The organism is Algoriphagus sp. AK58 (genome assembly GCF_014324365.1).
GTDB lineage: Bacteria > Bacteroidota > Bacteroidia > Cytophagales > Cyclobacteriaceae > Algoriphagus.
In genome coordinates, this window is the sequence record NZ_QEIG01000002.1 from 115,343 (window position 1) to 173,013 (window position 57,671).

General features: G+C 43.7%; 53 protein-coding genes (1 of these 53 cut by a window edge). 37 read left to right on the forward strand and 16 right to left on the reverse strand.

The annotated features are described in order from the left end of the window. Positions 1–519, forward strand: partial view of a dGTP triphosphohydrolase gene (gene dgt / locus DDT91_RS01580; RefSeq protein WP_187174464.1) — the end only. Its footprint begins 825 nt before the window's first position; 519 of the gene's 1,344 nt are visible here — the last part of the coding sequence; the start codon falls outside the window, past its left edge; its stop codon occupies positions 517–519. Between the two features lie 74 nt (positions 520–593). Here the strand turns inward: dgt and hflX are convergent, their stop codons facing one another. Continuing rightward, positions 594–1,862: a GTPase HflX gene (gene hflX, locus DDT91_RS01585; RefSeq protein WP_187174368.1), complete on the reverse strand. Its 1,269-nt coding sequence runs from the start codon at positions 1,860–1,862 to the stop codon at positions 594–596. A 198-nt stretch (positions 1,863–2,060) separates the two neighbouring features. Between hflX and rfbC the strand changes: the two genes are divergently transcribed. The 9 genes from rfbC (at position 2,061) to DDT91_RS01630 (ending at position 9,922) form a co-directional block, all read left to right on the forward strand. Next, positions 2,061–2,615, forward strand: coding sequence for a dTDP-4-dehydrorhamnose 3,5-epimerase (rfbC, locus tag DDT91_RS01590; protein ID WP_187174369.1), 555 nt, complete (start codon positions 2,061–2,063; stop codon positions 2,613–2,615). Beyond that, positions 2,615–3,364 (forward strand): tyrosine-protein phosphatase, encoded by a 750-nt coding sequence (locus DDT91_RS01595; RefSeq protein ID WP_187174370.1) that lies wholly within the window; start codon positions 2,615–2,617, stop codon positions 3,362–3,364. Before rfbC ends, DDT91_RS01595 begins: the two co-directional genes overlap by 1 nt. Before the next feature lie 8 nt (positions 3,365–3,372). After that, the gene (locus DDT91_RS01600) at positions 3,373–4,332 is read left to right on the forward strand and encodes an NAD-dependent epimerase/dehydratase family protein (RefSeq protein ID WP_187174371.1); all 960 of its coding nucleotides are present in this window, start codon (positions 3,373–3,375) and stop codon (positions 4,330–4,332) included. A 162-nt stretch (positions 4,333–4,494) separates the two neighbouring features. Further along, a complete protein-coding gene (locus tag DDT91_RS01605) occupies positions 4,495–5,910 on the forward strand; it encodes a tetratricopeptide repeat protein (RefSeq protein WP_187174372.1) in 1,416 nt (471 codons plus the stop codon). A gap of 17 nt (positions 5,911–5,927) precedes the next feature. Continuing rightward, complete coding sequence (locus DDT91_RS01610; RefSeq protein WP_187174373.1) at positions 5,928–6,698, forward strand: phosphosulfolactate synthase; 771 nt, start codon at positions 5,928–5,930, stop codon at positions 6,696–6,698. Between the two features lie 56 nt (positions 6,699–6,754). After that, positions 6,755–7,690 (forward strand): DUF368 domain-containing protein, encoded by a 936-nt coding sequence (locus DDT91_RS01615; RefSeq protein WP_187174374.1) that lies wholly within the window; start codon positions 6,755–6,757, stop codon positions 7,688–7,690. Beyond that, a complete protein-coding gene (locus DDT91_RS01620; RefSeq protein ID WP_187174375.1) occupies positions 7,687–8,427 on the forward strand; it encodes a shikimate dehydrogenase in 741 nt (246 codons plus the stop codon). Before DDT91_RS01615 ends, DDT91_RS01620 begins: the two co-directional genes overlap by 4 nt. 13 nt (positions 8,428–8,440) lie before the next feature. Beyond that, positions 8,441–9,295 carry a formyltetrahydrofolate deformylase gene (purU, locus tag DDT91_RS01625; protein WP_187174376.1) on the forward strand — a complete coding sequence of 285 codons (855 nt, stop codon included), beginning with the start codon at positions 8,441–8,443 and terminating at the stop codon, positions 9,293–9,295. 45 nt (positions 9,296–9,340) lie between these two features. Further along, positions 9,341–9,922, forward strand: a complete 582-nt coding sequence (locus DDT91_RS01630) for a DNA-3-methyladenine glycosylase I (RefSeq protein WP_187174377.1) — start codon at positions 9,341–9,343, stop codon at positions 9,920–9,922. Positions 9,923–9,972: 50 nt separating this feature from the next. On the opposite strand, the gene DDT91_RS01635 is transcribed toward DDT91_RS01630, so the two are convergent. The 4 genes from DDT91_RS01635 to DDT91_RS01650 form a co-directional block, all read right to left on the reverse strand. Continuing rightward, the gene (locus DDT91_RS01635; RefSeq protein ID WP_187174378.1) at positions 9,973–10,497 is read right to left on the reverse strand and encodes a hypothetical protein; all 525 of its coding nucleotides are present in this window, start codon (positions 10,495–10,497) and stop codon (positions 9,973–9,975) included. 347 nt (positions 10,498–10,844) lie between these two features. Further along, entirely contained in the window at positions 10,845–12,374 is a 1,530-nt protein-coding gene (locus DDT91_RS01640; RefSeq protein WP_187174379.1) for a sodium:proton antiporter, read from the reverse strand. Between the two features lie 182 nt (positions 12,375–12,556). After that, the gene (locus DDT91_RS01645; protein ID WP_187174380.1) at positions 12,557–13,783 is read right to left on the reverse strand and encodes a Glu/Leu/Phe/Val dehydrogenase dimerization domain-containing protein; all 1,227 of its coding nucleotides are present in this window, start codon (positions 13,781–13,783) and stop codon (positions 12,557–12,559) included. A gap of 77 nt (positions 13,784–13,860) precedes the next feature. Continuing rightward, the gene (locus DDT91_RS01650; protein WP_187174381.1) at positions 13,861–14,934 is read right to left on the reverse strand and encodes an anhydro-N-acetylmuramic acid kinase; all 1,074 of its coding nucleotides are present in this window, start codon (positions 14,932–14,934) and stop codon (positions 13,861–13,863) included. A gap of 91 nt (positions 14,935–15,025) precedes the next feature. On the opposite strand from DDT91_RS01650, the gene DDT91_RS01655 reads away from it, so the two are divergent. The 11 genes from DDT91_RS01655 (at position 15,026) to DDT91_RS01705 (ending at position 24,947) form a co-directional block, all read left to right on the forward strand. Then, a complete protein-coding gene (locus DDT91_RS01655) occupies positions 15,026–15,742 on the forward strand; it encodes a type III pantothenate kinase (protein ID WP_187174382.1) in 717 nt (238 codons plus the stop codon). Beyond that, positions 15,732–17,015 (forward strand): hypothetical protein, encoded by a 1,284-nt coding sequence (locus DDT91_RS01660; protein ID WP_187174383.1) that lies wholly within the window; start codon positions 15,732–15,734, stop codon positions 17,013–17,015. The genes DDT91_RS01655 and DDT91_RS01660 overlap by 11 nt, the downstream gene beginning before the upstream one ends. A gap of 78 nt (positions 17,016–17,093) precedes the next feature. Beyond that, entirely contained in the window at positions 17,094–18,395 is a 1,302-nt protein-coding gene (locus DDT91_RS01665) for a hypothetical protein (RefSeq protein ID WP_187174384.1), read from the forward strand. A gap of 89 nt (positions 18,396–18,484) precedes the next feature. Then, positions 18,485–19,030 carry an LPS export ABC transporter periplasmic protein LptC gene (gene lptC / locus DDT91_RS01670; RefSeq protein WP_187174385.1) on the forward strand — a complete coding sequence of 182 codons (546 nt, stop codon included), beginning with the start codon at positions 18,485–18,487 and terminating at the stop codon, positions 19,028–19,030. Beyond that, positions 19,027–19,239 carry a hypothetical protein gene (locus tag DDT91_RS01675; protein ID WP_187174386.1) on the forward strand — a complete coding sequence of 71 codons (213 nt, stop codon included), beginning with the start codon at positions 19,027–19,029 and terminating at the stop codon, positions 19,237–19,239. Before lptC ends, DDT91_RS01675 begins: the two co-directional genes overlap by 4 nt. Positions 19,240–19,241: 2 nt before the next feature. Next, the gene (locus DDT91_RS01680; protein WP_187174387.1) at positions 19,242–20,522 is read left to right on the forward strand and encodes a hemolysin family protein; all 1,281 of its coding nucleotides are present in this window, start codon (positions 19,242–19,244) and stop codon (positions 20,520–20,522) included. An 86-nt stretch (positions 20,523–20,608) separates the two neighbouring features. Beyond that, positions 20,609–22,717, forward strand: a complete 2,109-nt coding sequence (locus DDT91_RS01685; RefSeq protein ID WP_187174388.1) for a peptidylprolyl isomerase — start codon at positions 20,609–20,611, stop codon at positions 22,715–22,717. A gap of 83 nt (positions 22,718–22,800) precedes the next feature. Next, on the forward strand, positions 22,801–23,067 hold the full coding sequence (locus DDT91_RS01690) for a DUF493 domain-containing protein (RefSeq protein WP_187174389.1): 267 nt from the start codon (positions 22,801–22,803) through the stop codon (positions 23,065–23,067). Positions 23,068–23,077: 10 nt separating this feature from the next. Further along, the gene (locus DDT91_RS01695; RefSeq protein WP_187174390.1) at positions 23,078–23,311 is read left to right on the forward strand and encodes a 4a-hydroxytetrahydrobiopterin dehydratase; all 234 of its coding nucleotides are present in this window, start codon (positions 23,078–23,080) and stop codon (positions 23,309–23,311) included. Further along, entirely contained in the window at positions 23,308–24,054 is a 747-nt protein-coding gene (rsmI, locus tag DDT91_RS01700) for a 16S rRNA (cytidine(1402)-2'-O)-methyltransferase (protein ID WP_187174391.1), read from the forward strand. Before DDT91_RS01695 ends, rsmI begins: the two co-directional genes overlap by 4 nt. Before the next feature lie 62 nt (positions 24,055–24,116). Beyond that, on the forward strand, positions 24,117–24,947 hold the full coding sequence (locus DDT91_RS01705) for an inositol monophosphatase family protein (RefSeq protein WP_187174392.1): 831 nt from the start codon (positions 24,117–24,119) through the stop codon (positions 24,945–24,947). Here DDT91_RS01705 and DDT91_RS01710 read toward each other — a convergent pair. Next, positions 24,922–25,830: an AEC family transporter gene (locus tag DDT91_RS01710; RefSeq protein ID WP_187174393.1), complete on the reverse strand. Its 909-nt coding sequence runs from the start codon at positions 25,828–25,830 to the stop codon at positions 24,922–24,924. The two genes, DDT91_RS01705 and DDT91_RS01710, sit on opposite strands and share 26 nt — an antisense overlap. Positions 25,831–25,934: 104 nt before the next feature. Between DDT91_RS01710 and DDT91_RS01715 the strand changes: the two genes are divergently transcribed. Then, positions 25,935–26,162: a hypothetical protein gene (locus DDT91_RS01715; RefSeq protein WP_187174394.1), complete on the forward strand. Its 228-nt coding sequence runs from the start codon at positions 25,935–25,937 to the stop codon at positions 26,160–26,162. Here DDT91_RS01715 and DDT91_RS01720 read toward each other — a convergent pair. After that, the gene (locus DDT91_RS01720) at positions 26,159–26,533 is read right to left on the reverse strand and encodes a UDP-glucuronosyltransferase (protein ID WP_187174395.1); all 375 of its coding nucleotides are present in this window, start codon (positions 26,531–26,533) and stop codon (positions 26,159–26,161) included. The two genes, DDT91_RS01715 and DDT91_RS01720, sit on opposite strands and share 4 nt — an antisense overlap. Positions 26,534–26,820: 287 nt before the next feature. Between DDT91_RS01720 and glyA the strand changes: the two genes are divergently transcribed. The 4 genes from glyA to DDT91_RS01740 all read left to right on the forward strand — a co-directional run bounded on the left by glyA (position 26,821) and on the right by DDT91_RS01740 (position 30,632). Further along, on the forward strand, positions 26,821–28,089 hold the full coding sequence (glyA, locus tag DDT91_RS01725; protein WP_187174396.1) for a serine hydroxymethyltransferase: 1,269 nt from the start codon (positions 26,821–26,823) through the stop codon (positions 28,087–28,089). 16 nt (positions 28,090–28,105) lie between these two features. Continuing rightward, positions 28,106–28,966, forward strand: a complete 861-nt coding sequence (tatC, locus tag DDT91_RS01730; protein ID WP_187174397.1) for a twin-arginine translocase subunit TatC — start codon at positions 28,106–28,108, stop codon at positions 28,964–28,966. An 11-nt stretch (positions 28,967–28,977) separates the two neighbouring features. After that, on the forward strand, positions 28,978–29,415 hold the full coding sequence (gene rpiB, locus DDT91_RS01735) for a ribose 5-phosphate isomerase B (RefSeq protein ID WP_187174398.1): 438 nt from the start codon (positions 28,978–28,980) through the stop codon (positions 29,413–29,415). 143 nt (positions 29,416–29,558) lie between these two features. Further along, the gene (locus tag DDT91_RS01740) at positions 29,559–30,632 is read left to right on the forward strand and encodes an AI-2E family transporter (protein WP_187174399.1); all 1,074 of its coding nucleotides are present in this window, start codon (positions 29,559–29,561) and stop codon (positions 30,630–30,632) included. Between the two features lie 186 nt (positions 30,633–30,818). On the opposite strand, the gene DDT91_RS01745 is transcribed toward DDT91_RS01740, so the two are convergent. Next, positions 30,819–32,438: a S8 family peptidase gene (locus DDT91_RS01745; protein ID WP_187174400.1), complete on the reverse strand. Its 1,620-nt coding sequence runs from the start codon at positions 32,436–32,438 to the stop codon at positions 30,819–30,821. A gap of 101 nt (positions 32,439–32,539) precedes the next feature. Beyond that, a complete protein-coding gene (locus tag DDT91_RS01750; RefSeq protein ID WP_187174401.1) occupies positions 32,540–33,931 on the reverse strand; it encodes a hypothetical protein in 1,392 nt (463 codons plus the stop codon). A gap of 85 nt (positions 33,932–34,016) precedes the next feature. Here DDT91_RS01750 and rbfA point away from each other — a divergent pair, with 85 nt between their 5' ends. Beyond that, positions 34,017–34,400, forward strand: a complete 384-nt coding sequence (gene rbfA, locus DDT91_RS01755) for a 30S ribosome-binding factor RbfA (RefSeq protein ID WP_187174402.1) — start codon at positions 34,017–34,019, stop codon at positions 34,398–34,400. Positions 34,401–34,412: 12 nt separating this feature from the next. Further along, positions 34,413–35,639 carry an FtsX-like permease family protein gene (locus tag DDT91_RS01760; RefSeq protein WP_255501991.1) on the forward strand — a complete coding sequence of 409 codons (1,227 nt, stop codon included), beginning with the start codon at positions 34,413–34,415 and terminating at the stop codon, positions 35,637–35,639. A gap of 1 nt (position 35,640) precedes the next feature. On the opposite strand, the gene DDT91_RS01765 is transcribed toward DDT91_RS01760, so the two are convergent. Continuing rightward, positions 35,641–36,840, reverse strand: a complete 1,200-nt coding sequence (locus tag DDT91_RS01765; protein WP_187174403.1) for a tetratricopeptide repeat protein — start codon at positions 36,838–36,840, stop codon at positions 35,641–35,643. 177 nt (positions 36,841–37,017) lie between these two features. Between DDT91_RS01765 and DDT91_RS01770 the strand changes: the two genes are divergently transcribed. From DDT91_RS01770 to DDT91_RS01780, 3 genes are all read left to right on the forward strand, one after another. Continuing rightward, positions 37,018–37,677, forward strand: coding sequence for a hypothetical protein (locus DDT91_RS01770; RefSeq protein WP_255501992.1), 660 nt, complete (start codon positions 37,018–37,020; stop codon positions 37,675–37,677). Between the two features lie 47 nt (positions 37,678–37,724). Continuing rightward, positions 37,725–38,846, forward strand: coding sequence for an N-methyl-L-tryptophan oxidase (solA, locus tag DDT91_RS01775; RefSeq protein WP_187174404.1), 1,122 nt, complete (start codon positions 37,725–37,727; stop codon positions 38,844–38,846). Positions 38,847–38,932: 86 nt separating this feature from the next. Further along, the gene (locus tag DDT91_RS01780; RefSeq protein ID WP_187174405.1) at positions 38,933–40,720 is read left to right on the forward strand and encodes an ABC transporter ATP-binding protein; all 1,788 of its coding nucleotides are present in this window, start codon (positions 38,933–38,935) and stop codon (positions 40,718–40,720) included. Here DDT91_RS01780 and DDT91_RS01785 read toward each other — a convergent pair. Next, complete coding sequence (locus DDT91_RS01785; RefSeq protein ID WP_187174406.1) at positions 40,717–41,388, reverse strand: class I SAM-dependent methyltransferase; 672 nt, start codon at positions 41,386–41,388, stop codon at positions 40,717–40,719. The genes DDT91_RS01780 and DDT91_RS01785 overlap by 4 nt on opposite strands. 155 nt (positions 41,389–41,543) lie before the next feature. Between DDT91_RS01785 and DDT91_RS01790 the strand changes: the two genes are divergently transcribed. Beyond that, positions 41,544–42,914 carry an exopolysaccharide biosynthesis polyprenyl glycosylphosphotransferase gene (locus tag DDT91_RS01790; RefSeq protein ID WP_187174407.1) on the forward strand — a complete coding sequence of 457 codons (1,371 nt, stop codon included), beginning with the start codon at positions 41,544–41,546 and terminating at the stop codon, positions 42,912–42,914. A 226-nt stretch (positions 42,915–43,140) separates the two neighbouring features. On the opposite strand, the gene DDT91_RS01795 is transcribed toward DDT91_RS01790, so the two are convergent. Beyond that, positions 43,141–44,055, reverse strand: a complete 915-nt coding sequence (locus DDT91_RS01795) for a universal stress protein (RefSeq protein WP_187174408.1) — start codon at positions 44,053–44,055, stop codon at positions 43,141–43,143. Positions 44,056–44,296: 241 nt separating this feature from the next. Here DDT91_RS01795 and DDT91_RS01800 point away from each other — a divergent pair, with 241 nt between their 5' ends. From DDT91_RS01800 to DDT91_RS01815, 4 genes are all read left to right on the forward strand, one after another. Further along, positions 44,297–44,842, forward strand: a complete 546-nt coding sequence (locus tag DDT91_RS01800) for a 2'-5' RNA ligase family protein (protein WP_255501994.1) — start codon at positions 44,297–44,299, stop codon at positions 44,840–44,842. A 490-nt stretch (positions 44,843–45,332) separates the two neighbouring features. Beyond that, entirely contained in the window at positions 45,333–48,407 is a 3,075-nt protein-coding gene (locus tag DDT91_RS01805; protein WP_187174409.1) for a TonB-dependent receptor, read from the forward strand. 25 nt (positions 48,408–48,432) lie between these two features. After that, positions 48,433–49,977 carry a RagB/SusD family nutrient uptake outer membrane protein gene (locus DDT91_RS01810; RefSeq protein ID WP_255501995.1) on the forward strand — a complete coding sequence of 515 codons (1,545 nt, stop codon included), beginning with the start codon at positions 48,433–48,435 and terminating at the stop codon, positions 49,975–49,977. 174 nt (positions 49,978–50,151) lie between these two features. Next, positions 50,152–50,466 carry a DUF202 domain-containing protein gene (locus tag DDT91_RS01815; RefSeq protein WP_187174410.1) on the forward strand — a complete coding sequence of 105 codons (315 nt, stop codon included), beginning with the start codon at positions 50,152–50,154 and terminating at the stop codon, positions 50,464–50,466. Between the two features lie 131 nt (positions 50,467–50,597). On the opposite strand, the gene DDT91_RS01820 is transcribed toward DDT91_RS01815, so the two are convergent. The 3 genes from DDT91_RS01820 to DDT91_RS01830 form a co-directional block, all read right to left on the reverse strand. Beyond that, positions 50,598–51,569, reverse strand: coding sequence for a hypothetical protein (locus DDT91_RS01820; RefSeq protein ID WP_187174411.1), 972 nt, complete (start codon positions 51,567–51,569; stop codon positions 50,598–50,600). 348 nt (positions 51,570–51,917) lie between these two features. Further along, positions 51,918–53,501, reverse strand: a complete 1,584-nt coding sequence (locus tag DDT91_RS01825; RefSeq protein ID WP_187174412.1) for a S8 family serine peptidase — start codon at positions 53,499–53,501, stop codon at positions 51,918–51,920. Between the two features lie 767 nt (positions 53,502–54,268). Then, positions 54,269–55,237 carry a hypothetical protein gene (locus DDT91_RS01830; protein WP_187174413.1) on the reverse strand — a complete coding sequence of 323 codons (969 nt, stop codon included), beginning with the start codon at positions 55,235–55,237 and terminating at the stop codon, positions 54,269–54,271. Between the two features lie 287 nt (positions 55,238–55,524). On the opposite strand from DDT91_RS01830, the gene crtD reads away from it, so the two are divergent. Next, positions 55,525–56,988 (forward strand): 1-hydroxycarotenoid 3,4-desaturase CrtD, encoded by a 1,464-nt coding sequence (crtD, locus tag DDT91_RS01835; RefSeq protein WP_187174414.1) that lies wholly within the window; start codon positions 55,525–55,527, stop codon positions 56,986–56,988. 142 nt (positions 56,989–57,130) lie between these two features. Here crtD and DDT91_RS01840 read toward each other — a convergent pair whose 3' ends face one another. Further along, positions 57,131–57,553, reverse strand: a complete 423-nt coding sequence (locus DDT91_RS01840) for a nucleoside-diphosphate kinase (protein ID WP_187174415.1) — start codon at positions 57,551–57,553, stop codon at positions 57,131–57,133. Positions 57,554–57,671 lie beyond the last annotated feature (118 nt).

The window sequence follows — 57,671 nt, forward strand, 5'->3', positions numbered from 1 at the left end:
GGAGATAAGTTTGATAAAGAAAAGCTGAAAGACCGGACTCAAGCTCAAAACTTAGGAGCATTGAGAGCCTTGACGATCGGGCAATTGATCCGGGAAACTGTGGAGGTCTTCGCCCATTATGAGGAAAATATGCGCAAGGGAAATTTCGACAAAGCCCTCACTGATATCATCCCTTCGGCCAAAGCCTTGGCAGAAATTTCCAAAGTGTCGGTTCAAAAGATTTATCGGTCAAAAGTTGTCTTGGAAAAAGAAGCGGCGGGATTTCAAGTTTTGGAAGGTCTGCTCTCTGTGTTTTCTCAGGCTTTGTACCATCAGTTTTATGCACCTGAATATTTCTCCGGACAGGACAAAAGTATTTTGAGACTTCTTCCCGAAGATTTCCCACTCAAAGGCTGGGGGGCCGCTGTCAATCCCTATCCGCTACTTAGGGCTTTGGTGGATTTTATCTCCGGCATGACCGATAAATACGCCCTGAATCTGTATCGTAGGGTAAAGGGGATATCGTTTCCGGGGGTTTAGGAAAAAACGATTTCATTAATTCTAAATCATTCTTAAATCCCCCAACTTTTGGGGGCTAGTCCAAAAAGACCACCTTACTCACTCTCCTCCCATTTCCCGCTCCAGTCCACCACTTCATCTTCTAGGTAGTGGGGATAGATTTTTCGGTGTTGCTTTTTGACCTCAGCTACCAGGGCCTCGCGGAATCCTTCCACATTTTCTCCCAATCCTGCAGCCATAAACACTGGCTTGATCCCGTTTTTCTTTTCATAAGCTTCAGAAAGTGCCTTGAAGTCAACATAGCGTGTTTCCTGTAGCTCATGCTCGCTGATATGTTGGGACTCTTCCTCAGAAGGCATCTGTTGTACTTGATCGATTTTGTTAAAAACCAATAGGATGGGCTTGTCTCCTGCCTTAATCTCTCTTAAGGTCTGGGTTACTACTGCAATATGGTCCTCGAAAGCATGGTGAGAAATGTCCACCACATGCACGAGCAAATCTGCCTCCCTTATCTCATCCAAGGTGGATTTGAAGGACTCGATCAGGTGAGTGGGGAGCTTTCGGATAAACCCGACCGTGTCTGAAAGCAGGAAAGGAATATTTTCCAAGACTACCTTTCTCACAGTAGAATCTACTGTTGCAAATAGTTTATTTTCCGCAAGGATATCTGTCTTGGTGATGAGGTTCATCAGGGTGGACTTACCCACGTTGGTGTAGCCGACAAGGGCCACACGCACGATGCCTTTTCTGCCTTTTCGTTGCGTAATCCCCTGCTTTTCGATCTCGCGGAGTTTTTCTTTGAGTAGGGTGATTTTGTTTCTAATATCTCGCTTATCGGTTTCGATTTCCTTCTCACCAGCGCCTCCTCGGGTACCTGTACCGCCTCGCTGACGCTCCAAGTGGGTCCACATATTGGTCAGTCTGGGAAGCAGGTATTGGAATCTTGCCAGTTCGACTTGGGTTTTTGCCTGGGCGGTCTGAGCTCTTTGGAGGAAAATATCCAAAATCAGAAGGGAACGGTCGTAGATTTTGACCTTAAGCTCATTTTCGAGATTTCTCATTTGGGAAGGAGTCAGGTCATCATCGAAAATGACCATGTCCACTTTGAAGTGCTCTACATAGGCTTGGATTTCTTCCAGTTTTCCTTTTCCCACAAAAGTCCGGATATCCGGTTTTTCCATCCTTTGTGTAAATCGGTAAACCGTCTTTACTCCCAAGGTCTCAGCCAAAAATGCCAATTCCTCGAGGTGTTCCTCCACTTCCTGATCACTTTGTTGTTGTCTGATGAGTGTGACAAGCACCGCTGTTTCTATTTTGGGAGCGGTCTCGTGCAGTTTTTGGAGTTTTCTTGAAATTTTACTCATAAATATGTGATGTCTCTTTGAAAGGAGAATACCGCGAGAATGGTTCATTCGGACAATTCCGAATCTACAAACTCGAGTTGGGAGTATTTGATTTTCAGTTCGCTTGCTCCAAATTTGGGCATAATTCCTCAGAATAGATTAGGATACTCGAGAGTCTAGTGGTTATTTTGCCGATTAAAGCAAAATAAGGTCGCCAAAATGGCAGAATTGCAAATCACCCCCATTCCAGGAGTTTTCGAGATTTTCCCTAAAGTTTTCCCGGATAACCGCGGATATTTTTTTGAATCCTTTCGTCAGGACTGGCTTGAGAAAGTGGGAATTTCTGAAAATTGGGTTCAGGACAATCAGTCCTTTTCTCAAAAAGGAACTGTCAGAGGATTACATTTTCAGCGGGCTCCCTATGCTCAAGCCAAATTGGTCAGAGTGATTTCTGGAAAAGTGTTGGATGTGGCATTAGACCTAAGAAAAGACTCTCCAACCTTTGGGAAAGTCTATTCCACCATTTTGGATGCTGAAAAAAATAACCTGCTTTATATGCCGGCAGGTTTTGGACATGGGTTTTCCGTTTTGGAAGATGCCATTTTTGTCTACAGGTGCTCTAATTATTACCATAAGTCATCCGAGGGAGGAATCCTATGGTCTGACCCTGCTTTGGGCATCGATTGGATGGTCGAGAGCCCCATTATTTCTGAAAAAGACAAGGTTTGGCCTACTTTGGAAGAATTCAGAATTCAAACAGGAGGTGGATTATAATGGGTTGGCTGGATTTTCTTAAGAAAAAACCATCAGAGATTGAAGCCCTTGATCTTTCATGGCTTCAGGTGGATATGCATTCACATCTGATTCCCGGGATAGACGATGGATCAAAGTCCATGGAAGAGTCCCTTTCGTTGATAAAACGCCTAGCCGATTTCGGACTCCGGAAAATCATCACAACTCCCCATATCATGTCGGAGTATTATCGCAATACTCCGGAGATCATCGGACTTGGTCTCGAAGACCTGAAAAAAGCGATGAGGTCTGAAGGCATCAAGATTGAGATCGAGGCAGCTGCAGAATACTACATGGATGAGATTTTCTTGGAGAAAGTTAAATCCGGAGAAAAAATGCTCACGTTTGGGGATGATTATATCTTGGTAGAAACCGGTTTTATCAATAAGCCTCAGATGCTGTTGGATATTATTTTCCATCTGGAAATGGCAGGCTACAAGCCTATCCTTGCACATCCTGAGCGATACCAATACCTAATAGCAGACAAAAAGCTCCAGGAAGAACTGATGGAAAGAAATCTGCTCTTTCAGGTCAACCTTCTTTCTTTAACTGGGTTTTATTCCAAACCCGTAAAGGATTTTGGGGAAATGCTAATTGAAAAAAATGCAGTAGCCTTGTTGGGGACAGACTGTCACAATGCGCGGTATTTGGATATGCTCGAAACACTGCCCAAACTCCAAAAAATCTACGAAAAGATAAAAAAGCTGGAGCTGATCAATCATCAGCTCTAAATCAGCTTATGAATATATTAATCACAGGAATCACCGGCTATTTCGGAAGCCACCTTGCTCGGGAATTCAGTCAGTTGGGCAAAATTTACGGACTAAAAAGAGCCAGTTCCAACTTGGGTCTTTTGGAAGACGTGGACTTCCCCATCGTATGGCAAGAAGGTGATATCTCAGATATGGATTCACTCTTGGATGCCATGAAGGGAATGGATCTTGTGATTCATTCGGCGGGTATGGTGTCCTTTTCTTCCAAGGATGAAGAAGAACTGTATCGGATCAATGCCCAAGGTACAGCCAATGTGGTCAATGCGATGCTTTGTTCAGGTGTGAAGCGTTTGGTACATGTCAGTTCGGTTTCTGCCATTGGCCGATCACCAGAGTTCAAGGAGTACGATGAAAACTTCAAATGGGTGGATTCCCCTCTTAATTCGGGTTATGCCGTTTCCAAGTACTGGGGGGAGTTGGAAGTGTGGAGAGGGGAGCAGGAAGGATTGGAGACCTTGGTGGTGAATCCGTCAATTCTTCTGGGAAAGGCCAGTTATGAAAAAAGCAGCGGTTTTATTTATCAGTATGTTATAAAAGAGAACATGTTTTTCCCCAAAGGAAATCTAAACTTCATCGACATACGTGATGCTGCTTCCATCACCCGCTTGCTGGTTGAGAAAAATGCCTGGGGTGAGCGATTTATTTTGAATAAGGAAAGTTATCCCTATCAACATTTCTTCGCTCTTGTAGCAAAAACTTTCGGAGTAAAAGCACCAAAATTTCCCATATCCAATAGGATGCTAAGAATAAGCTTGCCAATTCTGGGGTTTTTCAAAATGCTTGGACTTTCTAAAAGCCCCCTCAATAGGCAATTGGCAAACAATGCTCAAGTAAAAATTTACTATTCTAATTCTAAGGTTCAGTCCCTTTTAGATTTCAAGTACAGGAGTTTGGAAGAGACACTTGATTGGGCGAAACAGCCCTGATCAAACTTATTTTTGCCCCTTGGCGTTCTGACCTTATAGAAATCAACCAGATTTCCCGAATCTCTACCCAACAATCCCTATCAGGAATTGAAAAAAATTAACAAAACCAACTGCTAGGATACCCGAATATTTGGTATCTTAAAAAAACCATAATACTATCGAATGACCGGAGATCACGATCACGACTGGGAAGAGGACAAAAAGCTTGTGGAGCGATTTGAAAATTCCCTGAAGTCCAACATGGACCTGTATTTCGAAGAAGAAGAGCTGGAAGACATCATCCGGTTTTACTTTGATCAGCAAAAATTCCTCAAAGCACTTAGAGCTGCAGAATATGCCTTGGAAAAGTTTCCTTTCTCAGTGGAGATTCGTCTGCAAAAAGCGCAATGTTTGATTTTTAACGATGAGCTTGACGAGGGACTTGATATCCTTGAACAACTTAATAATCTATCGCCAAACAACGAAGACATCGTGCTTGCCCTAGCCAATGCTCAGATCTTGGCGGGAAATTTTCAGGATGGAATTGACCTTCTGGAAAATTACCTTCCTATGGCAGAAGATAAAGCCGAAGTCTTTTATTCCCTCGGTAACCTTTACCGGGCTAAGGGTGACAATACCAAAGCAAGCCACTACTTCAAAGAAGCGGTCAAAAACAGGATTAACCATGAGGATGCGCTGTTCCAACTGGCTATGATTACTGAAGAAGAAGGGTCATTTGATGAGATTCTGGAGTTCTACCAGGAGTTTATCGATCAGGATCCTTATTCGGCAGGAGCTTGGTATAATCTGGGAGTAGTCTTTAACCGTCTGGGGAGATTCGAAGAGGCCATTCAAGCTTACGAATATGCCTTGTTGATTGATGATGCATTTGCATCAGCCTATTTCAATATGGGTAATTCTCTGATGAATACTCATCAATATGAGGCAGCCTTGGAGGCCTACCAAAACACCATCAATTGCGAAGGGGCCAATGCCGAGAATTGCTGCTATATGGGAGCAGCGTATGAAAAGCTCGGAAAGATTGAGGAGGCATTCAAATATTTTAAAAAATCCGCAAAGCTGGATGAGGAATACGATGATGCGTGGTTTGGATTGGGTATGTGCATGCTGAAGAAAGAGAAATACTTTGAAGCCATCCACTATTTCAAAAAAGCGATCCATCTCAACAAGGATAACCCTAACTATTGGGTAGGACTGGCTGACGCCGAATTTAACTTGGGTAACCTACAGGCAAGTTCGGAAGCCTATGAAGAAGCCATCAATCTAGAGCCCGGAATCATGGAAACCTACGTGAATCTTTCTGTGATCTATTTTGAGCAAAACCGCTTCGAAGAGGCCATAGATGTGATTCGTGAGGGAATAGAAGAATCGCCTGAAGAAGCAGAGCTCTATTACAGAATAGTGGTCTATCTGATCAAAATGGGTAAATACAAAGAGGCCTTCACTTATTTGGAAAATGCGTTAACTTTGGACTTTGATCGGCATACGATCTTGTATGAGTTGATGCCTGAGTTGAAAAAGCAGAAGGCGATCTACAAGATCATAGACCAATATCGGGATAATACTTCCCAGCTCTAAACATTAAAACCTAGCAAATGAATTATGTGCTGAAGAATCTCCCTGTACGTACTGAAAAGCCACGTACCACGGGATTTACTATGGCGATGGACAAAGGTCTCAGCCTGAGAGAAACTGAAGATTTTGTAGAAAGCTGTTCTGATTATGTGGACATTGTAAAGTTGGGTTGGGCCACTTCTTTCGTCACCAAAAAGCTCAAAGAAAAAATTGCCGTTTATCGTGAAGCCGGAATCCCTGTGTATTTTGGAGGGACGCTTTTTGAGGCATTTATCGTGAGAGGACAGTTTGACGATTATCGTAAAGTGTTGGACACCTATGGGTTGGAATACGCCGAAGTATCCGATGGTTCCATCTCTCTCAACCATGAAAAAAAGTGTGAATTCATCAGCACACTTGCGAAGCAGGTGACCGTACTTTCAGAAGTGGGTTCCAAAGATGCTGCAAAAATTATCCCTCCATACAAATGGATCGAGCAGATGCAGACCGAGCTAAATGCGGGTGCCTGGAAGGTAATCGGTGAGGCAAGAGAAGGTGGAAATGTGGGTCTTTTCCGGGATTCAGGAGAAGTGCGTCAAGGCTTGGTGGAGGAAATCCTTACCCAGGTGCCAGAAGAGCGCATTATCTGGGAAGCTCCTCAAAAGTCGCAGCAGGTATGGTTTATAAAACTGCTCGGAGCCAATGTAAACCTTGGAAACATCAGCCCCTCTGAAGTGATTCCTTTGGAGACAATTCGTCTGGGCCTGCGGGGAGATACCTTCGATCACTTTCTGGGAGAAATCAAACTTTAATCAAACCCGTAATCATGAGGCTGATCGATTCATTGGTCAGCCTTTATTTTTGTGCTATGAATTCAATTAAAAAATATGGCCTTACTTATCTCAAGGGAATGGCTATGGGAGCAGCGGATATTGTTCCAGGTGTTTCTGGAGGCTCAATTGCCTTGATCGCAGGAATTTACCAGCAGCTTTTGGATAGCATCAATTCGTTCAATCTTGAAAATTTGCTTTTGCTGAAATCCCTTGAAATCAAAAAATTCTATCATAACGTAAACGGATCGTTTTTACTAAGTCTTCTTCTCGGCATTTTGACCAGCATTTTTGCGCTGTCAAAAGTGATTACTTATCTCATGAAGGAGCATCCTATCCCTCTTTGGTCTTTTTTCTGCGGCTTGATTTTGGTGAGTGCATTTTTGATTCTTAAAGATATCAAAAGGTGGCATTTTGGGGTTGTGATCGCTGTCCTGCTGGGTACTGTCATCGCATGGTGGGTGACCAACTTGCCGCCAACTACCTCTCCTGATGCACTTTGGTTCACCTTTGTGGCTGGCGCAATTGCAATCTGTGCGATGATTCTACCCGGAATCAGCGGTAGTTTTATCCTGTTGATTTTGGGGAAATATGAACCGATTCTCAAGGCGGTTTCGGATAAGGACATCATTACGTTGGCTCTTTTTGCCTCCGGCTGCCTAGTCGGAATTCTTTCTTTTAGCAGGGTGGTTGCTTATTTGCTTCGAAAATTTCATTCAGCAACCATCGGACTGCTTTCCGGATTTATGCTGGGTTCGGTGAATGAACTTTGGCCGTGGAAGATTGTCACTGCATGGAGAACTTCTTCCAGTGGAGAGCAAAAACCTTTTCTGACAGAAAATATTCTGCCTACAGAATACCTAACCCAAGTGGGAGAGGCGCCTCAGTTGGGGTTTGCTATTTTGGCTTTTTTGTTTGGAATAGGCCTTGTATTATTCATTGAATGGTTGGCCAATAAACTTCAGAAAGCATGAGAAAATTCGGACTGATCGGGTTTCCATTAGGCCACTCCTTTTCAAAAAAGTATTTCACGGCCAAGTTTGAGCGAGAGGGGATTGAGGGCTGTCAGTTTGACCTGTATGAAATCCCTCAAATCGAAGATTTTCTCGCTGTAGTAGAAAAAAACCCAGAGCTTCAGGGAATGGCGGTGACCATTCCCTACAAAGAGCAGGTGATTCCTTTTTTGGACGAGCTCGATCCTGCCTGCAAGACGATAGGGGCAGTAAATTGCATCCGGATTAAAGAAGGGAAAAAGACAGGGTTTAATACCGACTATATCGGATTCAAACATTCCCTTCAGGCATGGTTAGGGAATTCGATTCCCAGCGCATTGGTGCTGGGAACAGGGGGAGCTTCCAAAGCTGTAAAGCAGGCACTAAAGGATCTCAATGTATCATTTTTGTCTGTTTCCCGTAAGAAAGCCGAAAATCAGATTACCTACCAAGATTTAACCAATGACAGGGAAATTTTGAAAAACTATCCCTTACTGATCAACACCACTCCCCTTGGGACTTTTCCAAAAGTGGAGGGTATCCCGGATATTCCCTTAGACCAACTCAACAGTAATCATTTGATTTATGATTTGGTTTACAATCCGCCGGTCACACGATTGATGCAAGAATGTCTATCCCGGGGAGGTAAAGCCAAAAATGGCCAAGACATGCTGGAACTTCAGGCTGAGGCAGCCTGGCAAATATGGAATCGCCCTTAAACCTAGCCAATCGATGAAGCAAGCCATCCTTATTGTTCAGTGTCCCGATCAAAAGGGAATTGTAGCCGAAGTTTCCCGGTTTTTGTATGCTTACCAAGGGAATATTCTTGAAGTGGATCAGCACGTGGATGAGGAAATGGGGAGGTTTTTTATGCGTGCAGCTTGGGAGTTGGAATCTTTTGCCTTGAAGGAAGATGAGATTGCTGAAAAGTTTCAGCAGGAGGTTGCCTCAAGATTCGGGATGGAGTTTACGCTTCACTTTAATTTTCCCAAACCCCGCATGGCCATTTTTGTCAGTAAACTTTCCCATTGTCTTTTTGATGTTTTGGGGAGGTATCATGGTGGTCAGCTCGAGGTGGAAATCCCATTAGTCATTTCCAACCATCCTGACCTTAAGACGATTGTGGAGGCGTTTGGCATTCCCTTTTTCCATATTCCTGTTACTTCTTCTACCAAGGAAACTGCCGAAGCCCATCAGCTTCAATTACTAAAAGATCACCAGGTTGATTTTGTGGTTCTGGCGAGATACATGCAGATTCTGTCCGGGGAGTTTATCAAAAGCTTTCCCAACCGGATTATCAATATTCATCATTCCTTTTTGCCCGCATTCGTTGGTGCCAGGCCTTATCATGCTGCCTATGAGCGTGGCGTGAAGATCATTGGGGCCACTGCCCACTATGTGACCGAGGAACTGGACGCAGGGCCTATCATCGAACAGGAGGTCGCACGGGTCAGGCATCACAACACCGTGGCAGAATTGGTACAGATCGGTCAGGATGTAGAAAAAGTGACGCTCTCCAAAGCGATCAAATACCATGTGGACCGGAAAGTGTTGGCTTTCAGAAATAAAACTGTCATTTTTTATTGAGTTTGCCTTTCTTGTTTTAGGCAGAAATAATTGTGATTTTCAATCATGGAATCATTACCAATCTCCCGTTGCCCCTGGTGTCTGGGCTTCCCGGAATACGTGGCTTACCACGACACTGAATGGGGTGTTCCGGTCTTTGATGATCGGGTTCACTTTGAATTTTTGGTATTGGAAAGTGCCCAAGCTGGGTTAAGTTGGGCCACTGTATTGAAGAAAAGGGATGGCTATCGCAGGGCTTTTGCAGATTTTGATTACACGATAGTGGCAGATTTTCCTGAAAGCTATGTACAGGAATTGCTGAAAGATTCCGGAATCATCAGGAATGCCCAAAAAATTCGTGCTGCGATCAACAATGCCCAACGGTTTATGGAGGTACAGCAAGAGTTTGGCTCTTTTTCCAACTACATCTGGAGATTTGTTGGAGGAAAACCGCTTATCAATTCGTTAAAGCCAGGCGAACCTTATCCGGCTACTTCAGCTGAATCGGATGCCTTAGCCAAAGACTTGAAGAAAAGAGGATTTAAATTCCTCGGCAGCACCATTGTCTATGCCCACATGCAGGCCACTGGATTGATCAATGATCATTTGGTGGATTGCTTTAGGTATAAAGAGCTCACAATAATGTAAATGGCTCATCGGTAACTGAAAAGTAATCTTCAAGCGAGTATCAAATAATCTTATTTCACTGTCAGGTTGATTTCATCAAAGTAGACCTTTCCCAAAGTCAGCGTAGGCATATTTAGGGTTACTTGGATGTTTTCTGCCTCCTCCGGAAAATTTTCCAAAGTGGCCTTCAACAAAACCCAGTCAACATCTCCCTGAAAATCAAACACAGCAGTGGCGACGGATTCCGTTTTAATCATGGGGAATACTTTCAATGCAATAAAAACTCTTCCACCTGCTGTCAGATCCTGGATATTTTCACCTTTTACAAATGCAACTAGCTCAAGTGTACTCCCAGGCGCAGGCATCGGGCCGGTGTAAGTTTGAGTCCAGTGGGATGCGTTTGCGACAGTTCTGTTAGGATTTTCTATATATAAAGACCGATTTCCGCTCACGAATTCTTCTCTGCTGACCCCGTTCTGAATCCTATCGGGATTTGAGGGTGTCCAGGGGAATACCGAGTCAGGATAAAGGGATAGATTGGGATTTAACAGAAGCTGACTGCCACGAGGAAGAGTTTCCTCTTCATCGCAAGACATCAGAAGCGAGATAAGCAGTAAATAAAAAAGCGATTTCCTTAACATTTTCCTGAGCTACTGTATTCTTTTTCAACTAAATATAAGCTAATCGTTTTTCAGTAACTAAAACGCTTCTTGGATTGAAAAAGTCTTGCTACCTGAAAATTGATTTTCAAGATTGGTAAAATAGCCGATTGAAGAGAGTGTTTTTTTTCAGAAAATCCTCTGTCTTGCTCAATAAAAAAATGGGCAAAGGCAGCCTAGGATTAGGCCGACGCATGATGCGGAGTTGAAAAATAGCGGAATCAAGTTCTTTTTTGAATCCGCTATTATTTTGTCCATTGCTTTATGAAAAACCCGGTGGAGACTTAGACAAATGCAATAAACACGAGCCAAACCAAGAAAAGAATTGGCAGCAAAATAGGAATCGTAAATCTGATGATGTATCCGAAGAAGGAAGGCATCTTGATCCCGTTTTGTTCTGCAATGGACTTTACCATGAAGTTGGGACCATTGCCAATGTAAGTCATTGCACCAAAGAACACTGATGCAATGGAAATCGCCAATAGCTGAAAGGGAGTATCTGAAGTATTCAGTGAACTGTCTGCGAAAGCACGTACCTCTGCAATACTTCCGATATCGGATCCCTCAGAAGCCATGGCTGCCGCCAGGAAGTTGAGGTAAGTGGGCGCATTGTCCAGGACGGCGGATAGTGTGCCTGTGCCCCAGTAGAGCGTGTTTACGGTGATCAATTCAGCGCCTTCAGGAGATTTGGCAAAGTTTCCAACCAATTCCAAGGCCGGCATCATGGTTCCGAAAATTCCGATGAAAATAAAGGCCACTTCGCGGATTGGTTCGAAATTAAACTCATTTCCTTTGATAGCTCTTTGATCAGCAAATTTGTAAGAAAAGAAGGCGACCGAAAGCATGATAATTTCTCTTAGGAAAGAGAATTTTTGTCCGTCGTAATGGATGGCTGGTACCCCTTCGATAACATTTGGATCCAAGAATACTGCACAGATGATCACAAAGAGCCAAGCAAAGTTCTTGGAACCAATCATGGTAAACTTGTTGGAGTAGGTGATTTCTTCTGCGTATTCGTCCTCCTCGGATGCTCTTCCGAATTTTTTGTCAATGAAATAAAATACCGTTGCCAATAGTGCCAAGGCCATGGCCCATGCTGGCATGTTGTGCTCGATGGTCCAGAAGAACGGTACCCCTTTCAAGAATCCCAGGAACAGTGGTGGATCTCCGATAGGAGTCAAAGAACCTCCCACATTGCTTACCATTAGGATGAAAAATACCACATGGTAAGGCTGGATGTTGGCTTTATTCAATCGGATGAATGGGCGGATCAATAACATGGATGCCCCGGTGGTACCGATCAAGTTGGAAACCACAGCACCAATCAAGAGCAAAGAAACATTGGCTATTGGGGTGGCTTTTTTATCGATTTCGATCAGAATGCCTCCTGATGCCACATAAAGCGAAGCCAATAAGGCAATAAACTGAATGTACTCGGCCAATGCATGGACAGGGGCATGGACGTTGTTTAGGACAAATAGGTAATAGATGACTACCAAAATGGCAAAGCCAACAGCCACTTTGGGATAGTTATGATGCCAAAAATGCTCATAAAACAAGGGGCCTGTCGCAATCATCAACAAAAGGGTGACAAAAGGAATCACCAACCAAGCCGGTGCAGAATGATGGGCTTCTCCATGACCTTCTTCTGCATGTGCCTCATCCACCTGATCAGCATTAGTCTGATCCGAATCAGACTGCGCAATCAATTCGGTGTTTTGATCAAAGGAAAGGGCGTAGCTTTCATTCGCTTCAATCATTCCAAAAAATAATATTCCGAAAAGTATGGATAGACTTATAAGATATTTCTTCATTGGGTTGATTTGATGGGCTGGGTTTTACTTTCCGGCAATTTATCGAATTATTGTTAGGCTTTTTAGACTGTTGAGCACGTGCTAAACTACTGATTTTGCTTCATACTCTCCAAGAAATACTAAAAACCCCTGCCGAATTTCATGATAAATTAATTCAGGCAGGGGCATTCTTAGAGTTGCTTTTACACGAGTTGTGTCAAAGCTATTTTAAAGGAAGTTTGGGCAATATTTGTGCTTGACAAACTTTCTTCATAGGTGTTTTTTAAAGCTTTCTCGATGGTTTTGGAAACATCTGAGAAGATAGCCTCATCTGTAACCTCGGCATCATCACTCATTAGGTAGGCAAATACTCTTGCCATTCCACAGTTGGCAATGAAATCCGGAATGACCGAAACCCGCTCATCCGCCCAAACTCCGGTTGGTCCGAAGAAAATTTCCGGATCAGCAAAGGGGACATTGGCACCACAGGAAATCACTTCTAGTCCGGCTGCTACCATTCGTTCCACTTGGTTTCGGGTGATCAATCGGGAAGCCGCTGCAGGGATAAAGATTTCACTTTTCACATCCCATATCTTGGAATTGATCTCTTCAAAAGGAATCAGATTTTCTGATACCAACTGGTTGCCTTCTCTTTTGAGAAACAATTCCCGGATTTCATCCAATGTAAAGCCTTCTTCGTTAATCAGGCCACCTACCCGGTCGATGATGCCGACGATTTTTACTCCTTCCACCGCCAAAAAACAGGCTGCAGCCGCCCCTACATTTCCCCAGCCTTGAATTACCGCACGTTTTCCTTTAATTTCTCCGCCCCAGATTGAATAGTAATGTCTGACGGCCTCAGATACACCATACCCGGTGATCATGTCTGCCACGGTATATTTTTTTGGACCATTCGGGGTGAATTTTGGATCCTCTAATACCTTGGACACACCTTGTCGGAGTTGGCCGATTTTTCGGATCTTTTGGGGCTCATTGGCGTGAAAGTGGCCATTGACAATTCCTTCCTGAGGATGCCAAAGGCCATAAGATTCGGTGATCGGAATTACTTCGTGAATTTCATCCACATTGAGGTCACCACCTGTGCCATAGTAGTTTTTGAGTAAAGGCATGACAGCTTTGTACCATCTTTCGAGTACCCCAGCTTTTCTTGGGTCGCTTGGGTCAAAGTTGATTCCAGATTTGGCACCACCGATGGAAGGACCTGATACAGTAAATTTCACTTCCATAGTCTTGGCGAGCGATTCAACTTCCCTTTTGTCGAGCCCTTTTCTCATCCGAGTTCCCCCGCCGGCAGCTCCTCCTCTCAGGGAATTGATGACTACCCATCCTTCTGCCTCAGTTTCGCTGTCGCTCCACTCAAATACGATCTCAGGGGTTTTATTCTCAAACTTTTTCAGCAGTTCCTGCATTTTTTCTTTGGGTTTATATTCTGGCCCAAAAATAGAAAAATAAAATTTGCAGAATTCAAACTCCTCAATGGGACAGTTTATCCGTAGATTGTACCTCCGCAACAGTCCCTCGAGGCACCGGTCACGGAAGCTAGACAGTTGATGTCTCCTCTCCATCTCAAGACACCCAAAAAGGCAAAAATCAAGGCTTCTTTGAATTCAATCAATTCTTTGCTCGCTTCAAATTGCACCCATTGGTGATCCAGGTAATGAGCCAGGCGTTCGATAAAATAAGAATTATAGGCTCCTCCTCCGGTGATCATCACACTTGGCTTTGCTGAGGAGGAATGGAACCTAATGGATTTTGAGATTTGGAAGGCGAAATGCTCCACCAAGGTGCTGAGCTTGTCTTTTGGGTCTAGACCACTGTTTTCCAGCAAAGGGATAAAATCCTTTTCCATTTCCTCTCTTCCCAAGGATTTGGCAGACTGCTTGGAATAATAGGGAAGCGCATTCAGCGCTTCGAAAAGCGGCAGATTAATTTCTCCTTCTCTTGCCCAATTCCCATTCTCATCATAAGGCTTTCCAAGCTTTTTAGCTTCATGGTTGAGTAGAAGATTAAATGGGCTGGTGTCAAAAGCTATTCGCTGACCGTTTTTTTCCATCGAAATATTGGAAATGCCTCCGAGGTTGATGCAAAAATCGACCTGAGGGAAAAGCAATCGGTCTCCAATTGGAACTAAAGGAGCGCCCTGACCTCCCAGTTGGACATCCAGCATCCTAAAGTCAGTTATTACTTTTTCACCGGAAGCCTGGTGTAGGGCCCATCCATTACCGATTTGAAGGCTGAGTTTTTTATGAGGTTGATGAAATACCGTATGGCCATGGGACGCTACTGCCATGGGTTTGACTTGCTTATCTTGACAGAATTCTTTGACTTTTTCTCCCATCCACTGTCCAAATTCTACATCCAGCAAGGAAAGCTCCAGTCCGGAAAGTAGATGACTGTTTTCCAATTTTTTTCCCAACAGCTGAGGAAATGGGATGGTTTCTGCGAGGATAATTTCAAAATTCCACCCCTTTTGATAGTCAAAATGACAATAAGCCAAGTCCAGTCCGTCACCGGAAGTACCGGACATAAGTCCTATAAAGGTGTATCTTTCAGGGTGCATGGGTTAAAGTATGTTAAGTAAGCCAAGGTACCAAAGATAATTTCAAGGCAAGAAAAAGTCTCTTTTTTATTAATGGCTAATTTGCAAGCTCATGAAAAATCTAGTCATAGATATTGGAAACTCACGGGTCAAATCAGCTCTTTTTGAAAAGCACAGCTTGGTGGGAGATCATTACTTTTCCACTTTGGAGGAAGCAGTAGATTTCTGGCAGGTTATGGATTTTCAGCATTGCCTGGTCAGTTCGGTGAGATTTTCTGAAGTTGAGCTGAAGGAAAAGCTTCCTTTTGGTTTCACATTTCTTACCCACGATACCCCTACACCGTTAATTAATGGCTATTCCACTCCGAGAACCTTGGGGCTGGATAGATTGGCAGCGGCGGTAGGAGCTTGGAAATTGGCGGGGGAAAAACCCGTGTTGGCCATTGATATGGGTAGTTGTATTACCTATGAGCTGGTCGATGACCTCGGGGTCTACAGAGGAGGGGCAATTAGTCCGGGTATGCAGATGAGGGCAAAAGCCATGAGCCATTTTACAGCCAAGCTACCCGAAATTTCACTATTGCCTCCACCGGAATCGGATTTGGGAGACTCCACACTTTCTTGTATGAAGGTGGGCATTTGGTCAGGAGTTCGATTTGAAATGGAAGGGTTTATTGCGTCTTACCGTCTTAAAATTCCTGAAATATCTATTTATATCTGCGGAGGTGATTCTCAATCTTTTGAATCATTGGCAAAAGACCACATATTTGTAGTCCCAAATTTAGTCCTGCACGGATTAAATTGTATTCTAAACCACAATGTTGAATAAAATAGGGTTGAAAACGTTGGGTGTACTCTGCACCCTTTTATTATTTAATCAGGTCAATGGCCAAACCAGCTCCTCCACCTTCAGTGCGTTGGGAATTGGAGAGTTTAACTATGGAGGTCAGACCCATAACCAGGGGATGGGTGGTCTGGGGATCAGTTTTGGCACGGGATGGCATGCCAATGTCGTCAATCCAGCCCTAACCACAAGAAACACCATTTTTAATTTTCAGGTGGCACTCAATTACAAGAGAATCAATGTGGACAATGGAACCGAAAACTCTTTGGTGGACGGAGGAGGCCTTTCCTACATTGCCATCTCACTTCCACTGAAGTCAGGAAAATTTACCTCCGGTATGGGATTGGGACAAATCACCAGTGTCAATTACCGACTCAAGGTAGAAAGTGATGTCAATAATTCAGATCTAAAAGCAACCAATTTCCTCGAAGGTGACGGGGGTATTTCAGAGGCCTATCTTAATTTCGGATACCTTCTGGCTAAGAATCTAAGTATTGGCGTTCATGGATCTTATCTTTTCGGATCATCCATTCGATCAAACCAACTCCTGATTTTTGATCCAAATAACGTGGAGGTGGGCCGTCCTTCAGAATATTATGAAAGATTAACAGTTTCTGATGTGGGCTTCAAAGCTGGCCTTCATTATTTCTTTAAGGCATCTGCCAAGAGCAATATTCACTTAGGAGCCATTTATCAGAAATTAGGCAATGTTAATGGAACTGGGTTTGCAAAATTGGCCGGAGTTGGCCAAGCTAGCAGGCCAAATACAGACGGTGATCTTATTGCCGATAACGAAAGAGGAAGTATTTATATTCCAAATCGTTATGGTTTTGGGATAACCTACGAGAAAAACAATAAATTCGCGGTTGCTTTGGAGGGACAATACCAAGATTTTGCTGATTTCAGGAACTTCTTTGGAGACCCTTTAAGCTTGCAAGCAGCCCAAAAAGTGGGACTGGGATTCCAGATCGTTCCCGATTATCTGGACTTTGACAACCTCTTGAATAGGGCAACTTACAGGGTGGGATTGGAATGGATGCAGACACCTTACTTCATCAATCAAACCAGCATCAATGATATTGGCATCAACTTTGGAACTTCAATTCCTGTGAATCAATTGTCATTGGTGAATTTCGCCTTCAAGGCCGGCAGAAGAGGAACATTGGACAATGGATTGATCCGAGAGACGTATGTCAACTTTACCATTGGCCTATCTCTCAACGACAACAGTTGGTTCTACAAGCGAGTGTTTGAATAAACAAATTCAAGAGAAACAAATTAACCAAATTATGGGGCGTCTCCCGAGAGTCTAAAACCGAATAAAACCTAGACGAACATGAAAATTAAATCAACCCTTCTTGCCCTTGGAGCATTGCTCATGGTCAGTTTTGCTCAGGCTCAGGATGGCTGGAACTGGCCTTCCGATCCTGCACAGGAAGCAAAAGCAAGAGAACTCAATGCGGCTTACACCGATTACATGAAGTCCGAGCAGTTTGTGGAGGCCACCAAACCATTAAACTGGCTTCTTGTAAATGTTCCAAATCTGAATGAATCTCTCTATATCAATGGAGTAAACGTGTATAAAGGTGCTGCAGATAAAACTGCTGACGCAGCACAAAAACTGGTTTATCAGGATAGCGTAATGGCTATTTACACCAAGAGAGGTGAGTTGTTTAACAATACCCAAAGATGGATTGAAAACAAAGCTTACTTCGGCTATCAATTCTTCAAGAGTGACAAGACCAGAATTCCAGGTGTAATTGCAGATTTCGAAAAAGCAATCGAATTGAATGGCAATATCAACCATCAGTTGGTGGCTGCTTACTTTGATTTGATTTACCGAAATTATGCCTACAATAAGGCCTACACTGGAGAGCAGATCTTGGCTATCTATGACAATGCCAACAAGCTATTGGATAAGTCAGCGTCTGAAGGTAAGGATGTAAGCGGTCCAAGATCCACTCTTGAAACCCTTTTGGTCAACATGGAGCTGATTGATTGTAATTTCATAGAAAACACCATGGGACCTAAACTGGCAGCTGATCCTTCCAATGAGGAAATTGCCAATCAAATCTTCAAGTATTCCGTTCAGTACAAGTGCTATTCTTCCAATTCATTCTTGGCGGCTTTGGAATTGATCGACTCTAAAAAGCCAACCTTCGCAACTTCTCAGGTCAGAGCCATGAGATATATGGCGTCAGGTGACTTTGAAAAGGCACAGCCTGTATTGGAGAAAGCCTTCACTTTGGCAGAAAATAATAAGCAAAAAGGCGAAATCCAGATGGAATTGGCAAAAGTTCATACCCAGGCCGGTAGAAAGTCTGCGGCAAGAACTGCCGCCAGAGAAGCGGCAACCTTGGATCCAGAATTGACTGCCACTGCCTTCTCATTGATTGGTGATCTGTATATGTCTGCTTTCAATGACTGTAGAGGTGGAGAAAGCCGTGCAAAAGATTATTCCATCTTTATCGCCGCTTATGGTGCTTACCAAAAAGCAGGAGATTCCAAAGGTATGGCTAATGCCAGAGCCCGATTCCCATCCAAAGAAGAGCTTTTCACTGAGGGACTTCAGCCTGGTTCTTCTATCAGCACGGGTTGCTGGGTAGGTGAAACAGTAAGTTTGGCTACCAGAGATTAATCTTGGTTAGGAAATATAACTAAGGCAGCCCTTGGGGCTGCCTTTTTTCGTTTCAAAGGGTTGGTACTTTCCTATTATCTTTGCACCAAATGATTAGAGGTACACAGTTGCTTTTCACTTTCTTAGGAATTATTTCTTTGATTTCTTGCCGGGAATCCATTGATCCCGAATCCGTGCTGATTTACGATGGTCCTGTCAATTCAGCTGTAGATATCCAAATTGTTCATAGTGATTCTGCGGTGCATCGTTCTGAAATCTTTGCCCCTAGGCAGTTAGAGTTTTCAAATGGCAACCTTGAATTTCCGGAAGGGATTGACATCAAATTTTTTACTGTTGACGGAGTATTGGAAACAACCATGAGAGCTGACAGGGGGTATTACCTGAGAGACCAAAATCTCTACCGTGGAGAGGGGAATGTTCAGATCAAAAATCTTATTAAGGATCAACGACTTCAGACTGAGGAGATTTTTTGGAATCAGGCGGAAAAGAAAATTTACACCGAAAAATTTGTCACCATTCAGGAAAGACAAACGATATTTAACGGAACAGGAATGGAGGCCGACGACAGTTTTTCTACTTATCAACTAAAACAGGTGAGGGATAGTCGTACCCTCCTTCCAGGAGAAGGATTATGAAGCTGATCGATGTATTGATACTTTCCTTTTCCCTTGCGCTGATTGTGGTAGGGATTCATCAGACCTTGGTGAATGGAATTGGGTCTGCCTATGCTATATTTATGTTTGCCGTGGGTTTGTTGTTTTGGTTTCAGCTCAGAAGAAATCAAAATCAGAAACCACCTGAAGAAATCTCTCAAAAATCAACCAAACCCAAGAAGAAAAGCTGATAATGGACACCAATTACCTCATTTATGTCTTGATCACTTTGGTCTTTTCTGCTTTTTTCTCGGGCATCGAAATAGCCTATATCTCGGCCAATAAGCTTCAGATTGAGCTTCAAAAAAAGCAGGGGAGTTTCAGCGGGAAGGTTCTCAGTGGTTTTATCCAACGCCCCGGGCAATTTATAGGGACTACGTTGATAGGGAATACCATCATGCTTGTCCTCTATGGTACCTTCATGGCCTTTTTATTGGATGAACCACTACGAGGCATTTTGCCGGAGTCTCTGAATAATGAGGCGGTCATACTTGTTTCCCAGACAGTACTTTCCACCATCATTGTGTTGATCACTGGGGAGTTTTTGCCTAAAAGCTTATTCATGCTCAATCCTAACAGCATGTTGAATTTTTTTGCGCTGCCATTTCTTGGAATTTACTACCTGATGTATCCCATTGTGTGGCTGATCGTGGGATTGTCCCGACTTTTTATTACCAAAGTATTGAGACTGGATTATAGCGAGGAAAAACCGGTCTTTACGATCACAGACCTTAATTCATTTATAAAGGAGCAGATGCGGCAGGATCGGACTCCGGGAAAAGTGGAGATCGACTCTAAGATTTTCGACAATGCCGTGGAGTTTAAGACCGTACGTGTCAGGGAATGTATGATTCCCCGTACCGACATTGTGGCTGTAGAGGTAGAAGATTCGGTAGAGGAGTTGAAAAAAGTGTTTGAGGAAAGTGGGCATTCCAAGGTTATTATTTATCGGGAGACTATTGATGAAGTGATCGGGTATTGTCACCAATTAGAGCTCTTCAAAAAACCAAAATCGATCGAAGACATCCTAAATCCGATCATCATAGCTCCGGAGTCTGCTTTGGCTAATGAATTGTTGATCCAGTTTATTCAAGAACGTAAAAGCCTGGCTTTGGTGGTTGATGAGTTTGGGGGCACAAGTGGTATTGTCTCCATGGAAGATATCATTGAAGAGATTTTTGGAGAGATCGACGATGAATATGACAACGAAGCTTTGACCGAACAGGTGCTAGGTGAGCAGGAATATCTTCTCAGTGCCCGATTGGAGATCGATTATCTCAATGATAAATATGGGTGGAATTTTCCCTATGGAGACTTTGAAACCCTGTCTGGATTTATTCTATCTCTCACGGAAAATTTGCCAAATAAAGGCGAAACCATTACCTATGGGCGGTTTACCTTTACTATTGTATCCAAGCAAGCTCACCGAATAGAGACTGTCCGGCTGAAAATCAGCGGATCAGAAAATTTTTAGGCAAAGACAATGTTCGGGGGGAAATTTTGAATTTCGACCCCAATGCTATTATTTTGCGACACTTCAAAAAAAGCGTAGTATCAACAATGGCGTTAATTAAGCAAATAAGACAGCGGACAGGTCTCGCAATCGGTGTAATAGCTGGCGGGTTGATTTTATTCCTCTTGGGTGGGGATCTATTAAGTCCTAATTCCACCCTGTTGAATACCAATAAAAATATTGTCGGCGAGATTGCAGGTGAAGAAATCACCTTGGAAGAGTTTGCCCAAAAGGTGGAAGAATTTAAGATTTCTTTCCAGCAGCGGACAGGAAGAGTTCCTTCAGAGCCGGAGATGGTTTCTGTGCGTGAGCAAGCTTGGCAAGCCATGATCGTTGAAAGAGTCTTTGACGAAGAGTATGAGAAATTGGGACTTAAGGTTTCAAATGAGGAGCTCATTGATATGGTGCAGGGGAAAAATATCGTTCCAGAGCTCCGTGCCCAATTGACAAATCCTCAAACAGGTCAGTTTGACAAGACTCAGTTGATTTCTTTCTTACAGTCTCTTGAGACGGCAGACCCTGCTCAGCAAGCTGCTTGGGCTCAGCAAGAAAAACTTTTTGTTCAGGCAAGAAATCGCGTCAAATATGACAATTTGCTCGCCACCTCTGAATACGCCACTACAGCGGAAGCCAAATTGGAGCACAAATCCGCAAATACTGTTGCAGAAGCTTCGGTGTTGTTTGTTCCTTATTACGTTATTCCTGATGGAGAAGTGACTATTCAGGACAGCGAACTTTCCGCCTACCTTTCAAAAAACCAGGAAAAATTCAAAGTAGGTAATTCTGCCAACCTTGAATACGTTTCCTTCAGCATTTTGCCGAGTGGAGAAGATTCAGCTGCAGTGATTTCCAGAATTACAGAACTCACAGAAGGTTTGAAAACTTCCGACAATGATTCTGCCTTTGTAAGTCAAAATTCTGAGCTACAGTTTCCTTACGCCACTTATGGCCCGGGAGATCAATTGCCTGCTTCATTGACGACCAATGTGACTAGCTTCACCAAAGGAGAGACTTACGGCCCGTTTGTCACTGCAAATTCTTCCTACGTTACCTACAAGATTTCTGACCAATACGAAGGTGCTCCAAAAATGAGAGCTTCTCACATCCTGTTTAGTACAGAAGGAATGGATGATGCGGGCAAGGCTTCAGTCAAAGAGCAAGCCGAATCCGTTTTGGCAGACATCAAGGCCAACGGCAATTTTGCCGCTGCAGCCCGTCAATATGGCCAAGATGGTACGGCTCAGAATGGGGGCGACTTGGGTTGGTTTGCCAAGGCTGATTTCGTAGAGCCTTTTGCGAATGCTGTTTACGCTGCCAAATCCACTGGATTGCTACCAAACTTGGTAGAAACGGAGTATGGCTATCATATCATTGAAGTAACCGAAATGCCGAATTCCACTTATACCAAAGTGGCAGCTTTAGAGCTTGAATTGGTTGCTTCCGATGTGACCAGAAATGATGCTTTTAGAAACGCAGATTCTTTTGCTGCAGAAAGCGGAAACAGAAATGAGTTTACGGAGAACGCTACTGATAAGGGATACAGGATCCTTCAGGCAAATAATGTAGACGCGGCTTCCAGAAATATCAACAACATTACCAATGCCAGAGAAGTAGTGATCTGGGCCTTTGGTGATGCCTCAGTGGGAGAAGTTTCTCCAGTGTTTGAGTTGGACAACTCGTATGTAATAGCCACTTTGGTGAGTAGAAAAGAAGAAGGACAAGCAAAGCTCGAAGATGTGAAAGACCAAGTAAAGCAACTGGTCATGAACGATAAGAAAGCCGCCATGATCCAAGAGAAACTAGCCGGTAAAACCACCTTGGAAGAAATGAAGGCAGTTTTCCCTGATGCTTCCCTCAATGATGTTCCGGGCTTGAGACTCAGCACTTCTGTGATTCCGGGTATCGGATTTGCACCAAAAGCGATCGGATCAATCTTTGGTCTGAAATCAAATGGTCAAATTACCAAGCCTGTTCAAGAAGACATCGGAGTGGTAGTCGGTAGGCTGAACACTCTTACTCCTGCCACAGAAATCGGAGATTACACTTCCTATCAGGCACAACTTAGCCAAGCAGCTTCTCAGCGAATGGCTTACCAGATCATGATGGCACTTCAGGAGTTAGCCAATGTGAAAGATTACCGATACAAATACTTCTAAATCGAAGACCTAATGGAACCCATGTCGAAAGGCATGGGTTTTTTCTTTGCAGTGAATCTTAGAAGAAACGAGTAATTTTGACAATGCAAAAGAAGTTTGATAAAGCAGCATTTAAGGAAAAGCTGGAATCAGTGGGTCAATTTCCCATGCTGTATATGTTTAAATTCATCGTGCCCGCAGGAAGAGAGCATGAAGTGGGGGCACTTTTTCCGACTCATGAAGTCACTCTTAAGCCAAGCAGTGGAGGAAAATACATCAGTACGACAGTGCAGTTAATGGCTGAAAGTGCAGACTTTGTCATCGAAGTATATGAGAAGGCTTCTCAAATCGAAGGGGTGATTTCACTTTAATGGAATGGATATGTGGATCGAAGAAAATAATCGACTTAAGAAGAAATTTACTTTTGGTGATTTCCAGGAAGCCTTTGCTTTTATGACTCGGGTGGCTTTCCTTGCCGAGCAACATAATCACCATCCCAATTGGAGTAATGTCTACAATACGGTAGAGATTGAATTGACTACTCATGATGCAGGGAATGTGGTGACGGAAAAAGACCACAAACTAGCCCGAGCTATTGACGCCATTCTGATATGAGCGAATCATCCATCCGCCTTTTCTTGGTGCCAACACCGATCGGGAATTTGAAGGATATTACCCTTAGAGCCATTGAAACCTTGAGATCAGTGGACGTCATCCTTGCTGAAGATACCCGTACCAGTGGAATGCTCCTCAAACACCTTGAGATCTCCAAACCCTTGCAGAGCTACCATATTTTCAATGAGCACAAAGCAGTGGAAAAGTTGGTAGAGCGAATGAAAAAAGGGGAAGTTTTTGCACTAGTCAGTGATGCAGGTACTCCGGCGATTTCAGACCCGGGATTTCTTTTGGTTCGGGAAGTAATTTCAGCAGGCTTGGAGGTACAGTGTCTTCCTGGGCCGACGGCCTTTGTTCCTGCCTTGGTCAACAGCGGATTACCAAATGATCGTTTCGTTTTTGAAGGCTTTTTGCCTCATAAAAAGGGTCGGAAAACAAGGATAGACTCGCTTTTGGAGGAAATTCGAACGATGATCTTTTATGAATCACCCCATCGATTGATGAAAACACTTGAGCAGTTAGCGGAGGCTTTTGGACCTGAACGACAAGCTTGCGTATCTAGAGAGCTTTCCAAATTGCATGAAGAAAACGTCCGGGGGTCATTGGCAGAACTGATGGATTATTATGAAACCAATCCTCTGAAGGGGGAAATTGTCCTGGTGGTAGAAGGAAAGCCTGAAATAAAGGAAACCCGGGAAGAAAAGCAGGAAAAGAAACAAGCCGCCTGGAAAAAGAATAAGTAAGACATAAGACACAATTTTTTTTAAGAACCTATCTTACCCATCACCTATAACCATTTGCTCCCATGATTACCCAAGAACAGCTAAACCAACTGTTAGAACAAACCCAAGAAATTGCAAAAGAAGTCGGAGCCTTTATCAGAAAGGAAAGACAACATTTTGACGTGGAAAAAGTAGAGCATAAAGGGTTCAACGACTTGGTCTCCTATGTCGACAAGGAGGCGGAACGTCAGATTGTGGAAAAGCTGGGGGCTATTTTTCCCGAAGCCGGGTTTATTACAGAGGAAGGAACCAGTACAGCACAAGGAGAGATCTACAATTGGGTTATCGATCCCTTGGATGGGACTACTAATTTTATCCACGGTATTCCTGTATTTGCGGTTAGTATTGGGTTGATGGAAAAGGATGAAGTGATCATGGGCGTAGTCTATGAAGTGAATCGGCACGAATGCTTTTATGCTATGAAAGGTGGAGGGGCATTTTGCAACGATACTCCGATCCGAGTGAGCAAAGCTCCAGGACTTTCTGCTTCTTTGATTTCCACCGGATTTCCTTACTATAACTTCGAACTGATCGATAGGTATTTGAATTCCATGAAATCGCTGATGCAAAAGACCCATGGACTTCGAAGACTGGGTTCAGCGGCCGTGGATCTTTGTTATGTTGCTGCCGGAAGAACGGAGGGATTTTTTGAATACAATCTGAATTCTTACGATGTGGCTGCCGGAGTGATTATCGTGCAAGAAGCCGGGGGAAAAGTGACGGATTTCTCCGGAGGGGGTGATTATATTTTCGGTAGAAACATCGTGGCGAGTAATGGTTGTATCCATGACCATTTTTTGGTGGTCTTGGATGAGTTTTGGAGCGATGTCAGCCTAAAAGGAAATACCAAATAGCCAAAGAAATGGCTGAAATGGGCATACCAAGACCGGAAAGCAAAGTGGCCAGTCGTGGCTGAAGGCCAAATTGAATGGCTATGATTGAGCCGGTAATCATCGGGGCCATGCCGCTTTCCAACACGGTTACCTTGAACTCAAGGGAACTACTGTCCATTACCTGAGAATAAACCAACCAAACAATGCCAGGAGCCAAAATCAACCTATACCCTATCCCATACCAAAAAAATCTGGAAGAAATAGATTGTAAATCCAGAGAAAACCGGAATCCAATCACCAAAAGAGCCATGGGAGGCATGGTTTTTCCAATGACCTGAAGTAGAGGAATTAGAAATTCAGGAGTATTTATTTGAAACAAACTCATCATCAGTGTGCCTACCAGGAACCCAAAAGGAGGGAATTTTAAAATTTTTAAGGGTACTTTTTTCAGGCTTTCACTGTGATTTCCATAAAGAGACCCTACTAGTATAGACAGGGAGGATACCAGCAAAAATGAGCCACCTTGGTCTATTAATAATGCAATCGGCAAACCCTCTTTTCCATAGAGTCCTTCGATCACAGGGAATCCCAAAAACGAAGTATTTGCCAAGCCTGCCACAATAATCAGGCAGCCAGTTACATTTTTACCCCAGCCTAGTTTTTTACCAAGAAACCCAAAAATCGCCCAAGAAAGCAAAAAGGTAAACCAAGCTGCAGAAATGGGGATCAAAAGTCCCCAAGAGGGCTTGATTTCTGGAATGTAAAGCAAGGCCAAGGCAGGCAAAACGATATTGATCAGGTAGGATTGTACCCAATGGGCCGCTTTTTGGGAAGGGAACCTGGATACTTTCTGTAAGATCAATCCAACGAACAAATAGGCGATCGCAATCCATGCTCCAATCATTTCCGAATATTTTCAGCCAGAGATTTGTTTAACATAAAAATAATTTGGCTTAATTGTAGCCTATTGATAATCAGCATACTTTTACTTTATCATACATTCTTCTCATGACTAAACTTATACCGATTTTTATTGACGGCAAAAAATGGATTCAACTTTCTCAGCTATCCTTGGATCAGGCAAAGGCACTCCGGGATTGGCTGCCAGTGGGCTGTCTGAAGAAAATCAAATTCCAAGGAATTACACTCAGCGAATGTCTGGACTTTGAGACCTACGAGTATTGGTTTCGCGCCCAAAGGGTAGGAGATCGAAAACAGGCTGTTTTGGATTTTTAATCCAAGCCAAAAGATTTCCTTTTTTCTTCAAAATATTTTTTGAGTTGCGGATAGAAATGACTTTCTACCTCAGGGATTCCATCCAGCACTAAGTCCATCGCTCCTTCGTGGGTGTCTTGGTTGAGCTGCATTCCTTCAATAAGGTAAATCATGTCCTCCATTTGGAGCGGCTCCCAGCTGCTACTTGGGTAAAGAATGTAGTCGTTTCCATAGAAATCAACAGCCTCAAATTGGATTTTTCCATCAATCAAATGAGCATAAAGGCTGATTTGTTCCCCCCAAGTGCTTTCGGGATAGTGTAGACGTGCCAATAACACGGAGGTAATGTCTCCGGTAAAGAACGGATTTGGCCGAAATTTATAATCAATCATGATAGGATTTTGATTAGACAAGTTCTGGATTTTTAGCGTTGCTTCCTTCTTTAGCCCAGCATTTTTGACTTTTTCAAAGGAAAGCAAGGAGTGGTTTTTTAGGCTCAATTCCTTTAAAATGGTTTTTTTTAGCTTATGGGAAAACCGAAGTGACGACTTTTGATTTTTAGGTTCTTTCAACTTCTTTTCTACATTGGATAATAAGGACTTTCGGGCTATTTTTGGGTTCGTTTATTTAGGGTTGGATAAAATTCCACCAGATTTTCATTGCTTTCAAACCCCCGATTATGAAAAGAGATTCGCTTGTTTTTGATCTGATCGCCAGAGAAGAAGACAGACAGAAGAGAGGCATCGAACTGATCGCTTCCGAAAACTTCACTTCCAAGCAGGTCATGGAAGCTGCTGGTAGCGTCCTTACCAACAAATACGCCGAAGGTCTTCCTGGTAAGCGTTATTATGGTGGCTGTGAGGTAGTTGATGAAATCGAGCAAATCGCCATCGATCGGGCTAAGAAACTTTTTGGTGCCACTTGGGCAAACGTGCAGCCTCACTCCGGTGCACAGGCTAACGCAGCGGTAATGTTGGCTTGTTTGAAGCCGGGAGATGCGATTTTGGGTTTTGACCTATCGCATGGAGGACATTTGACTCATGGATCTCCTGTCAACTTCTCCGGAAAGCTTTATCAGCCTCATTTCTACGGTGTAGAGGAAGAGACTGGCGTGATTGATTATGACAAGGTTGAAGAAAAGGCATTGGAGGTCAAGCCAAAGATGATCATTTGCGGTGCCTCGGCTTATTCCAGAGACTGGGATTATGAAAGACTCAGAGAGATTGCGGATGAAGTTGGTGCCCTTCTTCTGGCGGATATTTCTCATCCATCAGGCTTGATCGCAAGAGGATTGCTCAATGATCCCTTAGATCATTGCCATATCGTCACCACCACCACCCATAAGACCCTCAGAGGTCCAAGAGGCGGATTGATTCTCATGAGAGAAGACTTCGACAATCCTTGGGGATTGACCACACCAAAAGGTGAAGTCCGCAAGATGTCATCCCTGCTGGACATGGGAGTATTCCCGGGTACCCAAGGTGGACCTTTGGAGCATATCATTGCCGCTAAAGCAGTAGCATTTGAGGAAGCTCTTTCGGACGAATACATGCATTATGTCATTCAGGTGAAAAAGAATGCATCCATCATGGCCGAAGAGTTCGTATCTCGTGGATACCAGATTATTTCCGGTGGCACAGACAATCACCTCATGTTGATCGACCTTAGAAACAAAGATTTGACAGGCAAGCTTGCAGAAGAGACACTAGGCAAAGTGGACATTACCATCAATAAAAATATGGTGCCTTTTGATACCAAGTCACCTTTTGTGACCTCAGGTATGCGAGTAGGTACTGCAGCGGTCACTACACGTGGCTTGAAAGAAGACGATATGAGAAAGATCGTGGGTCTGATCGACCGCGCACTTAAAAACCATTCCAATGAAGCAGAGCTTGCCATGATCAAGTCGGAAGTCAATGCTTGGATGGTTCAATTTCCCCTATACTAATTACTAGATTCCCAAAGTGGCTTTAGATCAATATCAAGAGGAAGAGGAAGGAATGTCCTTTTTGGACCACCTGGAAGCACTTCGCTTTCACATCCTCCGGTCAGTAGCAGCAATTCTCATTTTTACCGTGATCGCCTTCTTGGCGAAGGACATCGTATTTGGCATGATCATTCTAGGTCCTTCCAAGGTAGATTTCCTGACCTACAGGGTGTTGTGTGATATCGGTAATTATTTTGGAATATCCGCACTTTGCATTGATGAACTTCCATTCACGATTCAAAGTAGGCAGATGACCGGCCAATTCACCATGCATATGACCTCCAGCGTGGTGGTGGGTTTTGTGGTTGCTTTCCCTTATGTGTTTTGGGAGATTTGGAGATTTGTAAGTCCAGGACTATATGACAAGGAGAAAAATGCAGCCCGGGGAGCGGTTTTCTTTGTGAGTTTTCTCTTTTTGTCTGGAGCGGCTTTTGGCTACTTTGTCCTTTCTCCTTTGTCCATCAACTTCCTGGCTAACTATCAGCTTGATCCTTCGATCCTGAATGAGTTTGACATCACTTCCTATGTGACCACACTCACGATGTTGGTGATGGCTTCTGCGATTATGTTTCAGCTGCCTGTGGTCGTATATTTCCTCTCCATGTCTGGATTAGTAACCTCCAGAATGCTGAAAGAATACAGAAGACATTCCATTGTGATTATTTTGATCGTGTCTGCGATCATCACTCCTCCGGATGTCATCAGTCAGCTCTTAATTGCGATGCCGATCTTGGTATTGTATGAAGTGGGAATCATGATCGCGAAACGATTGGAAAAGAAAAGGGCAATAAAAGCTGCGAAAGAGGAAGAAGAAAGAAGATCCCAAACCAACGACTAAGCAGAGAAAATATGTCAAAGAAAATAGCCATCGGCGGAGATCATGCCGGATTTGAATACAAGGGAAAACTGATTCAGAGATTGAAGGACCTTGGATACGAAGTCAAAGATTTTGGACCATTTTCGGCAGATTCTGTAGACTATCCGGATTATGTGCATCCCCTTTCTTCGGCTATTGAGAATGGCGAATTTGAATTGGGGATTGTAATTTGCGGAAGTGGAAATGGTGTAGCCATCACCGCCAATAAGCATCAGGGTATCCGAGCGGCACTTTGCTGGAATGAAGACTTGGCAGCTTTGGCGCGGCAGCACAATGATGCCAATGTCTTGGCGATTCCGGCTAGGTTTATTACTTATGAACTTGCTGAAAAGCTGGCGGAAATATTCCTTTCAACTCCTTTCGAAGGGGGTAGGCATAGCCATAGAGTCAACAAGATTGCCTGTTATTGATTCAACTTTGTGGAGCTTTCCTGAATAAGGAAGGCTCCGTTTTTTTGGAAAAATCCTGTTTTTATTTGGTTGGCCTGACTTTTATCAGAAATTTATTAGGCTAGGTGTGAGTAATATTGTTTTACTTTCTAAAGCTTACACCCATGAATCCAGCTAATAAGTCTTTGTCCCAGCAAGTAAATTCCTCCTCTATCATCAACCATGCAGTCAGATTGGGGGCACTTGGAATTTTGTTGTTTTGGTGTTTCAATATTCTTGAGCCATTTGTTATTCCCATCATTTGGGGATTTGTTTTTGCCTCCACTTTTTCTCCTCTCCACAACTACTTAACCGGAAAATTTCAGCTTAAGGAAGGGCTCTCAGCCACCCTGATTACCCTGTTGGCCTTGGCTGTTTTAGTAGTTCCTCCTGTGATTTTTATCCTTGTTGGGGCAGAAGAGATTCGAGGACTCGCAAGCCGTCTTGAATCAAACGACCTCTTCATTCCTCCAGCTAATGAACAGGTTAAATCATGGCCTTTGATAGGAGAAAAGGTCTTTGCTTTTTGGAACGATGCTTCTACCAATCTTACTGCTACTATGCAGAAACATCAGGAAAGCTTAAAACCCATTCTTGCCAATTTGATACAAAGCTTGAAAAAGACAGCCGGAGGAATCCTTTTAATTTTCATATCCATCATAATCAGTGGAGTTCTATTGGCATTTGAAAAGGAAGAAACTGGATTTTTCAAAAGAATGCTGATTAAGTTAGCCGGCCAAAAAACCGGGGAAAAAATGGCTGGAGTGGCCAAGCAGACCATTCAAAATGTAGTGAAAGGGATTTTGGGTGTGGCTGCCATCCAATCCCTGGTCATTGGCATTGGACTTTTTGTCTTTAAAGTTCCTTTTGCACCGGTCTTGGTTGTGGTCTCTTTGATTTTGGCTATAATCCAGATAGGGCCTCTCCCTGTGGTTATTGGAGTGATTGCCTACGCCTGGAGTACGATGGATTCAGGACCTGCTGTGATTCTTACCATTTGGATGATTCTTGCAGGATTGTTGGATAATGTCCTGAAGCCAATCCTTCTTGGAAAAGGCGCCACCGTTCCGATGTTAGTCGTGTTTCTTGGGGCCATTGGAGGATTTATTTATTCCGGATTTTTGGGACTTTTTACTGGCTCAATCATTCTTACATTGGGATATCAGCTATTAATTACTTGGTTGGACTCTGAGGGATGAAAAAAATCTGATGGTCCGGAATCCTCCCCTCATCCTACAAGCTTCAAACGCAATGGCCGAGGGAGTTTGCGACCATTTGGAATCACTGGAAAAGTAGTCGATAATCATAAAAAAAATTCCCCGGACTATTCATTTTCTTTTCCGGGGAATTTTATGTTGCGATTTTTTTAGAGAAGCTTAAAGACTTTACTTCATCTTTGCTACTTGATCTGCCAAAATCAAAGCATTGTATAGATTGGCTATTCTACCGGATTTTGAAATTTCAGAAAGTGATTTTTCTTCTGAATCACCCAGTGTGATTTTGATTTGTGGGCTTATTCCGGAATCCATGATGATTTTCTTTACTTGACTTGCCGAGAGTTGAGGATAAAAGGATCTGATCAGCGCGGCTATGCCGGCCACTGCAGGCGCAGCCATCGAAGTGCCCCCTTCAAAGTCATACGTGCTGCCTGGCATGCTCGAATAGATCTTATCCCCAGGGGCGAAGATGTCCACGTTTTCCCTTCCATAATTGGAAAATGAAGCGACCATTTCCGAGCCAAATACGGGAGACAATGCTCCAACTGTAATGTAATTATCGACAATTTCTGGGTTGTTTTTTCCCAAGTGGTCATTTGGAAAATTGGAGTTTTCAGGATCGTCTAGGTTTATTCCGTCATTTCCGGCGGCATGCACAAAAAGGACATCTTTTGAGGCCGCGTACTTTAGGGCTTCATACACCCATTCCGAATTAGGGGAGAATTTTTTGCCAAAACTTGCATTAATGACTTTGGCTCCATTATCTGCAGCATATCGGATGGCATAGGCAATGTCTTTGTCATATTCATCTCCATCAGGCACCGCCCTGATGCTCATGATTTTCACAGATTGAGCAACTCCATTTACCCCTTTTTTATTGTTTCGGCCAGCAGCGATAATTCCGGCCACATGCGTGCCATGACTTTCTTCAGGGTCACGGATGTCCGGATTTCCATTGCCGTACTTGTTATCTGAGAAATCATAGGGATTATCTCCTACAGGCTTTCTTCCATCAAAATCAATATTCAGATTGTAGGCTACTTGAGATTGGTAGTATTTGATTCCATCTTGGAGATCAGATAAGGCGGAGGGAATATCCAGTCCCATGCCCATTACCTGAATTAAAACGCCAACCAGTTGCTCTTCTTGGGGTGATTGGACTCTGTAATTTTCTAAGTCTTGGATTGAATAATATTCTTTTCCCAGTTTCTTTTGAATATCTCTATGGGCCAAGCTGACAAATTGCTGGATTTGCTCAAGTTCTGGAAGAGCTTCTTTGGCTTCTGGAAGTCTTGAGTCCAGTTCCTGTTGTGCTTTCTGCTGAAGGGCTTCATCTCCCAATTTGAGACGAAGAATTCGGGTAAACTCTAATTGCTCATGGTAGGACTCGCCCAAGAAATTGTAGCCATGAATATCATCTACATAGCCATTACCGTCGTTGTCAATTCCGTCACCTGGTTTCTCTCCCGGATTCACCCAAAGTACCTCTTTAAGATCCTCGTGATCCAACTCGATACCCGAATCGATCACCGCAACTACCACTGGTTGGCCTTTTTTCTTTTTGATCAGCTCTGCATAAGCTCGATCTACACTCATTCCGGGGACGGTGTCCTGGAGCAAATCCAAATGTCCCCAACGCTGGGCTTGGGAATCGGTTAATTCGGAGACTCTGCTGGAGGAGCCTTGATAAGAAATCGGATTACCGGTAATTATTCCAGTACTGCTGCATCCCATAGCCAGTATCCCGATACTCAGGCCGGCCAGAGGCTTAAAGAAAGATGTATTCATAGGCTAAAGGTAATGCAGGTCAAGGATTTTTGACTTGGATAGGGTGTTAAAAAAGGTAAAGTGGAAACCATGGTTTTCTCAGACCTGTACGCACTCTCGGATTACTTTACCGTAAAAACTCCGGGGCTGCTCTCTTGATAGTATTCCTTTAGGGCTGGGAGATCGTCCAGTAATTTTTTGAAATAGCCTTCTTTGTCTAAGACAAAGTCGGGTTGTTGTTGAGTAAGTTTTTGGAAAATCTGTGCTTTTTGTTCGAGGGTTTTTTCTTTGGAAAAGTAGCTTTTTGATAAGTGATAGTTCAAAAAAGGCCCTCCAAGAGGTGCCTGTTGGTACGATGAACAGTCATTTCCCAAAACCATGATGCTGCTTCCTTCTGGAAAAACTTCCTTGGAGTTGGTACCCACGAAGTAAAGTTGATCTGTCTCGACTCTTGCCTTCCAGTAGGCTATGCCACCTGCAGGTAATCCAAGGACCAATAAAAAGAAGGATAATTTAGCTAAAACTCCGGTCTTGAAATGAAGAAAGAATTGGGTAATCATATAGGTCATCCCTGGTATGAATATCAATAATTGATAAGAGGCTTGCCTTTTTACCAATAAAAAAACGAGGGCTGAGAAAATAAGCCAAATGATGATCAGCTGCCGCTGCTTCTGTTGGTTGATGGTGGCCCCTCGGAAAAAGGAACCAACGAAAAATCCAAAAAAGGCCAATAGAACAGGCAGGATCCCCGGGATTAGCCAACTGAGATAAGGCTGATAATCGTATCCTTCGTAAGTAAATACCATCGGCCAAACCTGTAAGGCCTCTTCCAAACCATCATTCCAGAAGTAGAATACCAAAATCAGCAAAATGGGAAGGAAAAAACCCACCAAAGCCAAAAAGAGCTGGCGGAAAGAAAATCCTGATATTGCTAAGCCCGTGAAGATGATATAGGGCAAAAACAAAATAAAATTCAGATGGAAACCTGTGGCAAGCCCTCCATAAATTCCGATAAGAAGTGTGGATTCACTCGTTTCTTTTTGAAGTACAGTTTGGGAAAAAAGCTGCCCCAGTGCCAACATCAGGAAAGTGCTTCCCATCAACGTAGGAGAAAGACTCAGCAAATCAAAAGAAAAATGGTACAAGGCAGCCATGATAATAGCCGGCAAATAGGTGTTCTCGTCAAATACACGGTATCGGATCAAAACGGTGTTCCAATATAAAATTTGTAAAAAGACTAAGATTCGGCCCAGAAAATCATAGATCAGTTCATTTCGACCAAAGAAATAGTGAATAGCGGTAAAGACTCCGGCAGATAAAGGGCCGGTATCATCCATCACATCCTGATACATAAAATACCCCTGATTGAGCCGTTCTCCCAATACCATCCAAAGGAGCTTGGGTTCCGTGATCGGAAATGGAAATAGCGCTAACAAAACAAACCCGAACAAAAGCAAGTAGATTACTACTCCGATCAGGCGAAAAGGGTCGTTGACTTTAAAAAAACTGAGCAAGGCGTTTGAGGGAGATTGGGTTGGTTTGGGTCGAAATTAAAGCTTGCCCAAGTATTTCGCTAAATTTGTACCACAAATACTTCACATGGAAAGCAAAAGACAACAAAAATACGCTAAACTGATCCAAAAAGAACTTGGGGACATTTTCCAGAAAGAAGCCAAGCATCTGATTGGAAGAGCTATGGTGACGATAACCCGGGTAATGGTCAGCCCTGATTTGGGGTTTGCCAAGGCCTATCTCAGTTTTTTATTGGCCGACCCAAAGTCCCTTTTTGAGTTGATCAACGATCATAAAAAGGAAATCCGCCATGCTTTGGCTAAGCGGATAGGTAAAACTGTCCGGGTAATACCTGAATTGGCCTTTTTTCCTGATGATTCGGCCAGTTATGCCCAACATATGGACAAGGTAATCTCGGATTTGAATATTCCTCCGGCTCCAGAGGAGGAGGAAGAAGAGGAGGAAGATTAATCCCTAACACACTTGAACACCAGTTCTTTCATTGCAGGTCGGTACTTTCGCAGTAAGAAAAAACGGAATTTTATTACTGTACTTTCCATCATTTCCATGGTGGGAGTGGCTATCAGCACCATGGCATTGGTTGCCGTGATGTCAGTATTCAACGGGCTGGAAGACCTGATTAGAAGCCTTTTTGCCAGCTTTGATGCAGAACTGAAAGTGGAGCCTGCCCAAGGCAAAAGCTTTGTAGTCACAGAGGACTGGCTGGAAGCCATCAAATCCCTGGAAGGGGTGGATATCGTCACGGAAGTCATCGAAGACAATGCACTGTTGGAATATCGTGGCAATCAACAGGTAGCCCGCATCAAAGGCGTTTCGGATAATTTTCTGGAGCAGGGACGGTTTTCCAAAGGATATTTTTGGGGAGATACCACCCTCGGCACCCCAATTCGTCCGGGGGCTATTTTGGGTAGGGGTGTTGGATTTTTCCTTTCAGTCAATTTGGGTGAAATCAATTCCTCACTCAAAGTGTATTATCCAAAAGCTCCCCGTACTGCGGGAAGTATTGATCCCAATCAACTTTATTCCAGCGCACAGATTGAACCTAGAGCATTTTTTAGCATTGAGCAGAAGTTTGACAACGAATATGTCATCGTCCCGCTTGAGTTTTCCAAAAACTTGCTGAATTATGGGCAAAAGCGCACCTCTTTGGAAATCAAGGTAAAGGAGGAAGCTTCCATTTTAGAAGTTCAAAAGACTCTGAAAAGGCATTTAGGTCCGGAGTTTTTGGTGAAAAATGCGGACGAACAGCATGCCGGACTTATCCGCACCGTCAAGCTCGAAAAACTCTTTGTTTTTCTTACACTCACCTTCATTCTTGCGATTGCCTCTTTCAACATATTTTTCTCCTTAAGCATGTTGGCCATAGAGAAAAAGAAGGACATCGCTATCCTCAAATCCATGGGCGCCAAGGACCACCTGATTAGGAGTATTTTCCTCAAACAAGGAGCGATGATTGCCTTTTCCGGGGCGATATTAGGCTTGATTTTAGGTTTTCTCTTGGTATGGGCGCAGGACTATTTCGGATTGATTTCTTTGGGAATCGCATCAGGTGTAGTGGATGCGTATCCGGTAAGGATCAACTGGATGGATTTTGCCTGGATCAGTTTGGCCGTAGTGACCATCACCTTGGCGGCATCCTGGAGACCGGCATGGATTGCCTCACAGGTGGATACCATAAAGGAACTTTGATTTAGTTTCCACCACAGATTTTGGTCCAGGCTGTTTTTGCTTCAGCCATTCCCAACTCCATCGCCCTTTTTAAGTCAGGGCAGGCTGAAGTACCTCCTGAAAGCCGATGTAGGGTGATCCCTTTGTGATAATATCCACTGGCAAGATCCGGATCATAAAAAGTGACCAAAGTAAAATCTGCCAGGGCATTTTTAAATTCGTTCATTCGATACCGGGATTGGCCTCTGGTGAGCAGGACTTCTGTGTTTTGAGGAGCTAATTCCAAAGATTCGAAAAAGGCATTTTCCGATTCTCTGAAATTTTTTAATTCAACCCAGCATTTACCTAAGTAATACCAAAGCTGGTAATCTTTTGGATCCAGGGATATGGCCTTCAGAAAATCTTCTTTGGCCCCCTGTGGATCCTTGTGGCTTAGCCGATAATAACCTCGCTGTTTGAAAGTTTCGGGGTTTTCAGGAGCGCTGACGATGGCTAGGGTTAATTCCTCCAGTGCTTCTTCATCGGTATTTTGGGTTAAGAAGACTAATCGCTGACGAGACAGAAAATGGTCTGGGTTGAGTTCAAGAGCTTTTTGATAATACCATTTAGCCTCAGATTTTTCTCCCATCAGCGCCAAGGCTTTTCCTTTTTCGGAATAATAGTCCGGTTCATCCGGTTGGAAATTGATAGCCGAATCCAGATAGACTAGCGCATCCGAAAACTCCTCAAGCTGAATACTGCAAAGCCCCAAATGGTAATAGGCCTGAGCGGGATTTGGAGTCTGGGGAGTAAAAATCTGGGAGAACCCACTTCCGGTAGCCGATCTGCGATAGATCACCTGGGTGGTTTCTCCTTTAGGCAATTTCAGATAGGTCTCAAAATCTTCCTTCGCCAGTTCATAAAGATCCTGTTGGTATCTGGATCTTCCCCTCTCTAAATAGACCTCTCCATTCTCAGGATAAAACCTCAAGTAGGCGGTGAAGTCTGCATCAGCATAGGACCACTCCTTTGCCTGCATCCAAATCCTTGCCCGGTACAGGTAGATTTCTCCATCATTAGGATGATCCTTAAGCCAAGAATCCAAAAGTGCAAAAGCCAAGGCAAGGTCATTTTTTTCGTACGCCTCCAATCCGGCCTGTCTTCTTTGGCTGGCAGGAACTATCTCTTGGGCCAAGCACCAAGAAAAGGTCATCAGGAAGGTCAGAATCAATACATAGCGCATTGCCTAATAGTCGAATTAATTTTTTTCTCTTTAGAGAAAATCTGATCTCACTTTCAACAGATTTTCAGGGGTTTTTGATTTCAATTCACCTTTTGAAGCGAGTTTTTTGAATTAATCGTTCAGGTTGAGACCAAAAAATCCACAAATCTCTCGGATTCACCAAAAAAAACTGATCAGATGATCAATAGAGGCACGTTTATTGAATTTCTGAAAGTAAAAACCGAATCCAATCGCCCTATGATCAAAAAATTACCCCTGATATTCCTGATGGTTTTGTGTTTTTACCAAAACGTTTCTTTTGCCCAGGACAGCACTTCTACGCAAAACTCCCTCAATTCCGGTACGATCTCGAGCCAGTTTGAATACATCTACAGAGTTTCCAATAATTTTCAGGAGTATGAAGTAGTGAAGAAGTCCAACTTGGAAAAACTGAAAGCCAATATTTTGGATTCTTTAAGAGTGCTCCGCAAAGAGGTGTTGGATCTGAAAACCCAACAAGCTGCTTGGCCGGATTCCATATTAGCCATCTCCCAACAATTGGAGAAAGCCATACAGGAAAAAGAAGAAGCGATAGTAGAGAAGGACAGCTTTTCATTTTTGGGGATGCCCATTCAAAAAGCGGTTTACTCTTCCATGATGTGGATGCTGGTGGCGGGTTTAGGTGCGGCCATGGCCTTTTTCTCCGTCCAATACTTTAGAAGTTTTGGAAGAATCAAAAAAGCTCAGAAAGACCTGGAAGATGTGCAGGAGGAGTTTGACCTACACCGAAGAAACACCTTGGAGAGGGAAAGAAAACTAAAGCGCGAACTGATTGATGCCCAGATGAGAAAAAATTGAAGTTAGGCCGGAATAAATCTCCGGCTTTATTTTTTTAATATTCCGACATGGAAAACCAGACTTTTGATGTGGCTGTAATCGGCTTGGGAGCTGTAGGAACTGCCACCCTTTATCAGCTCAGTAAAACCGGTGCAAAGGTTCTTGGTATTGATCGCTTTGCACCTCCCCATATCTTAGGTTCCAGTCATGGGGAGACTCGAATCACTCGCTTGGCAGTAGGTGAAGGAGAGGAATATGTTGCTTTAGCCAAACGATCCCATGAAATCTGGGAAGAAATAGAATCCATTTCGGGTCAGCAAATCAAAACCCGAACAGGGGGTCTTCTGATCGATTCTGGAGTGGTACCCTGGTCCAAGCATGGCTCGGAGGGGTTCTGGGACCGTACTGTCCGATTTGCTCATAATCAAGGAATTGAGTACCGCATTCCAACCTTGGAAGAGGTAGAAGAGTGTTTTCCTGCTTTTGAGATTCCAGCTACGGGGAAGGTCTATCAGGAAAAGGAGGCAGGATTTTTAAGACCCGAATTAGCCATCCAGACCCAATTGGCTTTAGCGCAACAAAATGGGGCCGAAATTTGGACTCATTCACCCGTGCTTTCGATCAAAGAGGAGGGGGATTCTTTTCTGCTTGAATTGGAAAACAGGTCTGTTAAGGCCAAAAAGATAGTTTTGGCAACAGGAGGATGGATCAAAGATTTTCTTTCTCCTGAAGAAAAAAGCAAATTTAAAATCTGCCGTCAGGTTTTGCATTGGCTTGAAATCGAACCCGGAGTGACTGACTGGACCAGATATCCGGTCTGGATGTGGGGGTTTGGTCCACATCCTGAGGATTTCATCTATGGTTTTCCATCCTTGGATGGCTTGACGGTCAAAATGGCTTCCGAATCATTTGTGGAGGTAGAGCATCCGGATCGGTTGGTACGTGAGGTAAGTGCGGAAGAGCAAGAAATGTTTTGGGAGGCTAAAGTAGAAGGCAAGGTCAAAGGCTTAAAAAAAAGCTTTGTGAAGTCTTCGGTTTGCTTTTACACCGTGACGGAGGATGCCCGATTTGTACTAGAGCCTATGCGGGGGAATCCTAATTTTCTTTGGGTTTCTGCCTGTTCCGGGCATGGATTTAAGCATTCTGCAGCTCTTGGAGAGGTTTTGTCCAGAAAAATATTGGGTTTATAAGCCTTCCTTGCAGCATCGATCCTGGGCTTTTTTATCATTTACGCCTTGAAAATCCTACTTTTGCCAACCTAATACCTCACTATCAAATGGCCAAAAAACGCGGAACTGCTCTGGAGCCTGAAGAAAAGCGGAAGTTGAACAAGCAGAATCTGAGCAAATTGGGAGGGATCTTTCGGTTTCTGATGCCTTATCGTTGGGCATTTTTTTCCGGATTGGTATTCCTGCTTTTTTCCTCTCTTACCTTATTGACTTTCCCCTTTGTGGCGGGCAAGCTGATCGATACCGCACAGGGTTCTGAATGGATTGTCAGTGATGTCAATTCCATTGCGTTGATTTTGATCGGTATTTTGGCTATCCAAAGTGTGTTTTCCTTTTTTAGGGTATGGCTTTTTGCCTTGGTTTCGGAGCGCTCGATGCGGGATATCCGGATGTCGCTGTATGCACGTTTGGTAAGGCTCCCTATGACTTTTTTCGACAAAAGAAGAACGGGGGAATTGATCAGCCGGATCACGGCAGACGTGAATCAGCTTCAAGACACCTTTTCTACCACCTTGGCAGAGCTATTCAGACAGGTCGTCACGTTGGTTGCCGGTGTTGCCTTTCTCCTTTTCAATACGCCCAAGCTTACGCTCTTCATGTTGGGTACTTTTCCGGTGCTTGTACTCTTTGCGATGGTGTTTGGGAAATTTATCCGAAGGCTTTCCAAGAAGACTCAAGACGAACTTGCAGCGGCTAATGTGATTGTGGAGGAAACTCTTCAATCCATCAGTACAGTGAAGTCATTCGTGGGAGAAGCCTACGAGTCTTCGAGGTATGGAAAAGGCCTCAATAAAGTAGTGGGTGTGGCACTGACGACCGCCAAGTTCCGAGGAGCCTTTATTTCATTTATCATCTTTGCGCTTTTTGGAGGAATTGTTGGGGTGATGTGGTACGGGGCTAGCCTGGTATCTTCCGGAGAAATGAGTGTGGGAGAGTTGGTGTCTTTCGTCCTTTATACCACATTTATTGGAGGATCCATTGCGGGATTGGGGGATATTTACAGCCAGTTGCAAAAGGCCATAGGAAGCTCTGAGCGTGTTTTGGAGATTTTGGAAGAAGATGCCGAATCCGAGACTGGCATGACTTCCTCTTCTTTCAAGGGAGAAATTCAGTTTGATCAGGTCAGATTCCGGTATCCAACCCGTCCCGAGGTGGAGGTGTTGAAAGAGGTTTCTTTTCATATTAGTCCAGGAGAAAAAGTTGCCCTGGCAGGTCATTCTGGAGCTGGTAAGTCCACCATTATCCAGCTTCTTTCCCGATTTTACGAGGTGGAAAGAGGAGCAATTCTGGTCGATGGACGCGATGTGAAAGATTGGGATTTGAAAGCCCTGAGAAGTAAAATCGGAATTGTTCCTCAGGAGGTGTTGCTCTTTGGAGGTTCGATCCGTGAGAATATTGCTTATGCCAAGCCGGATGCGAGTGAGGAGGAAATCATTCTTGCCGCCAGAAAAGCCAATGCCTGGCAGTTTATTTCTAAGTTTCCTGAAGGATTGGACACCTTGGTGGGTGAGCGAGGTGTAAAGCTTTCCGGTGGTCAGCGTCAGCGTGTCGCGATTGCCCGGGCCATATTGAAAGATCCGGCAATTTTGATTTTGGATGAAGCTACTTCTTCACTCGATGCAGAGTCCGAGTCTTTGGTACAGGAGGCATTGGATGAATTGATGAAAGGCAGAACCACGTTGATCATCGCTCACCGCCTGGCTACGATCCGGAAGGTAGATCGGATCTATGTGCTCAGCGAGGGTAAGATCGTCGAGCAGGGCAATCACTTGGAGCTTTTAAAAGACCCAACTGGCTTTTATTCCAATCTGGTACGCTTGCAGTTTGCGGATTAACGCAGGTTGTGGGCAGTGAGGGATTTGGTAAGGCCCAGTGCTTTTTCTTTCAGGATTTTTGCCCCAGGGAAAAGCAGCCTCATTTCTTTCTCATTGAGCAGTCGGATTTCCTCCAAATATTGCCGCGCAGCTTTTTCTTCCCATCGCTTCAATCGGCTTAGCCGGGTTTTGGTCAGAAGAAGAAAAACCAGGCTTTTTGGAAGAAATTGGGCAAAGGGAAGCGCATAATGTGCTTCTATCGGGAAAAATTTATTGGGAGTTTGAATAAAATATTTTCTTCCTACGCGCTGGATTTCTGCTGCCATTTTTTGCTGGTTTTCCAGCGTATACAGATGCTCTATGACCGAATTGGAAAAGATCAGATCAAAGCTCTTATCTGAAAATTCCCTCATATCGGTGGCATTTCCCAGTAGTGAATGGATATGAGGATGCGTAGTTTTTTCCAGGTGAAGGTTTAGTAGTGTAATTCTTACTCCAGGGATAGAGGGAATTTGACTGTTTTTCCAGAAGTAATCTGTTCCACCCACATCCAGAATCCGAATTTCTTTTTCAGGGTTAAAATTTCGGAAAAACAGCTTCTCAAATTTTTTGAGTCTTTTTGCTCTAAATTTTGCTCCGAGTGAATTTGGGTTATCCGAAGAAGAAAAAAGTTCGTAAATAAATTTCATGAAAGATGGTGTCCGATCGAGGTGTTATAAATAAATCCAAAAGTACTAATGGTTGAGAATTTCTTTCTTAATTTTATCGCGCAATTCTGTTTGGGAATTTCTGATTTGTCGGGTTTTTGCTTTGACCAGAAAGGTTCTAGTACTTGCAAATTTTTATGAAGAGAAGATTTGATACTTATTTCCCTTGGCTGTTTACATCCAGCGATTTTTTAGCGTCCCTGTTGTCTTTGGGTGTGGCCGATTTGGCCATGCAGAGACTGGGTGTGTTTGATGGAGTGGAGTTTTCAGCTTTTTTGCCGCTAGGTATACTTTGGTTATTGATCTCTTCGCTCAGAAAAGACTATAAAATAGGTCGTACCGATGAATACGATCAAACTTTAAAAAGTCTGGCGCTGACACTGTTATGGTTTTTGGGTGCGACAGCGATTCTGTGGACACCCCTCCAAACAGGAACCTACCGCTGGATTCAGATTGTTTGCCTTGGCCTCACGTTGGGGATTTTGATGGGTATTTTCCGTGTGGGGGTCCACATGATGCTCCGTCGGTATCGGGCAAAAGGAAATAACTACCGCAATGCGGTAATCCTTGGTAAAGGTGGCACCAGTCCCAAGCTGGCCGATGTATTCAGGATCAGAAAGGATTTTGGAATCAATTTTCTTGGCTACTTTGATGATCAGGCAGACTGCCATCAGACAAGAGGAGGAATAGGGGCTTTTTTTGAGGAAGCGCCCAAATTAGACTTGGACCTCATTTATATTCATGAGCAGCTGGACTCCAACTTGGTCAAGCGGATCATCAACTATGCCGATGAGCATTACATCAAAGTGAAAATGATTCCCGGAAGGAGTCTTCAACTGGAGAAGAACCTCTCATTTTCCCGTTATGGTGATTTTTTTGTCATCAATGTCAATGAAATACCACTGGATAATCCGGTTAACAGTATTGCAAAACGTCTTTTTGATGTGGTATTTGCGGGTTTGGTTACCGTATTTGTTTTATCATGGCTGATTCCTTTGGTGGGCATTCTGATCAAGTTAGAATCCAAAGGACCTGTATTTTTCATCCAAAAAAGGAATGGGATCAATAATCGGGTTTTCAATTGTCTCAAGTTCAGATCCATGACTCCCAATGATTATGCAGACACGCTTCAGGCTACTAAAAATGATCCGAGAGTGACCCGAATTGGGGCATTTTTGAGAAACTCTTCACTAGATGAAATGCCACAGTTTCTCAATGTGCTTATGGGTGATATGTCTATCGTGGGGCCCCGGCCTCATACTATCCCGATGAATGAGACCTTCAAAACCCAAATCGAACGGTATAATTCCAGACATAAAATCAAACCTGGAATCACTGGACTGGCACAGGTAAGAGGATATCGAGGAGAAATTGAGAATCCATATCAAATCCGGTCACGAGTTAGGCTGGACTATTTTTACATCAACAACTGGTCTTTCCTGCTGGATATGGAGATCATGATCAAGACGGTTTACGAATTGGTCTTTAATCGGGAGAATGCCTATTAAATGCTTGTTAATTAATTTGATTTACGCTTTTCTGCCAGTGGACGAAGATTAATCTGAATTTGGGCTGGGAGACCGATGACGGAAGACCGAAGAATTCAAAAATTTAGGACTTACTTTTTAATCTCAGACAATTAAGTACACCATCCTTTGTTCTTTTGTTCCAAAAAAAACCCTCCTGAAACTTCAAGAGGGCTTTAAGGTTGGGGGGATATGCAATTTGGTCGACTTAGATTTTAAACAGGGCATCAAAGAAGCCCATGGTCTCTCCTTTTTTCTTGAAAATCAGCATGGGTAACAGTTTATTCGTGCTGATAAGTTTTTCAGCAGTACTACCGAGCAGGATGGCCGCCGACTTGGTTCGTCCTCTTGAACCCAATAGGATTACATCTGCTTCTATTTTTTTGGCAAACTCTGTGATCTGAACTCCGATATTTCTCCCATCATTTAAGAGCATTTCGCATTCCATGTCCGTTTTTTCATGCTTACTGACGAATTTCTGGAAATCTTTCCGTGCATTCTCTTTCATGATTTCTGAGAATTCCTCAAAGCTTTTACCTGTTTTAGAATAGCCTGTGGGAACCTCGTACACGTGAAGTGGGATCAATTCCGCTCCTATGCTTCCCGCAATTCTTTCGGCGAATTCATAAAACATGTGGTTATGGGTGGAAAAATCTGTCAGCATCAGGATTTTCTTGGGTAGCTTGACGGGACGTTTTTCTTGGAGCAAAAGGATCGAGCAAGGTGCTTTTTTGGCTACTCCATCAGCCAGAACACCATTCCCTGGCAGTTCCTCTTTTCTTCCCATGATAATCAGATCCACATCCTTCAGTTTAGCCCATCTCAGGAACGTATCCAAGGGGTGACTTCCCTCCTCCACGAAGGCCTCGACTTCCACATCGGTAGGGAAAGAATACTCCTTCAACTTATTGTGGATTAAGGCTTCAATAGATTCATCGGTTGGGGCAACCAAGTCTGGGTATTGGCTGACGATTTCCTGAGGAATTTCAAGGTTTTTGGCCACGTGTACGAAATAGCATTTTTCGATACCGAGAAATTTGGAAAGTGCAGCGACTTTCTTGATCAGGATATCATCCATCTCGGTGAGGTCCAGGCCCACCATGACCTTAGAAAAGTACTTCATAGTTTGGGATTTAAATCTGCCATAAGTTAAAGGATAGATCGGGTAAATCGAATAGTTTTTTGCGATTTAGACCTATCAATTTGATTTCGGGTAAATTTGAAGGGCTGAAATTGAGCCTACCTAAAAAAGACAGGCAATTGCCAAGCTTAAGTGAGTAAAAGGATTACTACTCACCGGCCTGTCCTCGGAAGGACTAAATTCCATTTGACCTTTGGAAAACTATGATAAGCACATGAAAGTCATGCAAAAATATTTTTTGGCTTTGGTTCCGCCTGATCCGATTTTGTCCAAGTCCAACCATATCAAGGAGATGATCAAACAGCATCACCATGTCAAGTATGCGCTGAAATCTCCTCCCCATATCACGCTTAAAATGCCATTTAATTACAATGAGGCCAAAGAAGACTATTTAGCTCATCAACTTTCTCTTTTTTTATTGGAGCAAAAACCCTTTCCGGTACATATTTCCGGAATAGGAACTTTTGGAAGAAGGGTGATTTTTCAGGATATACTTCCCAATGAATCCCTCAGAAATCTTCAGGAAAACCTAAAAATCTTTTGCAAGAAAACACTTCATCTCGTAGATGAATTGAGTGATCGCAACTTCTATCCTCACATGACTTTGGCCTTTAAGGATCTTAAGCCGGGCAAGTTTGACGAGGTGCTGAGTTTGTGTCAAGAGCTTCAATTTTCTGCAGAATTTTCTGCTGAAAAACTGACACTTCTCAAACGGGAAGAAGGAAGGTGGAAAATTCTTAGGCAACTTCCATTTCAGGGGAAAGTTTGAAAAAGAACATAAAATTTTCACCACTCGGGTGAAAAAAACAGGTTTTTATCAAAAAAAATCGCTTTGAAGGAAATTTGGAGTAATTCCATTTTTGTGTCTAAAGATTTTGAAACCTATGGTTCTAATTTTCCTTCCTTCCAAACATTTATTGGTTTTTTAAGAAATCATTAAAAAATTATGAATAAAAAATTCAAAATAGCTTGATTCCTCAGGGTAGGTCAACCTGTTTTAATTTTATCATTTAGAATAAAAAATATGCAAATAGAAAGAATAAAGAATTTTCTCCTGATTTTTGTTATAGATACTTACTTTAAGTCCTGATAAATTGATTTTTGAGCGGTTATAAAGTATAAAATTCTATAAATTATATTTTTTACCATATAATATTTTAAACTGGGTTGTTTCCATACACTTTTTAGGGTTTGTTTCCTTTCTTCATTTAGACACATATTCGCTACTTGAAATGTTAAAAAGTCTAAATCATCGACCTATGAAGAAAGTTTTATTAGGTTTTGCATTGAGTTTCCTGACCATTGTGTCAGTGCTTGCGCAAACTAAAACGATCACCGGTAGGGTCACTTCTTCCGAAGAACCGGAAGGCGTTCCCGGAGCCAGTGTAGTGGTAAAAGGTACTACGCAAGGGACGGTTACCAACTTGGATGGATCTTATTCCATCACGGTATCCTCTGATGCCAATGTCCTTGTATTCAGTTTTGTGGGTTATCTCACTAAGGAAGTAACTGTCGGTTCGTCGACTGTCATTAACGTGCAGCTTGATCCGGATGTGAAACTGCTGAACGAAGTGGTAGTGACCGGTTACGGTACTCAAGAAAGAAGGGAAATCACCGGTTCGGTGGCATCTATCAACAATGGTGCTATTGAAAACCTGGTAGCCCCATCTTTTGATTCTCAATTGGCTGGTAGAGCAGCAGGTGTGTCTGTGACGGTTCCAGGTGGTATCTTGGGTACTAGACCAATCATCCGTATCCGTGGGGTAAACTCCCTTTCAGGTGGTGCTGATCCTTTGATCGTAATCGACGGTGTACCTGTGGTAGACTCTGATCGTTCAGGTGCAGTAGCTTCTAACCCATTGGCGAATATCAACCCAGCGGACATTCAGTCTTACGAGGTGTTGAAGGATGGTTCTGCGACAGCGATCTACGGTTCCAGAGCTGCAAATGGGGTGATCTTGATTACTACCAAAAGAGGACAAACCGGAAAAGCTCAAGTGAATTACAACACCAGTTTTGGTGTGAATGAAGCGGTAGCCCAGTTTGATTTGCTTACAGGTGATGAGTGGGTTACGATTGCCAATGAAAAAAGAGCAAACGTGAATGCTTCTCCTTTGGCAAATCCGGGTGTAAATACGGATTGGCAAGATGCTGTGTTGAGATCTGGTAACACTCAGCAGCACAACCTCTCTATTTCAGGTGGTTCTGAAGCAACCAAGTATTTCTTCTCCCTAGGTTTTACTGACCAGGAGTCTGTAGTAAAAACCAACGACCTGAAGAGATATGCTTTCAGAGCCAACATCGATCATTCCATCTCCAAAAAAGTAAGAATCGGAAATAGCCTTTCTTATGCTTACACAGAGATCACTGGTTTGAACAACGGTGCAAACTCACTTTCAGGTGCTATTTACAACGCGACCAGAGCATTGCCAAACGTGCCTATCTATGATCCAGCTAACACTGCATTTAATGGATTCAACATCACTCCCAATGGTGCAACCACCGGTTTCGGTGCTAACCTTGCCGGTCCTGATAACAACATCCCGAACATTGCTTATGTATTAGCTAATAACTTCTACAGAAACAGAAACCACAGAATCTTGGGTAATGCTTACGCAGAAGTTGACCTAGCAAGAGGTTTGACAGCAAGAACTCAGATCGGTATCGACTTGACGTTGGCTGACGACTTCTCTACACTTAGCCCTAAGCACGGTGATGGAAGAAGCTCCAACGGTTCAGTGACTCAGGCGTTCAACCCTGCTTTCAGATGGAACTGGCAAAATACTTTGAACTATCAGACGATCCTTGCTGAAAACCACAGCATCAACGTGACTGCCGGTGTGGAATATCAGTATACTAATTTCTACAACTTCAGTGCTTCAGGTACAGACTTTTCTGATGAGTTCTTCAGATTGAGAAACTTGATCTCTAACTCCTACAACAACCAGTTCTCTGGTGGTGGATTTCAAGAGCAAGGATTTGATTCTTACTTTGCAAGATTCAACTATGGTTACAAAGGCAAATACTTGTTGTCTTTCGCGGTAAGAAATGACGGTATTTCTCAGCTTGCTTCAGAAAACAGAAGAGGTACTTTCCCAGGTGGATCTATCGGTTGGAGAGTTTCTGACGAGTCTTTCTTCACTTCTTCCCTGATCAGCGACTTAAAAGTAAGAGCTTCTTATGCAGAAGTAGGTAACGTAAGCTTACCAGGTGGTTCTTTCCCTTATGCAGGTGGTTTTGGTCCGGTACAGGCTGCAGCCGGTGCGGGTATCGGTTACACCAACGTGGCTAACGTGGCTTTGCAGTGGGAAACTTCCAAGAAGTTTAACGTAGGTTTGGATATGACGCTAGGTAAGGTGACCCTTTCTGCGGACTACTTTAAAAACAACGTAGACGGTATCGTATTGAATGCGCCTACCGCTCCTTCTTTGGGTATTCCAAACAACACCATCAGCCAAAACGTAGGTGCGATGTTTAACCAAGGGGTTGAATTGCGTGTGGCATCCAATGTGATCAACAATGGTAAATTCTCTTGGAACACTGATTTCAACTTCACTTGGATCCAAAATGAAGTAACCAACCTGGTACAGCCATTGACCGGTACTTACAACAGAACGGAAGTAGGTGGTCCAATCGCGCAGTTGTACGGCTTCAAGTGGGCTGGTGTGAACCCTGCTAACGGTAATGCCATGTACTACAGCGGTGAAAATATCGTTCAGTTGGTTGGTGCAGCTACTTGGAGAGCATTTGATCCTGCTAATCCTGCTAACACTGCAACAGCTGGTGCCGCTCCAACTCAGTTCTTCCTTGGAAACACACTTCCTAAATATCAGGGTGGTTGGTCCAACAACTTTACCTACGGCAATTTTGATGCTGAAATCTTCGTGAGATATTCAGGTGGTAATTACATCATGAACGAGACTTTAAGAGGTTTGCTTGGTCTTGGATTCTCCAACAACCACAGAGAAATTCTTAACAGATGGACTGAAAGCGGTCAGGTAACAGACGTACCTAGACTTTACGCAGGCCGTGATGCCAACACTTGGCAGACTTCAGCTTCCAACAGCAGATTTGTGGAAAAAGGTGATTTCGTAAGAATTCAGAATATCGTGGTAGGTTATAGAGTACCTTCCGCTACCCTGAACAATGCGTTCAACGGTGCAATCAGATCAGCGAGATTCTTCGCTCAGGTTCAGAACCCATTGATCTTCACCAAATATTCCGGAATTGATCCTGAATCTAATCAGTTTGGCGGTCAGTTGAACTTCGGTATCGACTGGAACGTGGCTCCTATCATCAGAACCTGGTCTGTGGGCTTAAATGTTGGATTCTAATTTTCAATCCTAAAATCGATCAACAATGAAATCAATATTTTCAAATAAAGTAAAGTCAGTATTAGTGGCTTTGGCAATGGTAGGAGTGACTACCTCTTGCGAAGTGACTGATCTGCAGCCGGCCAATATCATTCCTGATGCAGAGGCATTTGCTGATGCCAATCGAGTGAACGCGGCAGTCTTGGGTATCTATGAAGCCGCTCAGCGCGGATTCTACCTGGGTGCCGTGCAAAGAGGCTATCCTTTCGGGGCGGCTTCTGTTCAGCAAGGTGATATGAGAGGTGAAGATATGTACAACGACCAGTTGTTTTATGAAGTCACCTATATCAATGGTTTTAATCCCCAGACTGCCAACAACAACGGTCAGTGGATAGCACTTTACAGAATGATCAACCGTGCTAACATCGTCATCGAAAACTTGGACGGTGCAGTAGCCAGCGGGGCCATCACGGCTGCGACCAGAGATCAGTACATGGGTGAGGCGCTTTTCTTGAGAGCTTTGGCGCACCATGAATTGGTGGTTTACTTCTCTAGACCCTATTCTGATAATCCATCCGCACCAGGTATCCCTTACAGAACCTTCGCGATCAACGATGTGTCTAAAGTAGGTCCAGGTGAAGCTGTTGGAAGAGGTACGGTACAGAGCGTATATGATCAGCTTTTGGCTGATTTGAACCAAGCTGAAGGCCTTATGGGCAATGGTTCTAGTCCTTTCCGTGCAAACAAAGGTGCTGCTATCGCATTGAAAGCCAGAGTACTTCTACACATGGAAAGATGGGCTGACGTGATCACTGAATTCAACAAAATCTCCAGCCGGTATGCGGTGACTGCCAATCCTTTGGCACCATTCAGAAGCGGTGGTACTAGTACAGACAACGTTTTCTCTTTCCAGAATACACAGGCTTCCAACCCTGGTGTAAACGGTGCACTTGCCAATATGTATGGCAATCCTAACTTGGGTGCTCGTGGTCTGGTGAAAATCAGCCCCTTGATCTGGAGAGCTACTTGGTGGCATCCGGAAGATCTCAGAAGAAGCGTAAGAGGTGCAACAGATGGTTTTGTAAGCCAAGGCCCTCTGGGAATCTTCACCAACAAATACACAGATGCGGTGACCTTCTCTGATCCTTCTATCGTGCTCCGTTTTGCTGAAATCGTTCTTGCAGCTGCTGAAGCTAACGCAAGATTGGGCAACACCCAAGCTGCAGTGACCTTGCTTAACTCTGTAAGAAGCCGTGCGCTTCCTGCTTCAGTGCCTGCGTATACTGCTGCTGATTTTGCCAATACCGATGCCCTGATTGACGCCATCATCAGAGAGACCAGAATCGAATTCCTTGCAGAAGGAAGAAGATTCCCTAACATCCACCGTTTGGCAGGTGAAGGCAGAATGGCAGGTATTCCTCCTAAGGCTACTTCCAGATCCATCACGGGGTTGAACTTCTACACCACCAATGTGAACATCCCTACGGATCATTCCTTGCCATACTCAAGCCATTTGTTTATCTGGCCTATTCCATTGGAAGAAATCTTGACCAATTCTTCTGCCCCAATCGAGCAGAATCCTGGATATTAATTCTCATATAAGGTTATAAGTATAAAAGTCCGGCTCCTATGGGTCGGACTTTTTTATTGCCTTATTGGAGTGATGAAGACCTGACAGGTTTTTAAAACCTGTCAGGTCTTTGGTCTATCGTTTCCTTTGTAATTTTACCGAAGCCGATTCAACCCCACCTTACATTCCGATTCCATGTCCAAGCTCGAAAAATCCATTAACCGTGATCTTATTCTAAGAGAAAATCTTGCGCTACAGCGAACGATTCTCGCCAATCAGACGACTTTTTTATCGTTTCTCAGAACCTCCATGTACTTTTTGGTGGCAGGACTGAGTATCAAAAATCTCCTGCAGGTAGAGGGAAGCATCTATTATCAGGTGCTTTTTTATTCCATTTCTGTAGCAATATTAATTTTCGGTACGGTCAATTACCTCCGCCATAAGCGCAAAATCGAGGAGAGCAAAATCCACGTGGGAAATTACAAGCTGGAATATGAAAAGGAAGGGTGACTCGCTTTGAAGAGTGTGTTGTGCCTCATTTGGATTCTTTTTAATTTTTGAAAGGATTGCAATTCCCGAAAAGCGGGCAAAAAAATCCCCCGAAGAGGGTCTCGGGGGACTAATTACCGGAAAGTGGTTGTTTATCTTTTACAAGGAACCACAATATTGGGAAGTGAACCTTTGACACTATAGTCTAGATTAATTCCTTCATCCCAGCTTGGCTTAACTTTGAAGTCGGTCCAGAGATTTGCGTTTTTCATCCCTTTTCCACAAGCGGGGTCCAATTCTACGGTCCACTGATAGGTCTCACAGTTTGTAAGGTCCATCACCATCTGTCGGGTAGCCCCGTTTACAGTCCAATTTTCAAGACCGACTCCAACGATTGCCTGAGGAAATGTAAATGTCAGGTGAGCATCTTCCATAATTTGGTAGGGCGTGTAGTAGAACGTATAAGTGCCGTCACCATTACTCTCGTAAGTGAATTCCTCCTCACAGCAATAAACGTAAGCACCGTAGCCAATACCGCTGTAAGTTAGAGGAGGGCCGCCACCCCAGATTTTGATACTTTCCAGCGTATACTCACAGGCTTCATAACCTTTCGGTAAATCGAAATACAGATAGACGGGTTGTCCGGCATGAATTCCGTCTCCAGGATCATATTGGTATTTTGTACCATTAACAAAATATTCAAATCGCCTCATAGTCCTGTTGCTGGTTAATTTGGCAATTATTCTTTCCGGAGTATTCCATATTTCGAAATTGACGGTTTTTAAGATTGGACCATCACCCTCTTCATGGCCTTCTCCTTCGTCATGTCCTCCCTCTTCACCTTCCTCATGTCCTTCGTCTTCTCCAGGCATAAATTCCCTAGTGATGGAATTGATTAGGAGTTGCCGTTCTGAAATACATCCGTCCCCACAATCCGCTAATTCTAACATAGCGTTGGGGTTGGCCACATCCCCCAAAGGAGTCAAGATAAACCCTTCCCGATTTGCCTGAGCCTGATCGAGTCCCATATCTGCCTGCTCATAGGTAGCCGTTTGGCTGCAGGCTCCTAAAATCAGCCCTGAGATCACTAATCCCAATAAGCCAGAATTGAACACCTTTTTCATAATCTTTCAGTTGTAAGGTTTTATGTATCAAGGTATTTAATTCATTTTCTTTGCCTGGTTCCATTGATCAATCATCGATGTGATTTTCATCAGGGAAAATGCACCAGGGTAGAAAAAAATGGAATAGATGTAGGGGCTCCGAGTCTGGCAAATGAAATCCGGTATGGAGGATTATCTGAACCCTTAATTGTTTAACTCTTCAGGATTAATCATCCTTTTTCCGGATTACAAATCCCGATGAGCTGGTTGGAACCGGGTCTAGAATAAAAAAGCCTCCGGTTTTGCTCCGGAGGCTCCTATGAAATTAAAGATCAAAAGTCGGTTTCCCTTACGATTCGAGTTTAGGAATTAATTCAATCCTACGGCCTTGGCAGCATTGACAAAGCCATGTCCGTAGATTTCATCCTGACCTGGCTTGCCCAAATCGGTAGCGGATTGGATCATTCGGGTCTTCACCTGTGCAGGGGTCATAGATCCTCCATTGGCTTGGATCATCAAGGCCGCTACTCCGGCAGCAGCAGGTGCCGCCATGGAAGTGCCTTGTGCCCATGAGTAGGATGAATTGCTTGTTCCTGTTCCTCTTGAGCAACTTAAGACTTGATCAAATACTGCACAGGTGTTAATAATAGATCTCCTTGTACCAACTAGGCTACAAGGAGAAAAATTGCCTTCAATTACTGCCAATCCTGCATTTCCTCCCGGTGCTGCAAAATCTAGCAGGGATTTCCCATGGTCAGAATAATAAGCAAGCTGAGAGAAATTGGTATTTCCTAATACCCATCCCATAGGTCCGGTAGAGCTGATAGAAAGCACGTGTCTGTTTTCTGCCGGAAGCTTATACAACTCTTTGGCATTATCGTAGTTGGTACCACCATTTCCAGCTGAAGCAATCACGGTCACTCCATTTTGGAATGCAAATAACGTGGCACGGTCATATATTTTTTGGAGATCTCGGAAGGCTTCTCTGAATCCTTCTTCCTGCCAGTTGTTTCGGTAGTCGATGGTAGCGCCTAAGCTCATGTTGATGATCTGAGCACCGGCGCCTCCTTGGGACTGTGGAGTGGCCGCATAAAGGATGCCATCCAAAATCCACTCAAAAGCACCAGAACCTGAATGAAGTGACTTTACTCCGATAATAGTGGCCTTGGGAGCAATACCCACAATGCCTACCCCTGAAGCTGCCACAATTCCTGCCACATGGGTACCGTGCCAGAAGGTGCCTGTATCAAAATTGAAAGGAAAGCCAGGAACAGTAGAAACAGAACTAGCTACGTCAAAATTGGCTACTAAGTCTTGGTGCGTGTTTCGGAAACCACCGTCAATCACAGCCACTCGTACTCCTTCACCGGTAAAGCCATTATCCCAAGCTTTTGGTGCATCGATGGAGGCAGGAGCCCACTGAAATCCGTCGAAAATTGCACTTCTATAATTAAACGGAGTGCCGGACGCCGGAGCCATTCTTGCCGAAACAGCATCTGCAGCCGCTTCGATCATGTTTTCTTCACCAAGGGAAGTTGGCTCCTGAGTGTATTGAAGGACAATATCCGGGGTGATGGATTCGATCCCATTGATGGATTGGGCATTGGTGAAAAAGTCACCTGATCTCGAAACGGCCACTGCCACCCCGATTTCAGGATAGGTTTTTACGATTTCGCCTCCTGCTTGCGCAATACTGCGCGCCAGGTTGGCAGGAAGGTTGGGGCCTTTGCTCAGGATAAAGAATCTCCCGGTGAAATCTCCCTGTCTGAGGTTGGAGAAATCGGTCACTTCGGGAAGTTCGCTGAGATTGAAGCCTCCGAATTTGTTTTTGTTTTCGAGAGCTACTTCGTTTACGGGTTGTTCTACCTGCATCAGGCTGCTCTCACATCCTGCAAACAGTAAACTGGCGGCTACGGCCACCAATGAAAATTTGGGTTTTTTAAACTGCGTCATGTTGGTTTGTTAAAAGTGTGAAAAGGGTTGTGGGGTTAATTTTTGTTGGTGTTTTCTGGTAGGGTTAAGATTTAATTTGGTTTTAAGGGTAACTTTTGATCTGCCAGAAATATAGTTTATAGTTTTCAATTAGTTAATTAAAAGATTTTATAAAGGTATCAACTGCAAATTATGTTTTATAGATGGGCTATTTTCAGCAATTAACTTCGTAAAAGAGGACATTCATTTTGTTTGGCTAGAAGAAGTAGGCTTTTTATCTGAGGGGAAAGAGAGTCGGATCTGGGGCTAAAGCCCCTGTCTGGGATGGATGATCTTTTCGGAACGGGCTAAAGCCACGTTCCTATTCAAAGTCATTAGATCCCTATCGGGTGTAGTAGGGATATGGTCAGGATCCCGTGTAGGGTGAAGTTACAAACTTCACCCAGCGCCCACCTGAACCTAAAAGCTTGAGACGCAATCTAAACTTAGAGGGGGGAATAGGTTTTTCTGATAAATCGGATTTATTAGAAAAACGACGGTGAAGCCGTCGAACCTCTGAATAGCCCTAGGTGTGGTCGGTGAGCGAAGTCGAATTGTAACCTAGGGAAAAATGGATGTTTGTTTGTTCAATTTTGACAACCCCGAGGCGGGTTGAACTTTTCCTAACCTAGTAAAAAGTGAACACCTAAAGATATCCCATAGCCAGAAAAGGAAAAGCATTACCAAAAAGAAAGGCAAAAAAAATCCCCCGAGGTGGTCGGGGGATTCCTAAAAGGTGAGTCAAATGATTAATTATTACATTTAATGGAGATAGGTCCGCCGAGTTGATTACCTTTTCCTTTCACATTGAATACCGTGACTAACATAGCATTTGGATTCTTCTTGTTTTCTTGATCGATATCATCACAGTTTGGAAGGAATCCGATTTTGAAAGTAATAGGAATACATTTGGTAATTACACCATCCCATCTAAGGACATTCTCTTTTTCCTCTCCAAATCCAGTGTATATTTTGCCGTCGAAAGACTTATATCCTAAGATTTGAGGAGTCGTTAACTGGATTTCCCAATTTTCTCCGTTTGGAATGTCCGTATCACTAACTAATGTGAATTCATAAACATGATATCCTTCTCCATCTACTTCTTTAAATACTTTTGTTAGAGAAATTTCACATTCTTCTTCTTCTACTACACACACGGGAACAAGATCATAGGAGGTTTCTATTTTCATATATTGACCTGTTCCTGTACCTGAACTATTTACTCTTCTAATTTCGATCGTTGCATTAACCTCTTGGCATGCTGTCCAATCTTCACCAAAAACTCCTAATGGGATTGAGTAAACTAAAGGTTCTGCAGAAGGAGTGTTGTTGGAGTAAATGTTTGTACCATTAAATGTTACTCTTCTTAAATCTGAACCAGTAGAACTAGTTATGGAATAAACAATGTGGGTTGGGGTATTATAAATCTCAACATTTGCTGATCCTTGGTTGGAAGTGTAATCACCGGATGCAGATTTTTTATACCAAGTTAAAGGGTCTTCCGTGATACAATCAGCAGCGGTTCTATCCTCACATTCTACATATGCCTTAGTATTCTCACCACCCATTCCAAAAGGATCCAACTTGAATCCACCCTTTTCAGCTGCTGCCTGCTCGTTCATCAAGTCAGCTGTCTCATAGGTAGCCGTCTGGCTACAAGCACCTAGAATCAACCCCGCCAGGGCCAATCCCAAAAGATTTGTTTTAAAAGTTCGCATAAACTGTTTGGTTTTTATTTTGTGTCAATATAAATGCATTTCGTTTTAATATAAAAGCATTTCATATAAAAAAGTGAAAAAAAATTTAACAAAACGTACAAAAACCGAAATAAACGGAAGTTTAGGTCTTTTCGCTGTATTTTTTTCATCTAAGTTTATTATCAGGGGATTGCATCGGGCATTGGGAGGAAAACTGGATAGTAACCGGGGAGATATTCCAATTTTTTGAACTCCTTATTTGAACATTTCTGCCCAAAATCCTGATCTTACTTTATCATATTGCCCCCATGAAAACCGCCCTCATCGTAGGTTCCGGAATCGCCGGAATCGCTGCTTCCATCCGAATGGCCCTGAAGGGTTACCAAGTCCAAGTCTTCGAAGCCAATGCCTACCCCGGAGGCAAGCTTTCGGAAATCGAGATCCAAGGCTTCCGTTTCGACGCCGGCCCTTCACTCTTTACCCTTCCCGATCAGGTAGAGGAGTTGTTTCGCTTGGCAGGAAAAGACCCGAAGGAGTATTTTGAGTACCTGAAGCTGGATGTGGCCTGTCATTACTTCTGGGAAGACGGAAAGCAGATCAAGGCTTGGTCAGATCAGGACCGCTTTGCCGATGAAGTGGAGACCAAGCTGGGTGAACCGGGAAAACATGTCCGTGAAGCCTTGAAGCGATCGGCCTTTATCTACGATCATTTGGCCCCGCTCTTTATGCATCGCTCACTGCATCAGTTGGGTACATGGATCGGTCCCCAAGCTCTGAAGTCTTATCTCAAAATGGGGAAGCTGGGCATCTTCTCCACCATGAACAAGGCCAATGAGGAGCTCTTTTCTAATCCAAAAATGGTACAGCTGTTCAACCGATACGCCACGTACAACGGTTCGGACCCGTATCAGACTCCCGCCACACTGAATATCATCCCTCACCTGGAGTTTAACATCGGTGCCTTTTTCCCCAAAAAAGGCATGCATGACATCACGCTCAGCCTCTATCGTCTGGCGCTTTCCCTGGGAGTAACGTATCATTTCAATTCTCCTGTGGAAGAGATTTTGGTGGAAAGAGGCAAAGCCATTGGTGTCCAAGTGAAGGGAAAAGCGGTCCGCGGAGAAGTGGTGATCAACAACATGGACATGGTCAATGCCTACAAGACCATTCTAAAAAAGCAAAAGCAGCCCAAAAAGCTTCTCGAGCAGCCCAAATCCAGTTCGGCGCTAATCTTTTACTGGGGGATCAAAAAAGTATTTCCAGAGCTGGACCTGCACAACATTCTCTTCTCGGACGATTACCGAACCGAGTTTGAGCATATTTTCAAAAAGGGAAGCATCTATCACGATCCCACGGTTTACATCAATATTACCTCAGTGTATAAGAATGACGATGCGCCTCCGGGAAGCATGAACTGGTTTACCATGATCAATGTACCCAACAATCAGGGACAGGATTGGGATCAGCTTATCGAGGAAGCAAGAAAAAACATCATCGCCAAGGTCAACCGAATCCTGAAAACGGACCTGGAATCCCTAATTGAGGTAGAGGAGATTCTCGAGCCACGCACCATTGAATCCAGGACTTCCTCAGCTCAGGGAGCTCTCTACGGCAACAGCTCCAACAATAAATTTGCAGCCTTCCTGCGTCACGCCAATTTTTCTTCTGACATCAAAAATCTGTACTTCTGCGGAGGCAGTGTGCACCCCGGAGGAGGGATTCCGCTGTCCTTGCTATCGGCAAAGATCATGACGGAGATGGTGGGAGGTTAGGAAACAAGCGTTCAGTAGGTAGTCTCAGTGATCAGTGTTCAATTACTGCTTACTGAGACTGTTTATTGACCACTAAGTTCTACACTGAAAAAGCCATCCAAAATCGCTTCTGGATGGCTTTTTCTTGAGTTTTTTAGGGCGTTCAGATCACGCGCTCGTACTGATTGAAGAAGAAGCTGCCTTCGATCGCGGCATTTTCGTCAGAATCAGATCCATGTACGGCGTTGGCCTCGATGGATTTTGCGAAGATTTTTCGGATAGTTCCTTCAGCAGCGTTTGCCGGATTGGTCGCACCGATCAGAGTACGGAAGTCTTCTACGGCATTGTCTTTTTCCAAAATAGCCGCTACGATAGGACCTGAAGACATGTATTTGCAAAGGTCCGCGTAGAAAGGTCTCTCGCTGTGCACTGCATAAAACTTGCCAGCCAGCTCTGGAGTCAATCGGGTAGCTTTCATAGCCACGATTTTGAAGCCTGCTTCTTCGATCATTTTCAGGATTGCGCCTGAGTTGCCAGCTTCAAAAGCATCCGGCTTGATCATGGTGAATGTTCTGTTTCCTGCCATGGGATTGGGATTTGCATTGGTTTATTTCGGCCGCAAAAATAGCAGATTTCGGCTTAGTATCGCCTATGCTTTCGAGAATTCTCGGCTAGGCGCTTCATTATCAGTCTCCTTCATACTT

Bases quoted from the DNA above. Each gene is read 5' to 3' on its own strand.
- hflX (WP_187174368.1), bottom strand. From the start codon at position 1,862: ATGAGTAAAATTTCAAGAAAACTCCAAAAACTGCACGAGACCGCTCCC.
- rfbC (WP_187174369.1), top strand. From the start codon at position 2,061: ATGGCAGAATTGCAAATCACCCCCATTCCAGGAGTTTTCGAGATTTTC.
- DDT91_RS01595 (WP_187174370.1), top strand. From the start codon at position 2,615: ATGGGTTGGCTGGATTTTCTTAAGAAAAAACCATCAGAGATTGAAGCC.
- DDT91_RS01600 (WP_187174371.1), top strand. From the start codon at position 3,373: ATGAATATATTAATCACAGGAATCACCGGCTATTTCGGAAGCCACCTT.
- DDT91_RS01605 (WP_187174372.1), top strand. From the start codon at position 4,495: ATGACCGGAGATCACGATCACGACTGGGAAGAGGACAAAAAGCTTGTG.
- DDT91_RS01610 (WP_187174373.1), top strand. From the start codon at position 5,928: ATGAATTATGTGCTGAAGAATCTCCCTGTACGTACTGAAAAGCCACGT.
- DDT91_RS01615 (WP_187174374.1), top strand. From the start codon at position 6,755: ATGAATTCAATTAAAAAATATGGCCTTACTTATCTCAAGGGAATGGCT.
- DDT91_RS01620 (WP_187174375.1), top strand. From the start codon at position 7,687: ATGAGAAAATTCGGACTGATCGGGTTTCCATTAGGCCACTCCTTTTCA.
- purU (WP_187174376.1), top strand. From the start codon at position 8,441: ATGAAGCAAGCCATCCTTATTGTTCAGTGTCCCGATCAAAAGGGAATT.
- DDT91_RS01630 (WP_187174377.1), top strand. From the start codon at position 9,341: ATGGAATCATTACCAATCTCCCGTTGCCCCTGGTGTCTGGGCTTCCCG.
- DDT91_RS01635 (WP_187174378.1), bottom strand. From the start codon at position 10,497: ATGTCTTGCGATGAAGAGGAAACTCTTCCTCGTGGCAGTCAGCTTCTG.
- DDT91_RS01640 (WP_187174379.1), bottom strand. From the start codon at position 12,374: ATGAAGAAATATCTTATAAGTCTATCCATACTTTTCGGAATATTATTT.
- DDT91_RS01645 (WP_187174380.1), bottom strand. From the start codon at position 13,783: ATGCAGGAACTGCTGAAAAAGTTTGAGAATAAAACCCCTGAGATCGTA.
- DDT91_RS01650 (WP_187174381.1), bottom strand. From the start codon at position 14,934: ATGCACCCTGAAAGATACACCTTTATAGGACTTATGTCCGGTACTTCC.
- DDT91_RS01655 (WP_187174382.1), top strand. From the start codon at position 15,026: ATGAAAAATCTAGTCATAGATATTGGAAACTCACGGGTCAAATCAGCT.
- DDT91_RS01660 (WP_187174383.1), top strand. From the start codon at position 15,732: ATGTTGAATAAAATAGGGTTGAAAACGTTGGGTGTACTCTGCACCCTT.
- DDT91_RS01665 (WP_187174384.1), top strand. From the start codon at position 17,094: ATGAAAATTAAATCAACCCTTCTTGCCCTTGGAGCATTGCTCATGGTC.
- lptC (WP_187174385.1), top strand. From the start codon at position 18,485: ATGATTAGAGGTACACAGTTGCTTTTCACTTTCTTAGGAATTATTTCT.
- DDT91_RS01675 (WP_187174386.1), top strand. From the start codon at position 19,027: ATGAAGCTGATCGATGTATTGATACTTTCCTTTTCCCTTGCGCTGATT.
- DDT91_RS01680 (WP_187174387.1), top strand. From the start codon at position 19,242: ATGGACACCAATTACCTCATTTATGTCTTGATCACTTTGGTCTTTTCT.
- DDT91_RS01685 (WP_187174388.1), top strand. From the start codon at position 20,609: ATGGCGTTAATTAAGCAAATAAGACAGCGGACAGGTCTCGCAATCGGT.
- DDT91_RS01690 (WP_187174389.1), top strand. From the start codon at position 22,801: ATGCAAAAGAAGTTTGATAAAGCAGCATTTAAGGAAAAGCTGGAATCA.
- DDT91_RS01695 (WP_187174390.1), top strand. From the start codon at position 23,078: ATGTGGATCGAAGAAAATAATCGACTTAAGAAGAAATTTACTTTTGGT.
- rsmI (WP_187174391.1), top strand. From the start codon at position 23,308: ATGAGCGAATCATCCATCCGCCTTTTCTTGGTGCCAACACCGATCGGG.
- DDT91_RS01705 (WP_187174392.1), top strand. From the start codon at position 24,117: ATGATTACCCAAGAACAGCTAAACCAACTGTTAGAACAAACCCAAGAA.
- DDT91_RS01710 (WP_187174393.1), bottom strand. From the start codon at position 25,830: ATGATTGGAGCATGGATTGCGATCGCCTATTTGTTCGTTGGATTGATC.
- DDT91_RS01715 (WP_187174394.1), top strand. From the start codon at position 25,935: ATGACTAAACTTATACCGATTTTTATTGACGGCAAAAAATGGATTCAA.
- DDT91_RS01720 (WP_187174395.1), bottom strand. From the start codon at position 26,533: ATGATTGATTATAAATTTCGGCCAAATCCGTTCTTTACCGGAGACATT.
- glyA (WP_187174396.1), top strand. From the start codon at position 26,821: ATGAAAAGAGATTCGCTTGTTTTTGATCTGATCGCCAGAGAAGAAGAC.
- rpiB (WP_187174398.1), top strand. From the start codon at position 28,978: ATGTCAAAGAAAATAGCCATCGGCGGAGATCATGCCGGATTTGAATAC.
- DDT91_RS01740 (WP_187174399.1), top strand. From the start codon at position 29,559: ATGAATCCAGCTAATAAGTCTTTGTCCCAGCAAGTAAATTCCTCCTCT.
- DDT91_RS01745 (WP_187174400.1), bottom strand. From the start codon at position 32,438: ATGAATACATCTTTCTTTAAGCCTCTGGCCGGCCTGAGTATCGGGATA.
- rbfA (WP_187174402.1), top strand. From the start codon at position 34,017: ATGGAAAGCAAAAGACAACAAAAATACGCTAAACTGATCCAAAAAGAA.
- DDT91_RS01765 (WP_187174403.1), bottom strand. From the start codon at position 36,840: ATGCGCTATGTATTGATTCTGACCTTCCTGATGACCTTTTCTTGGTGC.
- DDT91_RS01770 (WP_255501992.1), top strand. From the start codon at position 37,018: ATGATCAATAGAGGCACGTTTATTGAATTTCTGAAAGTAAAAACCGAA.
- solA (WP_187174404.1), top strand. From the start codon at position 37,725: ATGGAAAACCAGACTTTTGATGTGGCTGTAATCGGCTTGGGAGCTGTA.
- DDT91_RS01780 (WP_187174405.1), top strand. From the start codon at position 38,933: ATGGCCAAAAAACGCGGAACTGCTCTGGAGCCTGAAGAAAAGCGGAAG.
- DDT91_RS01785 (WP_187174406.1), bottom strand. From the start codon at position 41,388: ATGAAATTTATTTACGAACTTTTTTCTTCTTCGGATAACCCAAATTCA.
- DDT91_RS01790 (WP_187174407.1), top strand. From the start codon at position 41,544: ATGAAGAGAAGATTTGATACTTATTTCCCTTGGCTGTTTACATCCAGC.
- DDT91_RS01795 (WP_187174408.1), bottom strand. From the start codon at position 44,055: ATGAAGTACTTTTCTAAGGTCATGGTGGGCCTGGACCTCACCGAGATG.
- DDT91_RS01800 (WP_255501994.1), top strand. From the start codon at position 44,297: ATGCAAAAATATTTTTTGGCTTTGGTTCCGCCTGATCCGATTTTGTCC.
- DDT91_RS01805 (WP_187174409.1), top strand. From the start codon at position 45,333: ATGAAGAAAGTTTTATTAGGTTTTGCATTGAGTTTCCTGACCATTGTG.
- DDT91_RS01810 (WP_255501995.1), top strand. From the start codon at position 48,433: ATGAAATCAATATTTTCAAATAAAGTAAAGTCAGTATTAGTGGCTTTG.
- DDT91_RS01815 (WP_187174410.1), top strand. From the start codon at position 50,152: ATGTCCAAGCTCGAAAAATCCATTAACCGTGATCTTATTCTAAGAGAA.
- DDT91_RS01820 (WP_187174411.1), bottom strand. From the start codon at position 51,569: ATGAAAAAGGTGTTCAATTCTGGCTTATTGGGATTAGTGATCTCAGGG.
- DDT91_RS01825 (WP_187174412.1), bottom strand. From the start codon at position 53,501: ATGACGCAGTTTAAAAAACCCAAATTTTCATTGGTGGCCGTAGCCGCC.
- DDT91_RS01830 (WP_187174413.1), bottom strand. From the start codon at position 55,237: ATGCGAACTTTTAAAACAAATCTTTTGGGATTGGCCCTGGCGGGGTTG.
- crtD (WP_187174414.1), top strand. From the start codon at position 55,525: ATGAAAACCGCCCTCATCGTAGGTTCCGGAATCGCCGGAATCGCTGCT.
- DDT91_RS01840 (WP_187174415.1), bottom strand. From the start codon at position 57,553: ATGGCAGGAAACAGAACATTCACCATGATCAAGCCGGATGCTTTTGAA.